Origin of the sequence: Nocardioides sp. Root1257 (assembly GCF_001425175.1) — a bacterium.
In the GTDB taxonomy this organism is placed as follows: Bacteria; Actinomycetota; Actinomycetes; order Propionibacteriales; family Nocardioidaceae; genus Nocardioides.
The window spans coordinates 450,164-507,834 of sequence record NZ_LMDV01000009.1; the positions used below are offsets into that span (position 1 = coordinate 450,164).

Annotated in this window: 47 protein-coding genes and 2 tRNA genes (2 of these 49 running past the window's edge); 16 read left to right on the forward strand and 33 right to left on the reverse strand. The window is 69.1% G+C overall.

Features of this window, described 5'->3' with window-relative positions:
* On the reverse strand, nucleotides 1–139 hold the start of the coding sequence (locus ASC77_RS26235) for a very short patch repair endonuclease (protein ID WP_082574828.1). It extends 374 nt beyond the left edge of the window; only the first 139 of its 513 coding nucleotides appear in the window; its start codon is at nucleotides 137–139; the stop codon falls past the left edge of the window.
* 26 nt (nucleotides 140–165) lie between these two features.
* Between ASC77_RS26235 and ASC77_RS16360 the strand changes: the two genes are divergently transcribed.
* A complete protein-coding gene (locus ASC77_RS16360; RefSeq protein ID WP_056155254.1) occupies nucleotides 166–1,455 on the forward strand; it encodes an ATP-binding protein in 1,290 nt (429 codons plus the stop codon).
* 5 nt (nucleotides 1,456–1,460) lie between these two features.
* Here the strand turns inward: ASC77_RS16360 and dcm are convergent, their stop codons facing one another.
* From dcm to dnaA, 17 genes are all read right to left on the reverse strand, one after another.
* Nucleotides 1,461–3,365, reverse strand: coding sequence for a DNA cytosine methyltransferase (gene dcm / locus ASC77_RS16365; protein ID WP_056156535.1), 1,905 nt, complete (start codon nucleotides 3,363–3,365; stop codon nucleotides 1,461–1,463).
* A 236-nt stretch (nucleotides 3,366–3,601) separates the two neighbouring features.
* On the reverse strand, nucleotides 3,602–5,674 hold the full coding sequence (locus tag ASC77_RS16370) for an AIPR family protein (RefSeq protein WP_056155257.1): 2,073 nt from the start codon (nucleotides 5,672–5,674) through the stop codon (nucleotides 3,602–3,604).
* Between the two features lie 3 nt (nucleotides 5,675–5,677).
* Nucleotides 5,678–6,631, reverse strand: a complete 954-nt coding sequence (locus ASC77_RS16375; protein ID WP_056155259.1) for a PD-(D/E)XK motif protein — start codon at nucleotides 6,629–6,631, stop codon at nucleotides 5,678–5,680.
* Nucleotides 6,624–9,404, reverse strand: coding sequence for a Z1 domain-containing protein (locus tag ASC77_RS16380; RefSeq protein WP_156391134.1), 2,781 nt, complete (start codon nucleotides 9,402–9,404; stop codon nucleotides 6,624–6,626). Before ASC77_RS16380 ends, ASC77_RS16375 begins: the two co-directional genes overlap by 8 nt.
* Entirely contained in the window at nucleotides 9,401–10,858 is a 1,458-nt protein-coding gene (locus ASC77_RS16385) for an ATP-binding protein (RefSeq protein WP_156391135.1), read from the reverse strand. The genes ASC77_RS16380 and ASC77_RS16385 overlap by 4 nt, the downstream gene beginning before the upstream one ends.
* 261 nt (nucleotides 10,859–11,119) lie before the next feature.
* Nucleotides 11,120–11,653, reverse strand: a complete 534-nt coding sequence (locus tag ASC77_RS16390) for a hypothetical protein (RefSeq protein ID WP_056155267.1) — start codon at nucleotides 11,651–11,653, stop codon at nucleotides 11,120–11,122.
* Between the two features lie 145 nt (nucleotides 11,654–11,798).
* A tRNA-Ala gene (locus ASC77_RS16395) sits at nucleotides 11,799–11,874 on the reverse strand.
* A gap of 19 nt (nucleotides 11,875–11,893) precedes the next feature.
* On the reverse strand, nucleotides 11,894–12,019 hold the full coding sequence (locus tag ASC77_RS27505) for a DLW-39 family protein (RefSeq protein WP_235547719.1): 126 nt from the start codon (nucleotides 12,017–12,019) through the stop codon (nucleotides 11,894–11,896).
* A 33-nt stretch (nucleotides 12,020–12,052) separates the two neighbouring features.
* Nucleotides 12,053–12,129, reverse strand: a tRNA-Ile gene (locus ASC77_RS16400).
* Between the two features lie 70 nt (nucleotides 12,130–12,199).
* Nucleotides 12,200–12,793: a DUF3566 domain-containing protein gene (locus ASC77_RS16405; RefSeq protein ID WP_056155270.1), complete on the reverse strand. Its 594-nt coding sequence runs from the start codon at nucleotides 12,791–12,793 to the stop codon at nucleotides 12,200–12,202.
* Nucleotides 12,793–15,471 carry a DNA gyrase subunit A gene (gyrA, locus tag ASC77_RS16410; protein ID WP_235547744.1) on the reverse strand — a complete coding sequence of 893 codons (2,679 nt, stop codon included), beginning with the start codon at nucleotides 15,469–15,471 and terminating at the stop codon, nucleotides 12,793–12,795. The genes ASC77_RS16405 and gyrA overlap by 1 nt, the downstream gene beginning before the upstream one ends.
* A gap of 129 nt (nucleotides 15,472–15,600) precedes the next feature.
* Nucleotides 15,601–17,709, reverse strand: a complete 2,109-nt coding sequence (gene gyrB, locus ASC77_RS16415; protein WP_082574833.1) for a DNA topoisomerase (ATP-hydrolyzing) subunit B — start codon at nucleotides 17,707–17,709, stop codon at nucleotides 15,601–15,603.
* Nucleotides 17,710–17,964: 255 nt separating this feature from the next.
* Complete coding sequence (locus ASC77_RS16420; RefSeq protein ID WP_056155278.1) at nucleotides 17,965–18,501, reverse strand: DUF721 domain-containing protein; 537 nt, start codon at nucleotides 18,499–18,501, stop codon at nucleotides 17,965–17,967.
* Nucleotides 18,491–19,645, reverse strand: a complete 1,155-nt coding sequence (recF, locus tag ASC77_RS16425) for a DNA replication/repair protein RecF (RefSeq protein WP_056155280.1) — start codon at nucleotides 19,643–19,645, stop codon at nucleotides 18,491–18,493. Before recF ends, ASC77_RS16420 begins: the two co-directional genes overlap by 11 nt.
* A 12-nt stretch (nucleotides 19,646–19,657) precedes the next feature.
* Nucleotides 19,658–20,566 (reverse strand): phosphogluconate dehydrogenase (NAD(+)-dependent, decarboxylating), encoded by a 909-nt coding sequence (gene gnd / locus ASC77_RS16430; RefSeq protein WP_056155285.1) that lies wholly within the window; start codon nucleotides 20,564–20,566, stop codon nucleotides 19,658–19,660.
* A gap of 24 nt (nucleotides 20,567–20,590) precedes the next feature.
* On the reverse strand, nucleotides 20,591–21,727 hold the full coding sequence (gene dnaN, locus ASC77_RS16435; protein ID WP_056155288.1) for a DNA polymerase III subunit beta: 1,137 nt from the start codon (nucleotides 21,725–21,727) through the stop codon (nucleotides 20,591–20,593).
* A 396-nt stretch (nucleotides 21,728–22,123) separates the two neighbouring features.
* Nucleotides 22,124–23,578 carry a chromosomal replication initiator protein DnaA gene (gene dnaA, locus ASC77_RS16440; RefSeq protein WP_056156539.1) on the reverse strand — a complete coding sequence of 485 codons (1,455 nt, stop codon included), beginning with the start codon at nucleotides 23,576–23,578 and terminating at the stop codon, nucleotides 22,124–22,126.
* Between the two features lie 501 nt (nucleotides 23,579–24,079).
* Here dnaA and rpmH point away from each other — a divergent pair.
* The 8 genes from rpmH to ASC77_RS16475 all read left to right on the forward strand — a co-directional run bounded on the left by rpmH (nucleotide 24,080) and on the right by ASC77_RS16475 (nucleotide 29,278).
* Complete coding sequence (gene rpmH, locus ASC77_RS16445; RefSeq protein WP_056156542.1) at nucleotides 24,080–24,217, forward strand: 50S ribosomal protein L34; 138 nt, start codon at nucleotides 24,080–24,082, stop codon at nucleotides 24,215–24,217.
* A 30-nt stretch (nucleotides 24,218–24,247) separates the two neighbouring features.
* A complete protein-coding gene (rnpA, locus tag ASC77_RS16450; protein WP_056155290.1) occupies nucleotides 24,248–24,604 on the forward strand; it encodes a ribonuclease P protein component in 357 nt (118 codons plus the stop codon).
* Nucleotides 24,601–24,894, forward strand: a complete 294-nt coding sequence (gene yidD, locus ASC77_RS26240) for a membrane protein insertion efficiency factor YidD (protein WP_082574835.1) — start codon at nucleotides 24,601–24,603, stop codon at nucleotides 24,892–24,894. Before rnpA ends, yidD begins: the two co-directional genes overlap by 4 nt.
* Before the next feature lie 3 nt (nucleotides 24,895–24,897).
* A complete protein-coding gene (gene yidC, locus ASC77_RS16455; RefSeq protein WP_056155295.1) occupies nucleotides 24,898–25,896 on the forward strand; it encodes a membrane protein insertase YidC in 999 nt (332 codons plus the stop codon).
* Nucleotides 25,889–26,461 carry a protein jag gene (locus tag ASC77_RS16460; RefSeq protein ID WP_082574837.1) on the forward strand — a complete coding sequence of 191 codons (573 nt, stop codon included), beginning with the start codon at nucleotides 25,889–25,891 and terminating at the stop codon, nucleotides 26,459–26,461. The genes yidC and ASC77_RS16460 overlap by 8 nt, the downstream gene beginning before the upstream one ends.
* Nucleotides 26,462–26,463: 2 nt before the next feature.
* On the forward strand, nucleotides 26,464–27,207 hold the full coding sequence (rsmG, locus tag ASC77_RS16465) for a 16S rRNA (guanine(527)-N(7))-methyltransferase RsmG (RefSeq protein ID WP_056155297.1): 744 nt from the start codon (nucleotides 26,464–26,466) through the stop codon (nucleotides 27,205–27,207).
* A 164-nt stretch (nucleotides 27,208–27,371) separates the two neighbouring features.
* Nucleotides 27,372–28,313, forward strand: coding sequence for a ParA family protein (locus tag ASC77_RS16470; RefSeq protein WP_056155300.1), 942 nt, complete (start codon nucleotides 27,372–27,374; stop codon nucleotides 28,311–28,313).
* On the forward strand, nucleotides 28,310–29,278 hold the full coding sequence (locus tag ASC77_RS16475; RefSeq protein ID WP_056155303.1) for a ParB/RepB/Spo0J family partition protein: 969 nt from the start codon (nucleotides 28,310–28,312) through the stop codon (nucleotides 29,276–29,278). The genes ASC77_RS16470 and ASC77_RS16475 overlap by 4 nt, the downstream gene beginning before the upstream one ends.
* A 48-nt stretch (nucleotides 29,279–29,326) precedes the next feature.
* Here ASC77_RS16475 and ASC77_RS16480 read toward each other — a convergent pair whose 3' ends face one another.
* Both ASC77_RS16480 and ASC77_RS16485 read right to left on the reverse strand, forming a co-directional pair.
* On the reverse strand, nucleotides 29,327–30,091 hold the full coding sequence (locus tag ASC77_RS16480; RefSeq protein ID WP_056155305.1) for a lysophospholipid acyltransferase family protein: 765 nt from the start codon (nucleotides 30,089–30,091) through the stop codon (nucleotides 29,327–29,329).
* A 13-nt stretch (nucleotides 30,092–30,104) separates the two neighbouring features.
* A complete protein-coding gene (locus tag ASC77_RS16485; protein ID WP_056155308.1) occupies nucleotides 30,105–31,319 on the reverse strand; it encodes a pyridoxal phosphate-dependent aminotransferase in 1,215 nt (404 codons plus the stop codon).
* Between the two features lie 61 nt (nucleotides 31,320–31,380).
* On the opposite strand from ASC77_RS16485, the gene ASC77_RS16490 reads away from it, so the two are divergent.
* The gene (locus tag ASC77_RS16490) at nucleotides 31,381–32,022 is read left to right on the forward strand and encodes a GNAT family N-acetyltransferase (protein ID WP_056155312.1); all 642 of its coding nucleotides are present in this window, start codon (nucleotides 31,381–31,383) and stop codon (nucleotides 32,020–32,022) included.
* Nucleotides 32,023–32,027: 5 nt separating this feature from the next.
* Here the strand turns inward: ASC77_RS16490 and trxA are convergent, their stop codons facing one another.
* The 7 genes from trxA to ASC77_RS16525 form a co-directional block, all read right to left on the reverse strand.
* Nucleotides 32,028–32,354, reverse strand: coding sequence for a thioredoxin (trxA, locus tag ASC77_RS16495; RefSeq protein WP_056155315.1), 327 nt, complete (start codon nucleotides 32,352–32,354; stop codon nucleotides 32,028–32,030).
* Between the two features lie 93 nt (nucleotides 32,355–32,447).
* Nucleotides 32,448–33,413: a thioredoxin-disulfide reductase gene (trxB, locus tag ASC77_RS16500; protein ID WP_056155318.1), complete on the reverse strand. Its 966-nt coding sequence runs from the start codon at nucleotides 33,411–33,413 to the stop codon at nucleotides 32,448–32,450.
* Nucleotides 33,414–33,504: 91 nt separating this feature from the next.
* Nucleotides 33,505–34,185 carry a hypothetical protein gene (locus ASC77_RS16505; RefSeq protein WP_056155321.1) on the reverse strand — a complete coding sequence of 227 codons (681 nt, stop codon included), beginning with the start codon at nucleotides 34,183–34,185 and terminating at the stop codon, nucleotides 33,505–33,507.
* 46 nt (nucleotides 34,186–34,231) lie between these two features.
* Nucleotides 34,232–34,933: an RNA polymerase sigma factor SigM gene (gene sigM / locus ASC77_RS16510; RefSeq protein ID WP_056155325.1), complete on the reverse strand. Its 702-nt coding sequence runs from the start codon at nucleotides 34,931–34,933 to the stop codon at nucleotides 34,232–34,234.
* Entirely contained in the window at nucleotides 34,930–36,813 is a 1,884-nt protein-coding gene (locus tag ASC77_RS16515; RefSeq protein WP_056155328.1) for a protein kinase family protein, read from the reverse strand. The genes sigM and ASC77_RS16515 overlap by 4 nt, the downstream gene beginning before the upstream one ends.
* 70 nt (nucleotides 36,814–36,883) lie before the next feature.
* Nucleotides 36,884–38,581, reverse strand: a complete 1,698-nt coding sequence (murJ, locus tag ASC77_RS16520) for a murein biosynthesis integral membrane protein MurJ (RefSeq protein WP_235547720.1) — start codon at nucleotides 38,579–38,581, stop codon at nucleotides 36,884–36,886.
* 7 nt (nucleotides 38,582–38,588) lie between these two features.
* Nucleotides 38,589–40,751, reverse strand: a complete 2,163-nt coding sequence (locus ASC77_RS16525; RefSeq protein WP_156391137.1) for a DUF6049 family protein — start codon at nucleotides 40,749–40,751, stop codon at nucleotides 38,589–38,591.
* A 69-nt stretch (nucleotides 40,752–40,820) separates the two neighbouring features.
* Between ASC77_RS16525 and ASC77_RS16530 the strand changes: the two genes are divergently transcribed.
* Together ASC77_RS16530 and ASC77_RS16535 are read left to right on the forward strand one after the other, a co-directional pair.
* A complete protein-coding gene (locus tag ASC77_RS16530; RefSeq protein ID WP_056155334.1) occupies nucleotides 40,821–42,272 on the forward strand; it encodes a CCA tRNA nucleotidyltransferase in 1,452 nt (483 codons plus the stop codon).
* Between the two features lie 21 nt (nucleotides 42,273–42,293).
* Complete coding sequence (locus tag ASC77_RS16535) at nucleotides 42,294–43,859, forward strand: helicase HerA-like domain-containing protein (protein WP_056155337.1); 1,566 nt, start codon at nucleotides 42,294–42,296, stop codon at nucleotides 43,857–43,859.
* A gap of 11 nt (nucleotides 43,860–43,870) precedes the next feature.
* Here ASC77_RS16535 and ASC77_RS16540 read toward each other — a convergent pair whose 3' ends face one another.
* From ASC77_RS16540 to ASC77_RS16550, 3 genes are all read right to left on the reverse strand, one after another.
* Nucleotides 43,871–47,512, reverse strand: coding sequence for a PKD domain-containing protein (locus ASC77_RS16540; RefSeq protein ID WP_056155340.1), 3,642 nt, complete (start codon nucleotides 47,510–47,512; stop codon nucleotides 43,871–43,873).
* A gap of 269 nt (nucleotides 47,513–47,781) precedes the next feature.
* Entirely contained in the window at nucleotides 47,782–48,867 is a 1,086-nt protein-coding gene (locus tag ASC77_RS16545; protein WP_056155341.1) for an inositol-3-phosphate synthase, read from the reverse strand.
* Between the two features lie 14 nt (nucleotides 48,868–48,881).
* Complete coding sequence (locus ASC77_RS16550; protein WP_056155344.1) at nucleotides 48,882–49,523, reverse strand: PadR family transcriptional regulator; 642 nt, start codon at nucleotides 49,521–49,523, stop codon at nucleotides 48,882–48,884.
* A 173-nt stretch (nucleotides 49,524–49,696) separates the two neighbouring features.
* On the opposite strand from ASC77_RS16550, the gene ASC77_RS16555 reads away from it, so the two are divergent.
* Together ASC77_RS16555 and ASC77_RS16560 are read left to right on the forward strand one after the other, a co-directional pair.
* Nucleotides 49,697–52,006, forward strand: coding sequence for a transglycosylase domain-containing protein (locus ASC77_RS16555; RefSeq protein WP_056155347.1), 2,310 nt, complete (start codon nucleotides 49,697–49,699; stop codon nucleotides 52,004–52,006).
* A 29-nt stretch (nucleotides 52,007–52,035) separates the two neighbouring features.
* A complete protein-coding gene (locus ASC77_RS16560) occupies nucleotides 52,036–53,448 on the forward strand; it encodes a glycosyltransferase family 87 protein (protein WP_235547721.1) in 1,413 nt (470 codons plus the stop codon).
* Here ASC77_RS16560 and ASC77_RS16565 read toward each other — a convergent pair.
* The 3 genes from ASC77_RS16565 to ASC77_RS16575 are packed head-to-tail and all read right to left on the reverse strand — an operon-like array spanning nucleotide 53,409 to nucleotide 56,787.
* Nucleotides 53,409–54,476, reverse strand: a complete 1,068-nt coding sequence (locus tag ASC77_RS16565) for an alanine racemase (RefSeq protein WP_056155353.1) — start codon at nucleotides 54,474–54,476, stop codon at nucleotides 53,409–53,411. The genes ASC77_RS16560 and ASC77_RS16565 overlap by 40 nt on opposite strands.
* 1 nt (nucleotide 54,477) lies before the next feature.
* Nucleotides 54,478–55,626 carry a lipid II:glycine glycyltransferase FemX gene (locus ASC77_RS16570; RefSeq protein WP_235547722.1) on the reverse strand — a complete coding sequence of 383 codons (1,149 nt, stop codon included), beginning with the start codon at nucleotides 55,624–55,626 and terminating at the stop codon, nucleotides 54,478–54,480.
* Nucleotides 55,627–55,659: 33 nt separating this feature from the next.
* Entirely contained in the window at nucleotides 55,660–56,787 is a 1,128-nt protein-coding gene (locus tag ASC77_RS16575) for a hypothetical protein (protein ID WP_056155354.1), read from the reverse strand.
* A gap of 201 nt (nucleotides 56,788–56,988) precedes the next feature.
* Between ASC77_RS16575 and ASC77_RS16580 the strand changes: the two genes are divergently transcribed.
* Together ASC77_RS16580 and ASC77_RS16585 are read left to right on the forward strand one after the other, a co-directional pair.
* Complete coding sequence (locus ASC77_RS16580; RefSeq protein ID WP_056155358.1) at nucleotides 56,989–57,603, forward strand: RNA polymerase sigma factor; 615 nt, start codon at nucleotides 56,989–56,991, stop codon at nucleotides 57,601–57,603.
* Nucleotides 57,603–57,671: the 5' portion of a hypothetical protein gene (locus tag ASC77_RS16585; RefSeq protein WP_056155361.1), read on the forward strand. The gene runs 393 nt beyond the window's last position; 69 of the gene's 462 nt are visible here — the first part of the coding sequence; the start codon lies at nucleotides 57,603–57,605; its stop codon lies off the right edge, out of view. The genes ASC77_RS16580 and ASC77_RS16585 overlap by 1 nt, the downstream gene beginning before the upstream one ends.

Genomic DNA, 57,671 nt, shown 5'->3' on the forward strand with positions numbered 1-57,671 from the left:
GGCCTGTGTCTCGTCGCTTGTTCGCCAACATCGTTCGGCGCGCCGCCGGCGAGACCGGCGCATCAGGTGTCGGTGGCACCGAATAGCTTCGGTTAGACACGCCGAGACGGATCCGGGTGGGACCATCTTCGCCTGGCATGCTTCAACACTAGGAGGAACGATCCGGTGACGGGAACCAAGACATACGAGGTCGCGCCCTCCGCTGCGCGGCTCACAGGCTCCCTACGCGACATCGGGTACGACTTCCCTACCGCGATCGCGGACCTTGTCGACAACGCCGTCACCGCCAACGCGTCGCGGGTGAACGTCTACACGCACTTCGAACCCAACGGCTCGTATGTGCTGATCAGCGACGACGGCGACGGCATGTCGGAACGCGACCTGATCGAGGCGCTGCGTTTCGGCACTAGGCGGAGCTACGAGACGAATGAACTGGGCCGATTCGGACTCGGGTTGAAGACTGGCACCTTCTCACAATGCCGCCGGCTGACGGTGGTCACAAGGACCACCCCCAAGCGCCCGACCTTCCACGTCATGACGCTCGACCTCAACCGGATCGCTCGAAGCGACCGTTGGGACATCACGGCCGGTGAGTCATCGCCCGCCATCGAACGCGCGAAGGATCTCCTGCGAGAGTCACCGGGAACCGTGGTCATCTGGGAAGACCTCGATCGAGTTCTCCCGGAGCGCTATGCGGAGAGTGGCTGGGGCCGCCGTCGTCTCCGGTCGCTGGCGGGCAAGACCGCGGATCATCTGGCGATGGTCTTCCACCGCTTCATCGCCGGTGACGTCACGGGTCGTGGGGAAGTGGTGATCTGCGTCGATGACGAGAAGTTGCGACCTTGGGATCCCTTCGCGCCGGAGGAGCCGGAGCGGACGGTCCTGCAGGAGCATCTCTTCGAGATCGAGACGGTCAACGGCTCGTCCGAAGTCCGGTTCCGGGGGGTCGTACTGCCGGCACGGGATCGGTTCTCCTCTGTCGAGGAGTTCGAGAGGATGTCCGGTCCGTTGAAGTGGAACCGCCAGCAGGGCCTCTACATCTACCGGGCGGACCGGCTGGTGCAGCACGGTGGGTGGTCAAGCCTTCGAGGAATCGACGAACACACGAAGTTGGCGCGCGGGGCGATCGACTTCGACACGGATCTCGACGAGTCGTTCCAGATCAACGTCGCGAAGATGAGTGTCGACCTTCCGCCCGCCCTCCGCCAGATGCTGGAGCGTCCAGTCCAGGAACTCTGCGTGTTGGCTGACGACGCCTACCGTCGATCGGCGAACTCCGGCGGGCGGCCCGACCCAGCCACGAAGAATTCCAAGGCATCGGAAACGGCGCTTCGGGATGTCGGCATTGCACTGAAGGCCGCGCTCATCCAGGACAGGTCGTTGGCAGAGTTCCGGGGTGCCTTGGACACACTGCGCACTCGGCATCCTGAGTTGGCCAAACAGCTCGATCTCTGACTCAGTCAGCGCTCGGCGTACCGGCACCACTGGGATAGCGGACATGCGGTGCAGCCTGGCGCCTTAGGAGTGCAAAGGCGCGCACCCAGCTCGATCAGGGCGATCTGGGCTTGGCGGCTCTCCTCGTCGAATCCGATGAGGCGGCTGACTGCGATGCGTCCGTCGGAGTTGCGATTCTTCAGCCACCGCTCGGTGCCTTGGAAGAATCGGCCCGCAACACGCAACGCCGCGGTGTTCGCGATGACCGGTTCCTCCCCCTCGGGATCAGCAATCATCGCCAGCTCCGACGCGGCGCGGCGCAGAAGACCGCGCGATACCTGTTGGGCGAGATGATCGTCGTCAAGGGAGCCCCCTTCGTCCAAGACAGTTCTGGCGAGCTCCAGCAGGGCTCCGACCTCCTCAGCCTTGTTCAGCCACGAGCCGATCTCGATAGCCCGGTCCGCCGAAGCGGCGAAAAGCTCGGGCGTCGACCACTCCGACAGCAAGGGCCACAGCGCCGCCACTGTCGTCCCCGACTCGTCACCGAGGAGCGCATCGCCGAGGACAACCAGCCAACGGGACCCGGACCTCAACCACGGGCTGACCAAGTGCGACTCGCGACCCCACCTAGCGAGACCCGACCGAGTCATCTCGGTAGTGACGGCGACCCCGTGCGCTCCGTCTCGGAGGATGCCTGCCACGGCTGACCCGATGGCCAGGCCCAGCCGGGGTGGTACCGCGTTGCCGATCTGGCGGAATGCCGCGGTGGGTGGCCCCGCGAATCGGAAATGGTCAGGAAAGGTCTGGATCCGTGCGGCTTCCCGGATGGTGAGCGTTCGATTCTGCTCCGGGTGGATGTACCAGTACCCGTCCTTGGCGATGTGGGCGGTGATCGTCCGAGACAGGTCGTCAGCGTCGAGGCGCTTGTACTTGTCATCAAAGATGTCATCCCGGTATCGCTTCAGCTCCTCAGGGAGCTCCGAGTACTTCGTCTTCGTGTCCAGATACTCGAAGGCCTCGGCGTCGTCATCCCGCACTCGGCGGGTGACGTGGTCATAGATGCGATCAGCGTGGGCCGACGGCACCGCCGCGCGCATCTCACGCTGGAACGCGGTCCTTGGCCCGTTGTACTTGCGCCAGACCTGACGCGTCTCATCAGAGAGCCATCCCTCCTTGGGACCGACCGGAGGCAGATCGCGGATGGCGTTCCCCAGCGTGACCTTCGCGCTCGACTCTTCGGGCCACTCGAAGTCCATGCCGCCCGCGAGCGCAACCAGGATGAGGCGCTGCCGGAACTGCGGCACGCCGTATCGGTAGGTGTCGACCACCCGCTCCTGTACCGAGTAGCCCCAGTCCTCCAGCCTGCGAACGATGGACCGCAGGATGAACATCTCGCGGTCGAGCGCCATGTCAGGGACGTTCTCCATGATCACCGCTCGTGGCTTGGCGAGGCGCACGATCTCCAGATACGACTGCCACAGATCCCGCCGCCGATCGTGAGGTTCACGGAGTCCGTGTTGGACGAGGTAGCGCATCCCGGAGCGCCCAGCCTTGGAGAACGGCTGGCACGGGGGTCCTCCGGCGAGGACGTCAATGTTCACCGCACGAAGGATCTGCCCGACCTCCTCCGCCTTGTCGGGATCGCCGAGGTCCCACCCGACTGACATTCCGCCGAAGTGGTGTGCGTGAGTCTGCAGGGCCTCGGAATCGAAGTCGGCGCCGAACACGACCTTCATTCCCGCGTCTTCGAGCCCAAGGCTCATGCCACCCGCTCCCGAGAACAGGTCGGCTGCCAACAGTTGACTGGGGGTCCGGTCCCTCAGACGGCGTGCGAGAGCGACCAGGCTCTCTACGTCATCGCAGTGATCCTCGTGCTTCGCCAGTCGCAACGCCCGGCCACGATCTATGCGCTGCGGGGCGCGGGGATCCATGACTGTCACGCCGCTGATTCTACGGATCCGCGCCGACACATCTGGTGTCGAAACGCGGCTCGCCACTCCTCGACCGGCACCTCGTCGAGGACGGTCGACAGGTGGGAGAAGTACGACGGCTGCCGCACGCACACCTCGGCCAAGGTCTCGTCGCTGCCGCCGAGGTTGGTGACGTAGGCGCCTCACCGCGTGGCCCGCAGGGGTCGACGCGTACCGCCCCGCCACCGCGTCGTGGGCTACTCCTTATAGCCGTTGTTCACAGCCTTGACGTATATACGAAGGAGTTCGCGTGCGACGTCCAGATCGAGCATTCGGGTTGGCGTCGGGATGACCTCACGCAGGCATCTCTGCTCCGAGTTCGACAGAAGTGAGTGCTCTCCCAAGTATGAGCGCACGGCCTTCCACGCGTGCTCACCCACGTCATTCACGTGGCGTCGTTCGGAGATCTCCGGATCAAAGCGATCACGCACTGTGACTGCCTTCTGTCCGGACGCGTTGGTCCGCGTCGGCAGCGAATCGAGAATGAAGGCGTCGCTGAGTTCATACCTGATGGCGGCCAAGCGCTTCCAAGCCGCCTCACGCTTCGCCCATTCCGTCACGTTCACCACGAGCCGGTCTTCGCTGGTGAGAACATCTAGAGCCAGTCGGGCGATCGTCACCGCCTCGTTCAACACGGGTTCGCTGACCCCTTGGTTGTCCCAGATCCGTATGAGGTCGAATGACTTCGCTCGCTCGTCCTTTGAGATCTCAAGGGAGAGCTTTGCGACGGCGTACGCCGTCAGGTTCGCCAGGTAGCCAGCCTCGTACCAGTCGGCCTTCGAAATCGCCGATCGCACGGCGCTGAACAGGATCGCCTTGCCGACCAGCCGCTTGTAGTAGTTCTCGTTGAACGCCTCCGGCTGCTGGACGAACTTATCCGCGACCAACGATGCGAACCCCTTGAAGTTCTTCTGGGCACCGCCGCTGACCAGGTGGGGAGCCTGCTCCCACGCGACGACATACTTCGCCGCGTCCGTCTTGGTGATCATCTGAGCACGAGGGAACTCGGCCTCGAACTTCTTCTGCTCAGCCAGGGTCCGCTTGTTCCGCTCGTTCAGATACTGACCACGGGTTCGTTCGTAGTACCACTTGCTCTGGTAGTTCACGCCGGCCTTGGCGGGAGCGAGGAGACGCTTCGACAAGTCCTCCATACGTACGTGGAACGGGCTGTTGGAGAAGAAGTCGTCCTCTCGGACCGCGTTCTGACTATTCGCGAAGCGGCTGATCCGCGGCACCATCTCGCGTGCTTCGTCCGGTGAGACCACGACGAGCTTCATCTGCACGAAGACATCGTCCAAGGAGACGTTGCGGCCACCGTGGCGCGCGTAGAAGAGCGATGCGGTCGTCTGACCCCCGTTGACGATCTGCAGATCAGTGATCCCATGGATTGAGCCATCGACGAACTCCACACTGGAGGCCGTGGCACTGATGCCGTTGTTGTACGCGAGAAAGTGACCGGGATCCTTGGTGATCGTTTCTCGGATCCCCTTATTGATCTTGCCTCTGATCGTGAGGAATGACCGCACGTTTCCCTCAAGGAGCCGACTGCCGTGTTGCCGATACAGCGACGCGAGAAGGCCTCCCGGCATCGCTGCGAGATAAGTCGTGACGTCTCCAGCGCCGTCCGCGACCTTGAGCGCCGGGACTCCGGGTACACCCCATTCGCGCAGGTCTAGCTCCAAGGGCTCACGTCCCTGGCCCGACTGATGCACTTGGAGGAAGCGCTGCATGTCCCAGATGTGGAAGTCAACGGGTATCCCGTTGATCTCCGACGCTTCGATAGCCTTGGCGCGAACGCTGAGTACTGCGTCTGTGACGAGGTACAGCCGAAATCGGCTTATAGCGTCATCACCGGTGCGGAATGCCAGCTCACGGAGTGTTTGTGCCAATTGATATTCGGGGGTCGCAGGTTCTCGGTCGATCAGGAAGTCGCCGCTGAGAGCCTCGCCCAGATACTGCACGAGTGCCTTCAGCCGCGTTGCAGCATCTGAGTAGTTGATTGTCGGGAGTTCGGGGTCACCGACGTAACGCATGACGACCAAGGAAACCGACATGTCGTGGTCGTCCCGGTCGTAGCCATGCACAGCGAGCGACTTATTTCCTCGACCGCTTCCTGAGAACGACAGGAGGTCGAGGCTGCCGACCTCCTCAGCGCCGATCAGGAGGTCTGCGACCTCGGCCATGAAGGCGTCCGCAGTGAACATGCCATCGACTGACGCTCTCGCGATCGCGCGGTTGAGCAAGTCGGCCCTGAACTCGTTCAGCTCCATGGATCAAGAAACCTCGACGGTGGCGACCTTGAACTCTTCAAGGTCGACGAGTTCCAATTGATAAGTGACGCGGCTGATCCCACCGGAGAGCGCAGAGGCAGCGATGCGGGGAAAGTCCGGACCGACCTTGTAGATCGACTTCCGTGTAGGGAGGAACCACGTGTCCTGGTAAAAGGACTCGGAAAGGTCAACGCCCAGCCTCAGGAGCCGCTCGTCAAGGCCCTCGGCGCTGGCCGCCGCCTCCGCCAGTGACGAACGCACCTTCGCCACCAACGACGGAAGGTTCGTTGCACCGACCGTCTGGTCGTCGGTCGTCGCAACTTGTAGGACGATCAGCTGAAGGTCGTTCTCGTCCAGCTGGTGCTCCGATGAGATCCGAAGACGTGAGGTTGACGGCCCGATCGACTTCGCCTCGTGAAAGCCGTCCGAGGCGTACCAGAAGTCCTGCGGCAATCCCATCGGTCCGAGCCAACCCTCGATCGCAGCGCTCGTTGGCCTGGAAGCAGCGAACTCGTTGAGGATCAGCCAGAGCTCGCCGACCAAGCCCCGGAGTTCTTCCATGGTGAGAAGACCCTTCGGCCGAGGCTTGAGAAGCCTTCGCCACTCATCGAAGACGACGCCGACTCGATCGAGAGCCATCGGCTCATTGGCTGCCGATGATGACCGAGCGTGAACGTCATCAGCGAGCCGAAGGAAGACCTCGTCGAACTTGCGGTCCTGGAGCGTGAAACTGAGATTCCACTTGCCGCTCTTGTCCTCGTACCTCTCGACAAGGACCACGTTCGACAGGATCGGCTTCACAGGCTTCGTCTGGGTGCGGACCACCATCCTTGGCGCCCCAGCGTCGGTAGTCCCGATGAAGATCTGAAGCGGATGGACCGAGTCATACAGATGCAGTCCGGCCGTTCCTCCCGCCAGATATCCGCGCCAGCTTGTGATCAGTTGGGTGTCACTCATCCAAGTCCTCCCGGTCATCCGCGCTGACTTCGAAGTCTTGGCGGAACTCCTCGATCGCCGGTCCGTTGAGGAGGTACACAACGTCGCCGCTCTTCGAGCCCGGTTCACCGGGAATGGCGATCTTCAATGCCATCAGGGCCTTCGAGTCTCCTGCTGCCTCTTCCCAAGCGGTCCTGGCCGTCGCCTCTTCTTCAACGGCTGCGGCTCTGTCGGCATCTGTGGCCGGCTCCGGCGGCTTAACCTCCCAGTTCGGCTCCAGTGGGTAGATCAGCAGCGTCGGGTGCGGCAGTTCGCGGTAGACGCCGGGTTCGACCAAGTCACCGCCCTTGTGGTCGTAGGTCTTGGCGAGATCTGTACTGCCAGCCAGTCGCGCACTGCTACCGGAAACTCTGAAGGTGGCGTTCGTTCCATCTGTCGAATAGCGCACCGCTCGCTTGGGCATTCTGGGTAGGACGACTCCGGGAGCAAGCTTGAGCTTGTCACCAGTGCCGCTGACGATGCCGACTGTCCAGTCCTGAAAAGCGGGGGAGCGCTGGTCCCTGATTAGTTTGTGCAACGAGTTGGCCAGGATCAGGTTGCCGCGGTCGTAGGTGAAGGCCTTGAGGAGGTCCGCGATCCGATCCTTTGAGATCCCGACCTTGCCCATGTAGTCCAAGCCATTCGGGCGTTCGTTCCAATCTGAGCCGCTCGTGTCGGCGTCGACCGCGATCAGGAAATCTCGGACTGCACGCTGGTTGCCCGCGACGACATCCGCGTTGGCCGGGATCCTGATCGTCTCGATCCTGCGGCCCGAAAGTGAGATCACCATCGACCGCGACTCAGAGACGCCCTTCTTAGCTGTGATGGCAAGGGTCTCGGGGTGCTTCCGGACCATCAGACCGAAGTCCTCGGGTGTCTTCCCGAGCTCGCGCATCTCCCCGATCTGTACGCGGAGCTCCTCGGAGACGTCCGATACGAACCGGAACTGATCGGCGACATCAGGGCTGATCCAGACCCGAACGAGGTCTTCGTAGCCCGGTCGATATCCGAACCAGCGTGCCATCTGGAGGAGCGTGTCGGCAGCACCGACGACGCGATAGAAGTAGCTCACGGTCAGACCCTCGACGGTCAGGCCGCGAGAGAGTACGTCGCCACCGACGGCGATCATGTTCCGTACCTTGTCGTCGCTCCGCTTGTCCCGGGAGGAATTCACGAGTTCAACGGTCGTGTCGATCACCGCGGCCAGCAACTTGTCCCGCACGACCGGCCACGACGTCTGGGAGTCGGCGAATCGGGTCTCGAACGTCGCGGCGAGTTGCTTGAGGACTTCATGCGTGTCAGGTCCGGTCGTCGGCGGCTGCGCGTGAATCTCGATAGCGTTCTTGACCCTCGCGTACTCGAGACTGACGAGGTCGTACACCTGGCTCTGCACGTGCTTGAAGCGGGAGACATTCACGAGCATCGACCGCGCCCCCTTGTCGCCGCGAGCCAAGCGGATCGCTGAGGCGACGACAAAGGCGTGAATGGCTTGATTGAGGCTCTCCGGAAGGAAGGACACGGAGAGGTGAGACTTGTGGCGAGGAGGGAAGTCCTCATGTGCGTCCGTGATGTCGACCAGATTGGAGACAAGCTTCTCGTCCGAGGTGCCGAAGTAATTCTTGGAACCGACGTAGTTCGTCGGACTCGACAGCGCGAAGATGTAGTGGTGAGGGAAGAGGTCGTCCTTCAAAGCATCGTCGTATGACTCGTGATCGATGAACACGTTCGCAAATGGTGTGGCTGTGAAGGCCATGTACGACGATCTGGTTGTGAGGTCCAGAAGTTCGCGGATCCTCGAGTTGATCGCCGTCGGGCTCTTGTCCCCGGTCGTCCGATAGTTCGTATTGACGGAGGCGTAGTCCGATTCGTCGTCGACGACAAGCATCGGGATATCGAACTTCCCGCCACTGAACTGGCCCTGTAGCCAGGCGATGATGTTCTCGAGTGGTTTCAAGTTCTTCTTGACCACGAAGACGTAGGGGTGGTCGGCGTTTGGATCGATCGTCACCGCTTGACCCGTGAACGAAGCGGTGACGAAATCCTTCGCGTGGGTGGTCATGCCTTGGCCACGCAGGAACTTGGTCTGTGTCGGGTGCTTGCCCACGCCGATGATCTTGTCGTGCTTCACGACGGACGAGTCCTTGCCCAAGAAACCTTCGTCGACGCGATACTGCGTCTGTTGCCGTAGCGACTCCGTTGCTCCGGTGAGCAGTACGACCAACTTGTAGCCGGCGTCGGCGGCCTTGTTGACGATTCCGATGTACGTAGCGGTCTTTCCGGACTGGACATCGCCGATGACCAGGCCGCGCCGCTTCCAAGCTCCGTCGAGGTTCGGATCACCTAGGAGGTCGACGACCTCACTACTCGCTTGGTCCAGGGCATCGAGCACCTTGGGCGCAAAGCCTTTGTCGACCGTCAGGAACTGCTTGTAGGAGTACCACCGCTCGAGTCTGATCTCCCCGGATGCGACCGCATCCTTGAACCACGGTTCAAAATCAGGAGCAAGGACGATAGGCGGAGCAATGTCGACGACGATCTGCTTCATCGCTTCGTTGGCGATCAGCTTGTAGCTGTCGTCATCGATCTCTTCAGGGAAGAGCCCCTGCAGAAACGCGCGTGACGATTGGATCGTCTCTTCGACTGCTTCGACCGGCGCGGGTAAGCCGTGCTTCGTCACGATCGTCTGGACGAGCAGGGCGACCTTCGGAAGAAGGTTTGGTGGAACACTCGAAACGGCAGCGGCTGGGTTGCTCACTGGGTCAACGCCTCTCGTAACCGTCGCTCGAAGTTCGAGACTTGGTAGTACGGCTCAGCTATGGCCAAGCTCCTGATGAAGGTCTCAAGCTCGAAGCCGGACGAGCGCACATGCGCCCAACTCTCTGTCGCCCGCTTGAGCAGCTCTTCGTCCGCGTCCGCGCTCACCGGTACCTTGTCGCCACTCATGCGGTTGTGGGCGTCAACGAACGGAAACGTAGTTTCGACGTCGCGCAGAACTAGTTCGAACTGCTCGCGTTGCTCGTCCGTAAGGTCTGCCGTGAATGCTTGAACGGCTGGGTGATCGATATTGATCTCGTAGCTGAACTCATCGCCGTTCAGCCGAAGGTCCCACATGTGGTCCACCTTGGCCGGCTGATTCACCTTCCGACCGCGGAACTCCTGGACCTTCTGGCTCGGGAGCATCATCGTCTTCGCGAGCTCGCTGAGTCGTCGCCGCACGAGGGGCGGCGGTGCAGCGGTGGACTTCTTGACGTCCAGCGCCCACAGGTGGTCCAAGCTGTTGGGAATGTCAACGCGCACCCGGGTCAGCTTCGCCATCTCACTCCGCGGCGCGACGCGGAACCAGGTTCCCCAGATCACGAGTCGGCCGCCCCTGTAGACGTAAAAGCCTTGGGTTTCACGGAGACCACCGAGCTTCAGGGCTTTGGTTCGTTCAACGGCCGAAAGCTTGTTGAGGTACGGCAACGTGTAGGCCTTGAGGCGCACCCGCTGGCCATCTATCTCAATGGGCTCCCAATCGGTCTGCTGAGTCTTCAACGACGTGGACAGGAACGGATCGATGGGTGTTATGGGACCGCCGTTCAGCTTGAACCCGATCTTGCGGACGGTGTCGCCCGAGTTGAAGAGGTGAAAGACCAACGCCACATGTTCGCGTACCTCAACGGCGACCCGATCGAAGTCGGATTGTTCGTCCCCTGCGCTCATCCTGAGCTGGTCCAAGTCGCCCCAATGCACAAGGGTCCCCGTCGACTCGTGTGCGAACTGGTCCCATCCAAGGAGGTCAGAGGCCTCCGTCGAGTCGAGCTCGATGAGTGACCATTCCCCTGACGCGATCACGTGATCAAGACTCCAGCGAAGGACGGTGAGATCTCCGTCCTTCCTGCTGGCGATCGTGAGTGTGCGACATTGCGACAGCGACGCGGTCTTCAACCCGAGGCCGAAGCGGCCCAGATCTTCGGGACGCCGCTCGGTTGTCGGGCTCGTTGCCGCCAGACGCATGGCTGCAACGGCCTCGTCCCGCGACATTCCGTCGCCGTCGTCGATGACCGCAACTTGGAACGGTCCCGCGGAGCTGAAGAGGACCTCGACATGGGACGCATTGGCGGCGACTGAATTGTCGATGACATCAGCGACGGCGGACTCCACGGTGTAACCGATGGATCGCATCGACTCGAGAAGAGCGGGATCTGGCGTCACGACTATCGACTTCAAGAAGCTCGAACCTCCCCGTTCGGTACGTACATCGCCGCGCCCCGCGGACCGTGCATCCGCGCACTCCGTCTCGGAGTGACATCCTCACAGGTTCCAGCGCACAGAGGGCTGGAGATGAGCAAGATCGAAGCAGGACTCATCCCTAGGGATGACGTCAGTCAAAGCGCCCTCCATCTCTACCGACGTGGACGCTACGTTGAGTCGACCGACCCCATCTACGTGCTACGCCGACAGTCTGCATCGGCTGAGGCAGCGCGATTCTTAGTAGCCGAACACGTGCACGCTGACAACATCGATCTCCCTGCGGGGATCGCCGAAGAACGCGCCGAGTCGGCGGGCGACGATCGGGAACGGGCGTTCGCGAGGTGAGCCGTCCACTCTCCAGTTGTTGTGAGGGACGATGAGGAACAGATGGTGGGCATCGGGTGCGACGTGCGCCTTCCACAGGTCCTTGAGGTCGTGGTTGTTGGTGGTAGTCCCGCCACGTTCCACCTCCGCGATGATGCCGCGTCCGTCGGCGAGCTCGAAGAAGAAGTCGGGACGCGCTCGGGTGACGAGTCCGCTCTGCGGGGTCAACACGACTTCCTCGCCGAATCCGAGCTCCTCGCGCAAGAGGATGGCGAAGTGATCCTGGATCGCCTTGCTCTTCGCTCCGTGCACATGAAGGTTTGCGATCTCGACCGTTGTGGCGACGATGTGCGCGAGGAGCTTCTCTGCCAGACCATCGACGGCCTGCATCTCCACGGCCTGCTCGGGCGACAAGTTCGCCTTCACGTGTCGCGCGTAGCCGTCCATCGGGCGCAGCTTCGCAGCTCGAGGCCGGACAAGCTAGGTGCTGCTGCTGACTGATTCCCCCGCCAGTCCCCCGCGCCAGCAAAGTCGTTAGCAGGGGGATAACTCCGGAAATGAAAGAAACCGCAGGATGACCTGCGGTTTCTGGTGGTGGAGCCTAGGGGACTCGAACCCCTAACCCCCTGCTTGCAAAGCAGGTGCGCTACCAATTGCGCCAAGGCCCCCGGTGGAGCGGTGCGACGATCAGGAGCGCTTGACGCTGTCCGTCGCCTCGGCCCAGAGAGCCTGCTCGTGCTTGCCCTCGTCGAGCTTCTTCTTCACGACGACGGCTGCGCCGACGGCCGCCAGGAGGAGCAGGATCTTCTTCATGGTGACTCCCGTGGAGCTCGTGTCGTACCGGGATGGTGGGCCTAACAGGACTTGAACCTGTGACCTCTTCCTTATCAGGGAAGCGCTCTAACCGTCTGAGCTATAGGCCCCGGACCGAGAGGGGACATTACCCCACTCGCGGAGTGCCCGACAAAACGGCGGGCGCTTCGTCGTGGCAGGTCAGCGCTGGTCCTCGGCGAGGGTGAGCTCCACCCCGCCGAGCAGTGCCGCTGCCATGTTGTAGAGGAACGCGCCGAGGGTCGCGATCGCCGTGATCAGGATGACGTCGACGACGGCGACGAGCATCGTGAAGCCCATGACGCGGGACATCCCGACGTACTTCTCGACGTCGAAGCTCCCGGCGTCCTCGCCACCCACGACGTCCTGGACGGTCTGGTTGATCGAGTCCCAGACGCCGGCCGCGGACAGCACCGACCAGATGATGAAGACCGACACGACCGTGACGACACCGAACGCGATCGCCAGCAGGAACGACGTCTTCATCACCGACCACGGGTCGATGCGGGTGAGTCGCAGGCGGGCGCGCCGCGGGGGCTTCCGGTTCGGTGACGCCTTCTTCGCGGCCGTCTTGGAACCCGGGTTGGCGTTGGCGCGGTGCTCGTCGCTGGCCTTGCCGACGGCGGAGGAGATCCGCTCGCCCAGGCCGCGCGTCGAAGCCGGCTTGGACGAAGGCGGCTTGGACGATGGCTTGGTGGTGCTCGAGCGGTCGGCAGCGGTACGAGTAGCGGTGCTCTCGGTGGACCGGTCGGTCATCAGGCCTCACTCTCCCCGTCGGTGTCGGGCCCGGGTGCGTCGGACGACTCTTCGACGTCCACTGTCCCCTCGATTGTTGCACCCGCGTCCGCATCCGACGATTCGCTGACCTCGGCGGCGCCCTCGAGCTCGCCGTCGACCTCGCCGTCGACCTCGCCGTCGACCTCGGTCTCCTCGTCCTCGCGGGACTCGACGGAGCGGGCCACGACGGCGACCGAGTCGCCCGACTTCGGGCCAACGAACTTCACGCCCATGGTGGAGCGCCCGGTGGGCCGGAAGTCGGCGTTGATCGGGCTGCGCACGACCTGGCCGTTCTGGGTGATCGACATGACCTCGTCACCCTCCTCGACGATGAACGCACCGACCAGCTGGCCACGGTCCTCGTTCGCGAGGGCCATCGCCTTGATGCCCAGGCCACCGCGGTTGGTGATCCGGTACTCCGAGATCCGGCTGCGCTTGGCGAAGCCACCGTCGGTGATCGTGAAGACGTACTGCTCCTTCACATCGGGCAGCTCGCCCGCCGCGGTGGACTCCCCGGTCGCCTCGGCCTGGGCCTCGGCTGCCTCCTCGGCCGCGACCTGCTCGGCCCGGATGACCGACATCGACAGCACGGAGTCCTCGGGCGTGCGGAACTTCATGCCGGTGACGCCCGACGTCGCGCGGCCCATCGGCCGCAGCTGGCTGTCCTCCGCCTTGAAGCGGATCGCCGAGCCCTTGCGGGAGACGAGCAGGATGTCGTCCTCTGCGTTGACCAGCTCGGCGCCGATCAGCTCGTCGTCGTCCTCGCGGAAGTTGATCGCGATGACGCCGGCCTGTCGCGGGCTGTTGTAGTCGCCCAGGCGGGTCTTCTTCACCAGTCCGTTGCGGGTCGCGAGCACGAGGTACGGCGCCTGCTCGTAGTCGCGGATGGCCAGCACCTGGGCGATGCTCTCGTCGGGCTGGAAGCTGAGCAGCCCGGCGACGTGGCCGCCCTTCGCGTCGCGCGACGCCTCGGGCAGGTTGTAGGCCTTGGTGCGGTAGACGCGCCCGGCCGTGGTGAAGAACAGCAGCCAGTGGTGGTTGGTGGTCGCGATGAAGTGCTCGACGACGTCGTCGCCGCGCAGCGTCGCGCCGCGCACGCCCTTGCCGCCGCGCTTCTGGATCCGGTACTGCTGGCGCTGGGTGCGCTTCGCGTAGCCGCCGCGGGTGATCGAGACGACCAGCTCCTCGTCGGGGATCAGGTCCTCCATCGAGAGGTCGCCGTCGGCCGCGATGATCTGGGTACGCCGCTCGTTGCCGTACCTCTCGACGATCTCGGCGAGCTCGTCCGACACGATCTGCCGCTGCCGGCCGACGTTGGCCAGGATGTCGAGGAAGTCGGCGATCACGAGCTCGATCTCGGCGAGCTCGTCGATGATCTTCTGGCGCTGCAGCGCGGCGAGCTGCCGCAGCTGCATGTCGAGGATGGCGGTCGCCTGGATCTCGTCGATCTCGAGCAGCTCGATCAGGCCCTCGCGCGCCTCCGCCACGTCCGGCGAGCGCCGGATCAGGGCGATGACCTCGTCGAGCATGTCGAGTGCCTTGGCGAGACCGCGCAGGATGTGGGCGCGCTCCTCGGCGCGACGCAGCCGGTACTCGGTGCGCCGGCGGATGACCTCGATCTGGTGGTCGACCCAGTTGCTGATGAACTGGTCGATCGAGAGCGTGCGCGGCACGCCGTCGACCAGCGCCAGCATGTTGGCGCTGAAGTTGGTCTGCAGCTCGGTGTGCTTGAGCAGGTTGTTGAGCACCACCCGCGCGACGGCGTCGCGCTTGAGCACGATCACCAGGCGCTGGCCGGTGCGGTCGGACGTGTCGTCGCGCACGTCGGCGATGCCCTGCACCTTGCCGCTGTCGGCGAGCTCGGCGATCTTCAGCGCCAGGTTGTCCGGGTTGACCATGTAGGGCAGCTCGGTGATCACCAGGCAGGTGCGCCCGCGGGCGTCCTCGTCGACCTCGATGACCGCGCGCTGCGTGATCGAGCCGCGACCGGTGCGGTAGGCCTGCTCGATGCCCTGGTGACCGACGATCAGCGCACCGTTGGGGAAGTCGGGGCCCTTGATCCGCTCGAGCAGCGCCTCCTGCAGCTCCTCACGGGTCGCATCGGGGTGCTCGAGCGCCCAGCGGGCGCCGTCGGCGACCTCGCCCAGGTTGTGCGGCGGGATGCTGGTGGCCATGCCGACGGCGATGCCGGCCGAGCCGTTGACCAGCAGGTTCGGGAACCGCGCCGGCAGCACGACGGGCTCCTCGGAGCGACCGTCGTAGTTGGGCTGGAAGTCGACGGTCTCCTCGTTGATGTCGCGGACCATCTCCATGGCCAGTGGCGCCATCCGGCACTCGGTGTACCGCATGGCCGCGGCGGAGTCGTTGCCCGGCGAGCCGAAGTTGCCCTGGCCGTTGACCAGCGGCGCGCGCATCACCCACGGCTGGGCGAGGCGGACCAAGGTGTCGTAGATCGCCGTGTCGCCGTGCGGGTGGTACTGACCCATCACGTCGCCGACGACGCGCGAGCACTTCGAGAAGCCGCGGTCGGGGCGGTAGCCGCCGTCGTACATCGCGTAGAGGACCCGGCGGTGCACCGGCTTCAGCCCGTCGCGTACGTCGGGCAGCGCGCGACCGACGATGACGGCCATCGCGTAGTCGATGTAGGCGCGCTGCATCGAGGTCTGCAGCTCGACCGGCTCGATCCGGCCGCCCAGCGGGGGAGTGCCGCCGTCGGTGGGGGTCTCAGTCACAGGTCTTCGTCTCTCTGGTCGGCTCTACTGGAATCTAGTGATCTCGCTAGAGACCTAGATATCCAGGAATCGGACGTCCTTGGCGTTGCGCTGGATGAAGGAACGACGCTGCTCGACGTCCTCGCCCATCAGGATCGAGAAGATCTCGTCGGCGTGGGCGGCGTCGTCCAGGGTCACCTGGAGCATCAGGCGCTGGTCGGGGTCCATCGTGGTCTCCCACAGCTCCTTGGCGTTCATCTCGCCGAGACCCTTGTAGCGCTGGACCGGGTTCTCCTTCGGGAGCTTCTTGCCCGCGGCCTGGCCGTCACGCAGCAGCGCGTCCCGCTCGGCGTCCGAGTAGACGAACTCGTGCTCGTGCGGCTTGTTCCAGCGCAGCCGGTAGAGAGGGGGCTGCGCCATGTAGACGTAGCCGCCCTCGATCAGCGGCTTCATGAAGCGGAAGAGCAGCGTGAGCAGCAGCGTGTTGATGTGGTGGCCGTCGACGTCGGCGTCGGCCATCAGCACCACCTTGTGGTAGCGCAGCTTCTCGATGTTGAACTCTTCCTGGATGCCGGTGCCCAGGGCCGAGATGATCGACTGCACCTCCTGGTTGCCCAGGACCTTGTCGATGCGGGCCTTCTCGACGTTCAGGATCTTGCCGCGGATCGGGAGGATCGCCTGGATCCGGGGGTCGCGGCCCTGCCGCGCCGAGCCGCCGGCGGAGTCACCCTCGACGATGAAGACCTCGCACTCGGCGGGGTTGGTCGACTGGCAGTCCGACAGCTTGCCCGGCAGGCTGCCGGAGCCGAGCAGGCCCTTGCGCGAACGGGCCAGGTCGCGCGCCTTGCGCGCCGCGATCCGGGCCTGCGCCGCGGCCTGCGACTTGCGGATGATGTCGCGGCCCTCGGCGGGGTTCTGCTCGAGCCACGCGCCGAGCTGGTCGTTCATGATCCGCTGCACGAAGCCCTTGGCCTCGGTGTTGCCGAGCTTGGTCTTGGTCTGGCCCTCGAACTGCGGCTCGCCCATCTTGATCGAGATGATCGCGGTGAGGCCCTCGCGGATGTCGTCGCCGGAGACCCGGTCCTCGGGCTTCTTCATCAGGCCCCACTCGAAGCCCCAGCTGTTGACCAGCGAGGTGAGCGCCGCGCGGAAGCCCTCCTCGTGGGTGCCGCCCTCGTGGGTGTTGATCGTGTTGGCGAAGGTGTGCACCGACTCGGAGAACGTGGTGTTCCACTGCATGGCCACTTCGAGGCTCATGTGGTTCTCGGAGGACTCCGGGGTCTCGGCCTCGAAGGAGATGACCGTCGGGTTGGCGACGGTCTTGCGACGGTTCAGGTACTCGACGTAGTCGACCAGGCCGCGCTGGTAGCAGAACGTCTGCTCGATGCCGCCGCTCTCGCCGCGCTTGATCGCGTCGTCGCGCGAGGAGTCGACGTCGGCGGCGACCGTGTCGTCCTCGACAGCGTCGACGATCTCGGACGCGACCGGCCGCTCGTCGCGGACCACGATGGTCAGGCCCTTGTTGAGGAAGGCCATCTCGCGGATCCGCGAGGTGACCGTCTCGAGGTTGTACGTCGTGGTCTCGAAGATGTCGGGGGAGGCGTAGTAGGTGATCGTGGTGCCGGTGCTCTCGCCCGGCTCCATCGCGCGCACCTGCTCGAGCGCGCCGTCGGGCACGCCGACGGTGAAGGTCTGGCGCCACAGGTGGCCGCGGTTCTTGACCTCGGCGATCACGTTGCTGGAGAGCGCGTTCACGACGGACACGCCGACACCGTGCAGGCCGCCGGAGACCTTGTAGCCGCCGCCACCGAACTTGCCGCCGGCGTGCAGCACGGTGAGCGCGAGCGTCAGCGCTGGCAGCTCCTGGCCCGGGGCGGTGTCGGTGGGAATGCCGCGCCCGTTGTCCTCGACCCGGATGCCGCCGTCCTCCTGGAGCGTCAGCACGATCCGGTCGCAGTAGCCGGCGAGCGACTCGTCGACCGCGTTGTCCACGATCTCCCAGATCAGGTGGTGCAGGCCGCGCTCACCGGTCGAGCCGATGTACATGCCGGGACGCTTGCGCACGGCCTCGAGGCCCTCGAGGACCTGGATCGCGGACGCGTCGTACTCGACGGCGGGGGTCGCGGGTGCGGGAGTCTCTTCGGGGGTCTCGTCGGGGATCTCGACGGGGCTGTCGTCGGACACGCGCACCTCTTCACAGGGCTACTGGTGACAGGGAGAAGACATGGAGAAGGCCGCAGCACGGGGGCGCTGGCGGCCGACGTCCATGATACCCGTCAGAAGGCCGTATTCCACGTGTGCCCCTCGGAGGAGGGGGGATCTGTGGATGAAAATGGGGCCGTAGCGTCCCGTGAGCGCCGATCGAGGGGCCTCGCAGGGGTGTCGACAGGTCCCCGTACGTCGGCGGGCCCGCCAGATCGTCTCTGGGCGACTCGGGGGTCACCCGTAGGTGTCGCGCGGGCCACGGCCGTCGCGGACCGAGCGGGGCCCCTTCTTCCAGGTCGGGCCGTGCGGGCCGAGCACCTCGATCACGGTGACGGTGCCGTGGCCGAGCTCCTCGTTGAGCCGGCGCACCACCGTCGGGGCGAGCAGCCTCAGCTGGGTGGCCCAGGCGGTCGACGCGGTCCGCACGACCAGCCGGCCGTCGGCGAAGCTCTCCGGGGTGCAGTGCTCGGCGACCTCGGCGCCCACCAGCTCCGCCCAGCGGCCGAAGACGCCCTGGACTCGCAGGTCGAGGTCCCAGCCGTGATCGGCGACCAGGCGCGAGAGCGTGTCGTCGAGCAGCTGCGGGTCGCGGTCGTCGGGATGGGCGCCGGTGACCCGGCTGCGGTTCCACTTCGAGTCCTGGCGCTTCGGCTTGCGGGCCTTCGGGGTCGACTTCGCGGTCGCCCGGGTCAGTGCTCGCGCGAGATCGAGCCCGTCCGGGTCGTGGCCCGCGGGGTCCGGGGGTGTCTCGACCGGGTCGTCAGGGCTCACGGCGGACCTCGCCACCGGCGACGGCGTACCGCACCCCGGCCAGCGCCTCGGGCACGTCGGCGCCGACGGCCGCGGTGACGAGCACCTGCTCTGCATCGGCGACGAGCTCCGCCAGCTGCGCGCGTCGCTCGGTGTCGAGCTCGGCGAAGACGTCGTCCAGGATCAGGATCGGGTCGTCGCCGTCGGCACGCAGCAGGTCGTACGACGCGAGGCGCATCGCCAGCGCGAACGACCAGGACTCGCCGTGCGAGGCGTAGCCCTTCACCGGCAGGCGGTCCTGGTCGGGACCGTGCCCGAGGCTGAGCAGCAGCTCGTCGCGGTGCGGCCCGACGAGCGAGATCCCGCGGTCGAGCTCGTCCTTGCGCCGTCGTTCGACCTCGGCGAGCAGCGCGTCGGTGAGCTCCTCGCGGGTGGTGCGCCCCTCGAGGTCGAAGGAGGGTCGGTACTCGAGGTCGGCGTCGTCGCGGGTCGCGCCGCGGGCGACGGTCTCGTACGCCTTGCCGACGTACGGCCGCAGTGCCTCGACCAGGGCGAGCCGCTCGGCCAGCAGCTCCGCGCCCACCCGGGAGAGGTGGTCGTCCCACACACCCAGGGTCGAGAGCGCACCCTCCTGGCTCGAGGACCCGCGCCGGGCGGCACCCGCCGTCTTCAGCAGGGAGTTGCGCTGCTTGAGGATCCGGTCGTAGTCGGAGCGAACGCCCGCCAGCCGCGGCGTGCGCAGCACGAGCAGGTCGTCGAGGAACCGGCGCCGGTCGGAGGGATCGCCCTTCACCAGGGTCAGGTCCTCCGGCGAGAAGACGACCGTGCGCACCAGCCCGACGAGCTCGCGCGCCCGGGGGAGGGGGGAGCGGTTGACCCGCGCGCGGTTGGAGCGCCCCGGATTGATCTCCACCTCGAGCACGGCGGTCCGCCCGTCGCGTACGACGGCTGCCCGGACCACGGCCTGCTCCGCGCCGGACCGCACCAGTGGTCCGTCACCGGAGACGCGGTGCGACGCGAGGCGTGACAGGTAGTCGATCGCCTCGACGAGGTTCGTCTTGCCCTGGCCGTTGCGGCCGATGAACGCCGTCACCCCGGGCCCCAGCTCGACGTCGGCGGTCGCGTAGGACCGGAAGTCGTGGAGCGAGAGGTGGGCGACGTACACGGACTGCGTCGGTCAGGCTGGGCCGGCCGCGTCCCCACCGGCCGGCGGCTCGGTGTGGACGGCGTGCCCGCCGAACTGGTTGCGCATCGCGGCGATGGCCTTCATCGCGGGGCTGTCGTCCTGGCGCGAGGTGAAGCGCGCGAAGAGCGAGGCGGCGATGACGTTCATCGGTACGGCGTTCTCGATCGCCGCCTCGACGGTCCAGCGGCCCTCGCCGGAGTCCTCGGCGTACCCGGCGATCTTGTCGAGGTGCTCGTCCTCCTCGACGGCGGCGACCAGGAGGTCCAGCAGCCAGGAGCGGATGACGGTGCCGGAGCGCCAGGAGTCGAAGACCTCGGTGACGTTGTCGACGAGGTCGACCTTCTCCAGCAGCTCCCAGCCCTCGGCGTAGCTCTGCATCATGGCGTACTCGATGCCGTTGTGGACCATCTTGGCGAAGTGCCCGGCACCGGGCTTCTTGCCCGCGTGGACGAAGCCGCCCTCCTCGGGCTTCAGCGCGTCGAGCGCCGGCTGCACCTTGGCGACGTCCTCATCGGTGCCACCGCACATCAGGGCATAGCCGTTCTGCAGACCCCAGACCCCTCCGGAGACGCCGCAGTCGACGAAGCCGATGCCCTTCTCGGCCAGCATCGCCGCGTTGGCCTGGTCGTCGGTCCACTTGGAGTTGCCGCCGTCGACGACCAGGTCACCGTCGCCGAGCAGCCCACCGAGCTCCTCGATGGTGCTGCGGGTCGGGTCCCCTGCGGGGACCATCACCCAGACGACCTTGGGCGACGGCAGCTGCTCGACCATCGCGGCGAGGCTGTCCGCGTCGGCGAGATCGGGGTTGCGGTCGTAGCCGATGACGGTGTGGCCGGCGTCGCGCAGACGGGTGCGCATGTTGCCACCCATCTTGCCGAGCCCGACGAGTCCAAGTTCCATACGACCCAGCCTAGGACGAAGTGGTTACGAGAGCAGCCGGCGCGGCATCAGCAGGTAGCGGAACGCGGTCTCCGCCTCGCCCTCCGTCGACCCGCTCAGCACCACGGGCTTGGAGGCCTGGGTGAAGGCGAGCTCGATCACCTGCTGGTCCATGACGGTCAGGCCGTCGAGCAGGAACTGCGGGTTGAAGCCCGTCGTGATGTCCTCGCCCTGGATGCTCGCCTCGATCGACTCCGACGCCTGGGCCTCGTCGCCGGACCCGGCGTCGAGCGTGAGGACGCCGTCGCTGAACGCGAGCTGCACCGCGGTGTTGCGCTCGGCGACGAGCGAGACACGGCGGACGGACTCGATCAGCGCCGTCTTGTCGACGAGCGCGGTGGTGAGGTGCTCGGCCGGGAAGAGGCTGCGGACCTTCGGGAACTCGCCGTCGAGGAGACGGGTCGTCGTACGACGGCGGCCGCCGGGTGCGTCGCCCTCGAAGCCGATGATGCCCTCGCCGGTGCCAGTCGTCGCGAGCGCGATGGTGACCTCGCCGCCGGCGGTCAGCGCCTTGGCGGTGTCGCCGAGCACGCGCGCCGGCACCAGGGCGGCGGCCGAGACGTCCGGGGTGTGCGGGTTCCAGGCGAGCTCGCGGTGCGCGAGCCGGAACCGGTCGGTGGCCAGCAGGGAGATGGTGGATCCGTCGATCTCGATCCGCACGCCCGTCAGGACCGGGAGCATGTCGTCGCGGCCGGCGGCGGTGACCGCCTGGGCGACGGCGTGGGCGAAGCCCTCGCTGTCGACGGTGCCCGTCGCGGCCGGCATGTCGGGCAGCGCGGGGTAGTCCTCGACCGGCATGGTCTGCAGGCTGAAGCGTGCCGAGCCGCAGGTCAGCGAGACCCGGGCGCCGTCGAGCACCATGTCGACCGGCTTGGCCGGGAGGCTGCGGCAGATGTCGGCGAGCAGTCGACCGCTGACCAGGGCCCGGCCCTCGTCGCTGACCTGCGCGCTGAGCGTGGCTCGGGCCGAGGTCTCGTAGTCGAAGGTGGACAGCACCAGCCCGTCGTCGTTCGCCTCGATGAGTAGACCGGCCAGGACCGGGACGCTCGGACGGACCGGGAGGCTGCGGGCAGCCCAGGCGACGGCATCGGCGAGCACGTCGCGCTCGACGCGGAACTTCACGATGTGTCCTTCGGGTCGGACGGGTGGGGAGGTGAATCCTGCCATGCAGGCACAGCGAGCGGGAGGTTCGGTGGGGATTCTGGGGGTTTGTCCCCAGGTCGGGGTCCGGATGGACGTTGACGGGGGATCTCTAGGTCTAGAGGTACGGAGGAGTCATAGCAACGGTGGAAACTGTGGACAACTCCTGAAGTCCCAGGTCAGGGGCACCTTTTGAGGTGCACAGGCCCTGTGCACCGCCGCCGACGAGCTGGCTGGAGGGTGTGGAGCGGCGCCGGGGGTGCACACCGGGGGAGCAGCCCGTCCACAGGCGAGGCCGATGGATGTCATTTGAGCGCACACCTCGTCCACAGGCCGTGGAACGACACGTTGCCCCCACGTTGCAACGACCGAGCGTGCTCAGGACTGGCGGGCCTGGAGCTTGATCCGGTTGGTGAGCTCGCTGACCTGGTTGAAGACGGCGCGGCGCTCGGCGAGCAGCTGGTTGATCTTGCGGTCCGCGTACATGACCGTCGTGTGGTCGCGGTTGCCGAACTGCGCGCCGATCTTCGGCAGCGAGAGGTCGGTGAGCTCGCGGCAGAGGTACATGGCGATCTGGCGGGCCATCACCAGGTGCCGGCCGCGGCTGGGACCGGTGAGCTCCTCGATCGAGAGCCCGAAGTACGCCGCCGTCTGGGCGATGATCAGCGCGGCGGTGATCTCCGGCTCGCCGCCCTCGGGGATCAGGTCCTTGAGCACGATCTCGGCCAGGGTCATGTCGACCTCCTGGCGGTTCAGGTTGGCGAACGCCGTGACCCGGATCAGGGCGCCCTCGAGCTCGCGGATGTTGGTCTGGATCTTCGAGGCGATGAACTCGAGCACGTCCGGGGGCGCGGTGAGACGGTCCATCGCGGCCTTCTTGCGCAGGATCGCGATCCGTGTCTCGAGGTCGGGTGGCTGGACGTCGGTGATCAGGCCCCACTCGAACCGGTTGCGCAGCCGGTCCTCGAGCGCCTCGAGGCGCTTGGGGGCCCGGTCGGAGGTGAGGACGATCTGCTTGTTGGCGTTGTGGAGCGTGTTGAAGGTGTGGAAGAACTCTTCCTGCGTCTGGGTCTTGCCCTCGAGGAACTGGATGTCGTCGATGAGCAGCACGTCGACATCGCGGTAGCGACGCTTGAACCGGTCCTGACGGTCGTCGCGGATCGCGTTGATGAACTCGTTGGTGAACTCCTCGCTGGACACGTACCGCACGCGGGCGGAGGTGTAGAGCGATCGGACGTAGTGGCCGATGGCGTGCAGGAGGTGGGTCTTGCCGAGTCCGGAGTCGCCGTAGACGAGCAGCGGGTTGTAGGCCTTGCCCGGTGCCTCGGCCACCGCGACGGCAGCCGCGTGCGGGAACCGGTTCGACGAGCCGATGACGAAGGTCTCGAAGGTGTACTTGGGGTTCAGCCGGGTCTCGAGGGAGGTCGGGCGCGGACCGACGTCGACCGGCTCCGGGGTGGGCGGGGGCGCGCTGGCCGTCGGGGCGACATCCACTTGTCGATTTGTCGACAAGTCACTTTGTGTCTCAGGCAGTTCCTCGACGGTGGCCGGGGTCATCTCCGTCTCGAGGGCGGGGTTGACGGTCACCGCGATCCGGATCTCCCGGCCGAACCGGAGGCTCAAGGCATCCTCGAGCTGGGCGCGCAGCCGGCCCTCGAGCTGGTTGCGGGTGAAGTCGTTGGGAACCGCGACGATGGCCGTGCTCTCGTGCAGCGTCACCGGCTCGCTGGCGCTGAGCCAGGCACGCTGGTTGGGCTGGAGGTCGTCGACCACCCCCCGCCAGGCGACGTCGAGGTCCGAGGTGTGCTGCTCCACCGCTCCCGCTTTCTTGATGCTGGTCTTCAGGCTGCTGCCCGAGTTGCGTCCACAACTTTGTCCACAGGTTGTGAACCCGACGCTCTCGTTGTGGAGAGAGTAGGCCCGAGACACATCCCAGATCCGGAGAACGTGCTGTTTTCGCAGGTCAGAGGCTGATTGCGTCCGATGTGTCGGGCGTCACACGACCTGCGGGGAAGCTCTGGATCACGGGTGGCGGGGAACCCCGGTGCTCCGGAACGTAACAAGGTTCCGACGCCTCCGGCAACCCGTCATCCACAGGTTCCGTCGGCACCGGCGTGCGCGGGTTTGACCCTGTGGATTCCCAGCGCGTACCGTTGCTCGGTCACCCGGTGTCGACAGGTGCCGCATGTCCACGAAGAGCAGCTGATCCGACCGGATCGTCGTCGTGGGTGGGCGGTGCCAGCCGAAAGGCGATCCGGCCCCTCGCGGGCCGGTCATCGGTACCGACCGTCCCGGCCCGGTGTGGCTGCCCTGAACCACTACGGAGAGAACCTCGTGAGCAAGCGTACGTACCAGCCGAACAACCGCCGCCGTCACAAGGTGCACGGCTTCCGCCTGCGGATGCGCACCCGTGCGGGTCGTTCGATCCTGTCCTCGCGCCGCCGCAAGGGCCGCAAGAGCCTCGCGGTCTGACGGCCGCGTCCCGCCTCCCCAGGCCGGCACGTGCTGCCGTCGGAGAACCGTCTGACCGACGGTGCGTCCTTCCGGCAGACCGTGCGCAGCGGCCGGCGGGCCGGAAGCCGGACCGTGGTGGTCCACCTCGTCGAGGTCGACCCTGCGGTCGGTGACTCCGGACCCCGGATCGGCTTCGTGGTCAGCAAGGCGGTGGGCAATGCCGTGGTCCGCAACCACGTGAAACGTCGACTTCGACACCTCGCCCGGGAGCACGTCTCGTCGCTCCCGGGCTCTGCTGTGCTCGTGGTCCGCGCGCTGCCGGCCGCGGCATCGGCGTCGACCAGGGAACTCTCTGCCGACCTGAGCCGTTGTCTCGCTCGCGTGCAGCCGGAGGTGACCGCGTGAGGTACGACCCGTTGCGATGGCTGCTGATCGGGTTCCTGCGGACCTACCGACTGCTGATCAGCCCCCTGTACGGCCAGGTCTGCCGCTACCACCCGTCCTGCTCGGCGTACGCACTCGAGTCGGTGACGACGCACGGGAGCCTGCGCGGGACGTGGCTGGCGGTGCGTCGCTTGGGTCGCTGTCATCCTTGGGCCGCCGGCGGCTACGACCCGGTGCCGCCCCGGGCACACCCTGCACACTCCTCCCGCGTCCACGCGGGCACATCGCACTCACCCCAGCAAGGAGCCTGATTCGTGGGAGCCATAGGCGATCTCGGCCACCTCATCATGACGCCGCTGTACTACGCGATCTCGGCGGTCCTGGTGGCGTGGCACTGGATGCTCACCACCCTGGGTCTCGATCCCGACGGCGGTGGGACGTGGGTGCTGGCCATCATCGGCCTGACCCTCACGGTGCGTGCCCTGCTCATCCCGCTGTTCGTGAAGCAGATCAAGTCCAGCCGGAACATGCAGCTGATCCAGCCCAAGGTCAAGGAGCTGCAGAAGAAGTACGGTCACGACCGGGAGCGTCTCGCCCAGGAGACGATGAAGCTCTACAAGGACAGCGGGACGAACCCGTTCGCCTCGTGCCTGCCGATCCTGATCCAGATGCCGATCTTCCTGGCGCTGTTCCGCCTGCTGGACCACCACGCCGCCAAGGGTGACGGGATCGCCTTCCTGACCCCGGAGCTGGCCAAGAGCTTCGGTGAGGCCAAGCTCTTCGGCACCATCCCGATCACGGCAACCTTCCTGCGCTCCGACGGCCTGCTGTCCGTGCAGATCCTCGCCGCGGTGCTGGTCGTCGCGATGACGGCGACGACGTTCACGACCCAGCGCCAGCTGATGAGCAAGAACATGCCGGCCGACGCGCTCAGCGGCCCGTACGCCCAGCAGCAGAAGCTGCTGCTCTACGTGCTCCCCGTCGTGTTCGCCGTCGGTGGCATCGCGTTCCCGATCGGCGTCCTCTTCTACTGGACCACGTCGAACCTGTGGACGATGGGCCAGCAGTTCTACGTGATCCGCAACAACCCCGCTCCTGGCACCGCCGCGGCGACCGCGAAGGCGGAGCGCGACCGGGCGAAGGCGGCCAAGCACGGCAAGCCCGTGGAGGCCGTGGTCGAGCCCGTGGTCGAGGAAGTGAAGCGCCCGCAGACGCGACAGCAGCCGAAGAAGCAGTCGAAGTCGCAGCGCAAGCAGAGCCCGGGTCAGCGACCCGCCCCCAAGCCGAAGCCCGAAGGAGGCACCGATGAGTGACGAGACCGTGACCGACGAGACGACCCAGGCCCCCGAGATGACCCAGACCGGTCCGGAGCAGGTCGAGACCCCCGAGGGCGAGGGGACGACGAAGACCCGGACCTCCCGTCTGGAGGAGCTCGAGCAGGAGGGCGACATCGCCGCCGACTACCTCGAGGAGCTGCTGGACATCGCCGACCTCGACGGCGACCTGGACATGGACGTGGACGGCGACCGTGCTGCTGTCTCGATCGTCGGTGCCGAGCTCTCGCAGCTCGTGGGCGACAACGGCGAGGTGCTGGAGGCGCTGCAGGAGCTGACGCGCCTGGCCGTGTACCGGGAGACCGGCGAGCGGACCCGGCTGATGCTGGACATCTCCGGTTTCCGGGCGCGCAAGCGCGAGGAGCTGATCCGGGTCGCTGAGGAGTCCGTCGCCACCGTGCGTGAGACCGGCGAGCCGCTGTCGCTCTCGGCCATGACGCCGTTCGAGCGCAAGGTGGTGCACGACGCCGTCGCGGCCGCCGGCCTGACCTCGGAGTCGGAGGGCGTCGAGCCCCGCCGCTTCGTCGTGGTGCTGCCGGGCTGACGATGGACCCCGACGTTTCACGTGAAACGCCCTCCACGCCCGAGGTGGCGCGGAGGGCGTTTCCGTCTGACCGGCTGGCCTTGGCGGAGCAGTACGCGCACGTGCTCGCGACCGACGGTGTGGTCCGAGGACTCATCGGTCCTCGAGAGGCCCCGCGGCTGTGGGACCGCCACCTGGTGAACTGCTCGCTCCTGGGAGAGTTGCTCCCCCAGGACGCGACGGTGTGCGACATCGGCTCGGGAGCCGGGTTGCCGGGTCTGGTGCTCGCCATCGCCCGCCCCGACCTGTCGCTGACCCTGGTCGAGCCGTTGCTGCGTCGGACGACCTTCCTCGAGGAGGTCGTGTCCGGCCTGGGGCTCGGCAACGTCGAGGTCGTCCGTGGTCGCGCCGATGCGCTGCACGGGTCACAGACCTTCGAGGTCGTGACCTCGCGTGCGGTGGCTCCCCTGGGCCGGCTGCTCGACTGGTCGATGCCGCTGGTGGCTCCGACGGGGTCGCTGGTGGCGATGAAGGGCAGCTCCGTGCGAGACGAGATCGAAGCGGCTGGAGCGGACCTGCAACGCTGGGGTTGCGCGGAGCCGGAGGTGCACCTGCTGGGTGAGGGCTGGCCGGTGTCCCCCACCGTTGCCCTCCGGGTGGCCTGGGCCGACCCCGGACGGGTATCTTGGCCGCTTGCGTCGAGTCCGGCCGCGCACGGCAGCGCTGGTCGAGGCCGGTCGACAGGAAAGCGGAGGCGGAAGTCGTGACGGAGAACGCCGATCCCGGGGCAGAGTTTTCCACCGGGTCGGAGACCCCTGGTGAGCGGGGTTATCCACAGACTGACCAGAGTTCTCCACAGCAACCCGACACGTCGTCCCCGGACGATGTTTCACGTGAAACGCCCGTCGGTGGGCTCAACCAGGGCTTCCGGGTGCGCACGGCCGCAGACATCGCGGTCGCCGCGCCGACCTTCGACGACGACCACGCCACTCCGTTGGCCCGGGCCGCCGAGCACATCGTGCTGGCCCGGCAGGGCGCTCGGATGAGGCCGCCACTGACCCGGCCCAGCAAGACCCGGATCTTCGTCGTGGCGAACCAGAAGGGCGGCGTCGGCAAGACCACGTCGACCGTCAACGTCGCCGCGGCCCTGGCCCAGCTCGGTCAGCGCGTCCTCGTGATCGACCTCGACCCCCAGGGCAACGCCTCGACCGCCCTCGGGGTCGAGCACCGACGCGGCGTCCCCTCGACCTACGACGCCCTCGTCGACGGCGAGCCGCTCATCGACGTGATGACGCAGTCCCCGGAGGTCGACAACCTCTGGGCCGTGCCGGCGACGATCGACCTCGCTGGCGCGGAGATCGAGCTGGTCTCGGTGGTCGCCCGGGAGAGCCGCCTGCGCAAGGCGGTCTATGGACACCCCTGGGTGGGCAGCGCCCACGAGGCCGGCGACCAGCGCTTCGACTACGTGCTCATCGACTGCCCGCCGTCCCTGGGCCTGCTGACCCTGAACGCGCTGGTGGCCGGCGACGAGATGCTGATCCCGATCCAGGCGGAGTACTACGCGCTCGAGGGCCTCGGCCAGCTGCTCGAGACAGTGGAGATGGTGCGCGCGCACCTCAACCAGGGTCTCGAGGTCTCCACGATCCTCGTCACGATGTACGACGCCCGCACCCGGCTCGCCTCGGGCGTGGCCGAGGAGGTGCGCGAGCACTTCGGCGACCAGGTGCTCAAGACGAGCATCCCGCGATCGGTCCGGGTCTCGGAGGCCCCGTCCTACGGCCAGACCGTGATGACCTACGATCCGGGTTCGCCGGGTGCGCTCTCCTATCTCGAGGCCGCACGTGAGATCGCCATCCAGGGAGCCAGTAGATGAGTGCGAACCGTCCTCCGCAGCGCCGAGGACTCGGCCGTGGCCTGGGTTCGCTCATCCCGACGGGGCCGCCCGCCGACGAGGCCGGCGACGACGCCGCGGCCCCGGAGGCCGAGCAGCGCGGCCAGCTCGACGTCGCCGGCCTCGCGCCGGTGGCGGGCGCCTACTTCGCGGAGCTCCCGGTCGGGCAGATCCAGCCCAACCGGGTCCAGCCGCGCCAGGTCTTCGACGAGGAGGCGATGGCCGAGCTGGTGCACTCGATCAAGGAGATCGGGGTGCTCCAGCCCGTCGTCGTACGTCGGCTCGGGACCGACGAGTACGAGCTCGTCATGGGGGAGCGGCGGTGGCGCGCCTCGCAGGAGGCCGGCCTGGAGCTGGTGCCGGCGATCGTCCGCGAGACCGACGACGTGGACATGCTCCGCGACGCGCTGCTGGAGAACCTGCACCGCTCGCAGCTGAATCCTCTCGAGGAGGCGGCCGCCTACGCGCAGATGCTCGACGACTTCGGCTGCACGCACGAGGAGCTGGCGAGCCGGATCGGTCGCTCCCGTCCCCAGATCAGCAACACCCTCCGACTCCTCAAGCTGACGCCGGCCGTGCAGCGGCGGGTCGCTGCGGGCGTGCTGTCAGCGGGTCACGCCCGTTCCCTGCTCGCCATCGAGGACCCCGAGGTCCAGGACCGGCTCGCGGGCCGGGTGATCGCCGAGGGCATCAGCGTCCGCGCCCTCGAGGAGATCGTCGCCATGCGCGACGTCGACCAGGCCGCGCCCCGCGTGGTCCGCAAGAAGCCGGTCGCACCGGGCCTGGTGGACCTGGCGGAGCGGCTGTCGGACCGCTTCGAGACCCGCGTCAAGGTCGACCTGGGCCGGAGCAAGGGCAAGATCACCGTGGAGTTCGGGTCGATCGACGACCTGCAGCGCATCGTCGACATCATGGACCCGCGCAACCGCAACGACCGCCCGATCTGAGCCATTCATCTATCTAGCGGTAAAGCGGCAAGACGGTAAATCAACAAGTCACTTTGTCGACTTGTTGGCCTTTCGCTCCGCTCGCCGACGGCGCTCCTCGTCGTCGAGCCGGAGCGCCTCCTCGGGCGTCGGAGCGCTGCCGCCGTACGACGCCGGCAGCCACCAGGACCCGGGTGGCTGCTCGTCCGCGGGGTAGTCGCGGATGGTCCGGTCCAGCAGCTCGGTCATGGCGGCCCGGAGCTCCGCGGTCTCGGCGACCGGGTCCGCACCCGTGGGGTGCAGCGGCGCCCCGACGCTGATCGAGATCGTCTTGCCCCGGGAGAAGTCGCGCGGGTGGTCCTTGGTCATCATCCGCTGGGTGCCCCACATCGTCACCGGCACCAGCGGGACCCCCGCCTCGGCCGCAATACGGACCGCTCCCGTCTTGAACTCCTTGAGCTCCATCGAGCGCGAGATGGTGGCCTCCGGGAAGATGCCGACGGCCTCGCCCCGGCGGAGGTAGTCGACCGCGGTCCGGAACGACGCCTCACCGGCACCCCGGTCCACCTCGATGTGGTGCAGCGAGCGCATCAGCGGGCCGACGAGCGTGTGGTCGAAGAGCTCGCGCTTGGCCATGAAGCGGACCAGCCGCCCCGAGGGGTTGGCGGCCAGGCCGCCGTAGATGAAGTCCACGTAGCCGATGTGGTTGCAGGCGAGCAGGACGCCGCCCGAGGTCGGCACGTGCTCCGTGCCGGTCATCCGGAAGCGCTGCCCGAGGAGCCGGAACGAGGTCTTCGCGGCGACGATGATCGGGGGGTAGGTGATGTCGCGCATGGTGCTCCTCGGCTCAGCGGCGGGTCTCGAGGAAGTCGGCGATCCGGCCGATCGCCTCCTCGAGGACGTGCAGGTCGGGGAGGGTCACCAGCCGGAAGTGGTCGGGGCGCGGCCAGTTGAAGCCCGTCCCGTGCGTCACCAGGATCTTCTTGGCCCGCAGCAGCTCGATGACGAAGGCCTCGTCGTCCTCGATCGGGTAGACCTCGGGGTCCAGCCTCGGGAAGCAGTAGAGCGAGCCCTGCGGCTCGACGTTGCTGACGCCCGGGATCTCGTTCAGCAGCCGGCTCGCCGTCTTGCTCTGCTCGTAGAAGCGACCGCCGGGGAGGATGAGCTCCTCGATCGACTGGTAGCCGCCGAGGGCCGTCTGGATCGCGTGCTGCGCCGGGACGTTGGCGCACATCCGCATGTTGGCCATCAGCGTGAGGCCCTCGAGGAAGTCCTCCGCGAGCTCCTTGGGGCCCGAGATCATCAGCCAGCCGGCGCGGTAGCCGCACACCCGGTAGGCCTTGGAGAGGCCGCTGAACGTCAGGCAGAGCACGTCACTGCCGGCGTACGTCGCCGCGTGGTGGTGCACGGCGTCGTCGAAGATGATCTTCTCGTAGATCTCGTCGGTGAACACGACCAGGTCGTGGCGCCGGGCGATGTCGACCAGCCCCTTGACGACCTCGGCGCTGTAGACGGCGCCCGTGGGGTTGTTGGGGTTGATGATCACCAGACCGTGGGTGTTCTCGGTGATCTTGGCCTCGATGTCGGCGAGGTCGGGGTTCCAGTCGTCGTCCTCGTCGCACTCGTAGTGCACCGCCGTACCGCCCGCCAGGGTCACGGCACCGGTCCAGAGCGGATAGTCCGGCGCCGGGATCAGGATCTCGTTGCCGTCGTCGAGGAAGGCCTGGAGCACCATCGAGATCAGCTCGGACACCCCGTTGCCGATGAAGATGTCGTCGACGTTCACGTCGCGCAGGCCGTGCGACTGGTAGTACTGCGCGACCGCCGTGCGGGCCGGGTAGATGCCCTGGCTGTCGCTGTAGCCCTGGGAGTCGGGCAGGTGGTGCACGATGTCGGCGACGATCGCCTCGGGGGCGTCGAAGCCGAACGGCGCGGTGTTGCCGATGTTGAGCTTCAGGATGTGGTGGCCCTCGGCCTCCAGCCGCTGTGCCTCGAGCAGGATCGGACCCCGCACGTCGTAGCGGACGTTCTGCAGCTTGCGGCTCTGTCGGATCTTGCGCACCCCGCCATCCTGACAGGCCCGCGCCTACGATGGCCCTGGGGTTTCATCCGTCGGAGGTGTGATGTCGCGCAAGGTCGTCCGGCTGACGCTCGATCATCTCGAGGAGTTCGAGGCGCCGTGCCGCTCCTGCCTCTTCTGGGAGCTGGACCCCGTACGCCGCGACCGGGTCTCCGACGCGTGCGCGGAGAAGGACGCCTGGGTCTCGGAGGTCCTGCGGGAATGGGGCTCCTGCGGACGGGTGGTCCTGGTCGACGACGTGCCCGCCGGGTACGCCGTCTACGCGCCGGAGGCGTTCGTGCCCGGGGCTGCCGCCTTCCCGACGGCGCCCGTGTCGGCCGACGCGGTGCTGCTCACGACGCTCCACGTGGAGCCGGCGTACCGCGGCGGGGGGCTGGGCCGGATGCTGGTCCAGGGGATGGCGCGCGACCTGATCGAGCGAGGCGACGCGGGCGCCATCGAGGCCTTCGGCGACCCGACGGGCCGCGGGGGTCGCTGCCTGCTCCCCGTCGAGCTCCTGGGCAGCGTCGGCTTCAAGACGCACCGCCCCCACCCGACCGCACCCCGGATGCGGATGGAGTTGCGCAGCGCGGTGAGCTGGCGCGACGAGTTCGAGTCGGCCTTCGGCCGGGTGCTCGGCGCGATGCGCCCGAAATCAGCACGAGGCCCGGCGCCGAAGGCGACGCGGGCCTCGCGAGAAAGCTGAGTGGATCAGGCGATGTACTCGGCGAGCTCGTCGAGCAGCTTCGCCTTCGGGCGGGCGCCGACGATGCTCTTCACGACCTCGCCGCCCTGGTAGACGTTGATGGTCGGGATGCCGGTCACGCGGTACGACGACGGCGTCACCGGGTTCTCGTCCACGTTCATCTTGAAGAAGGTGACCTTGTCACCGTGGGCGGTCGCGATCTCGTCGAGGATCGGGGCGACCTGGCGGCACGGGCCGCACCACTCGGCCCAGAAGTCCACGAGGACCGGCTTGTCGGACTTGAGGACCTGAGCCTCGAACTCGGCGTCGGTCACTGCACTGATGTTGCCCACGGATTGATTCCCTTCTAGGTGAACACGGAGGTCTGATGCACTCAACACCACCGTGCGGCGCGATGTTCCCCGCCGCTCCGGCGTACGGCGTGCTCAGGCCTCGACGAGCTCCTGGCTGCTCGCGGCGTGGTCGAGGTCGGCCAGGTAGCGCTCGGCGTCGAGGGCTGCGGCGCAGCCGGTGCCGGCGGCGGTGATGGCCTGGCGGTAGTGGTGGTCGACCAGGTCGCCGGCGGCGAAGACGCCGGGCAGGTTGGTGGCTGTCGAGGGGTGTTGGACCAGCACGTAGCCGTTCTCGTCGAGGTCGACCTGGCCGGGGAGCAGCTCCGAGCGCGGGTCGTGGCCGATGGCGATGAAGAGGCCGGTCGCGTGCAGGTTGCTGGTCGCGCCGGTCACGGTGTCCTCGAGGGTCAGCGACTCGAGCCGGTCGGCGCCGTTGATCTCCTGGACCTTGGAGTTCCAGATGATCTCGAGCTTGGGGTCGGCGAACGCCCGCTCCTGCATGATCTTCGAGGCGCGCAGCTCGTCGCGGCGCACGATCAGGGAGACCTTGGACCCGAAGCGGGTCAGGAAGGTGGCCTCCTCGATCGCGGAGTCGCCGCCGCCGACCACGGCGATGTGCTGGTCGCGGAAGAAGAAGCCGTCGCAGGTGGCGCACCAGGAGACGCCGCGGCCGGAGAGCTCGTCCTCACGCGGCAGCTCGAGCTTCTTGTAGCCCGAGCCCATGGCCAGGATGACCGAGCGCGCCTGGTAGGTGTCCGTCGCGGTCTTCACGATCTTGAGGTCGCCGGTCAGGTCGACCTCGACGACGTCGTCGGAGACCAGCTCGGCGCCGAAGCGCTCGGCCTGGGCGCGCATCTCGTCCATCAGGGCCGGGCCCATGATGCCGTCGCGGAAGCCGGGGAAGTTCTCGACCTCGGTGGTGTTCATCAGCGCACCGCCGGCCGTCACCGACCCCTCGAACACGAGCGGGTTCAGGTTGGCGCGGGCGGTGTAGAGGCCGGCGGTGTAGCCGGACGGGCCGGAGCCGATGACGATGACGTCACGAACGGTGTCGGACATGGAGTGTGGGTCTCCTCGGGACGAGTGGGTCTGCGACCAGTAGAACCGATCGTAGGCGAGGAAACTTCCCTGGCCGGGAGCGGACCGGGACTCAGCCCGCGGGGACCGTCGTCGACCGCGTGGGCGTCGTCTCCCCGCACAGGTAGAGGTCGGCCTCGCGGGTGCCTCCCGAGGCCCGGCGGAGCACCAGGACGCCCGGCTCCCCGTCGTACCGGACCGCGATCCGCAGGCCGCGGCCCCAGGCCGCGTCGTTGCACCAGCCGGGCGGCGCGTCGAGGCTCGAGTAGTCGTTGATCCCCTGGTCGAGCTCGTCCTGCGTGCGCGCGGCGAGGGCGTCCAGGCCACCGGCCGCGTCGGCCCGGGCCAGCCGCTCGTCGAAGTCCTCCGAGGTCAGCCTCAGCACCCGACCGGGAGCGACGGCCTCGGGGGCGGCGGCGGAGGGGGCTCTGCCGCTGCCACCGCCGTCGTCCTGCGCCGACGACTCGGCGGTCCCGGAGTCAGCGTCGCCCGAGGCGCCGAGGTCGACCCGGCTGATCCCGACACCGACGACCACGACGGCCGCGGCGGCGACCAGGACGTTGCGCACGACGCGTCGCCGGCGGCGCGCGGCCAGGTCGACGACCGGCGCGGTGGACCGAGGCTCCGCGCCGAGGTCGGCCAGCACCCCGTCGAGCCGGGCGGCGACGTCGTCGGGCAGCGGCTCGTCGTGGCGCGCGTCGGCGAGGAGCCGGCGTACCTGCTGCTCCTCGGGGGTCAGGTCGGGGTCGGACACGGGTGTTCACCTCCTCGGCGGTGGGAGTGGGGTGGTGCTGGTGGCGTCAACGCTCCACGACGGGCGGGGGGCCGCGCGGTGCGTCCGTGGGTTCGACGGTCGACGGCGGGACCGGGTTCCGTGCGGGCGTGTCGTGCGGGTCACGCTCGGCAGTGTCCAGGAGCGGCGCGAGCAGCTCGGCGAGCCGGGCCCGACCGCGCGAGCAGCGCGACTTCACGGTCCCGACGGCACAGTCGAGGATCTGGGCGGCCTCCGCGACCGGATAGCCCTCCATGTCGACGAGCACCAGCGCCGCCCGCTGGTCGTCGGGCAGGGTGCGCAGCGCGTCGAGGACCAGGGTGCGGCGCTCGACCCGGGCCGCGTGCTCCGCGGGGTCCGCCGCGTCGTCGGTCGCGGAGCGGAGCGAGCCACGGTCGCGCTCGTCGAGGTCGTCGGGCAGCGCCTCGGTACGACGTACCTTGGCGGCGCGGAGCCGGTCGAGACAGGCGTTGACGACGACGCGGTGCAGCCAGGTGGTGACCGCCGCGTCGCCGCGGAACGTGCCGGCCCGGCGGTACGCCGCGACCATGCCGTCCTGGAGGCCGTCGGCAGCGTCCTCGCGGTTGCCCATCGTGCGCACCGCGACCGCCCAGAGCCGGTCGCGGTGGCGGGCGAAGAGCAGCCCGAACGCGTCCCGGTCCCCGGCGACGTGGGCGGCGAGCAGGTCCGCGTCGGTGAGGCCCTCGTCGGACCCGTCGGCGCCGCTCATCCGCGCACCGTCACCTCGGCGACCTCGCCGCGGAACTCGGAGCCGACCGCGGGCACGGACGTCAGCCAGACCACGAGGTAGCGGCCCCGCTGCGGCTGGTCGAGGGTCAGCTTCCGGGTGTCGTCGACGGTCCCGGTGGCGACGGGGGTGAGCCCGTCGACCGTCGTGGGCGCGGTGTCGGCGAGGTAGAGGGAGATCCCGGTCGCGCCGCCCCCCACGGTGAGGTCGACCGACGACACGTCGCGGACGGAGCCGAGGTCGAGGACCAGGCCGACGCCGGACTTGAGGCCGCCGGGGCCGAAGTTCTGCTTGTAGTCCATCGTGTGCCACGACGTCGCCGGGTCGCCGTCGACGGCCAGCGGGGCCAGCTCGGGATACTCCTCCGGCGGGTCGCCCTCGGGGTCGAAGTCGGTCGCCCGCACGCCCGTGATCGGGCCGGCCGACGCCGAGGCGGGGGCCCGGCTGGTCGGTGCCGGTGTGGTGGGGTCGTCGTCGGGGACCGCGCCGAGCGGCGTCCGCCCGCGCCCGAGGTTGTAGGCGACGACCACGGCCACGAGCAGCAGGACGGCGACGGCGATCACGGCGGCCAGCCGCAGCCAGCTCCGGCCGGGGACGTCCTCGTCCGGCTCGTCGGTGGCCGGGATGGTGCCGGTGCCGGTGTCCCAGGGCCAGAAGCCGGCCCGACCGGTGCCGCCGGCGGCCGGCGGCGGGGGAGGAGCCGGCGCGGGGGTGGGTGCGGGAGCCGTCCGAGCGCCGGGCCGCGGCGTCCGCGCCGGGGCGCCGCCTGCCGGCGCCGGTGCGAACAGCGGCCGCTCCGGCGGCTCCTCGAACGGCGGCGGTGGAGGAGCCGCCTCGCCGGGCGCGTCCAGCCACGACACGTCGTCGGTCTCGTCGTCGAAGATCGGGAGGCCGGCCTGGGTCGGCAGCTCGGTGGGCTCCTGGGCGGCCTCGGGCTCGGGCTCCGGCTCCGGCTCGGGTTCCGGCTCGGGCTCGGGCGGCGGAGGGGCGGCAGCGCGCACGGGCGGGTCGGCCAACGCAGGGAGCATCACGATCTCGGTGGTGTCCCGGTGCCCGGCGGCGGCCTCGGCCTCGACCAGCCCCGCGGGGTCACCGACGAAGACGGACAGGTAGTCGGCGATGCCCTGGGCGGAGCCGACGTCGTGGACCTCGCGGAGGCGGGCGCCGGCCGGCCCCGAGTAGGGGTTGACCACCTCGTCGCAGAGCGTGTCCAGCGGCCGGGGGATGCCGGCGCGGACCTGGCGGGGCCGCAGCACCCGGCCCTGCACGAGCGGCGCGTCGACGAGGGCGGAGGAGGAGACCCCGGGCCACTTGCCGGTGAGGGCGCAGTAGAGGAGGCCGCCCAAGTCGGCGACGTCGGTCGAGACCCGGCCGGGCGGCAGACCGTGCATGGCGGCGTCCACGGCGTACCCGATCAGGCGGACGGCGCCGGTGCTGTCGACCAGGACGTTCTCGGGGATGAGCCGGCCGTGGCACACGCCGAGCTCGTGGCCCGCCGCCACGGCGCCGGCCACCTCGGAGACCAGCCAGGCCGCGCGGCGCGGGCCCAGCGGACCGGACGCGAGCATGATGTCGAGCGAGTCGCCCGAGCCCCACTCGTTGATGACGTAGCAGACGCCGTCGGCCCGGTCGGCGTCGAGCACCCGGAGCAGGCGCCGGTCGTGGATCGTCGCGGAGCGGCGGGCGGCCTCCAGCAGCGGCGCCGCGCGCTCGTCGTCCTCGGCGATGACGTGGAGGGCGACGTGCCGCTCGAGGACCCGGTCGTGGGCTCGCCAGAACCGGCCGCCCCCGCTCTCGGTGAGCAGGTCGACCAGTCGGTACCGGTCGGCGAGCACGTCGCCGGGCCGGATCGAGCTCGGCACTCAGCTCCCCTCGTCGGATTCACGGGACTTGACCGTCGCTCCGGTGGCCCAGGGCCATCGTAGGGCGCCGTCAGCGCCTTCGTGGGAGGGGCAGCCGGCGGGCCAGTGTGTCGACGATGGAGGTCAGCTCGGTGAGCCGGAGCGCGCGGGCCGTCCCGACCAGCACGAGACCTCCCGCGAGGCCGGCGACGGCGAGGGTCACGGCCGCCGCGACCCAGCTCCCGCCGTCCAGGAGCTCGTGGAGGAGGTACGTCGACCCGCCCGCCGCAGCGACGGCGAGGACGACCGCGATCGCCAGGCGCAGCAGGAAGCGCAGCAGCGTCGCGGTCTCCAGGCCGCCGACGCGCCGGGCCAGCATCGCGTAGGAGAGCGTGGCGCCGACGGCGTACGCCGCGCCGTACGCGAGCACCAGCGAGGAGGCGGTGTCGAGGTCGTCGAGGCCCCGGACCAGCGCGACCGCGGCGGCGATGTTGACGACGGCGACCACGCACTGGATCCAGAACACCTGGCCGTTGCGCTCGAGGGCGTAGAAGCCCCGCAGCACCAGGTAGTGCACGGTGAAGAAGACCAGCCCGATCCCGAACAGCGCGAGCGGCGGCGCGAAGAGGTCGTAGTCGTCGCGGCCGGCGCCGTACCCCCAGAGCAGGTGGGCCGAGTCGGTGGCCAGTACCGGCAGCAGGGCGGCGAACGGGATGACGAGCGCCAGGGCGCTGCGCATCGTCGATGACAGCGAGCGCGACATCGCGGCGAGGTCGCCGTCGGCGGCCCGCGCCGCCAGCCGCGGGAGGATCGCGGTCGCCAGCGAGACGGTGATGATCGAGTGCGGGACCATGATGATCAGGAACGTCATCGAGTAGACGGTGTAGCCCGTGGCGTCGCCCCCGTGGCTGCCGGTGCAGGCGATGTCCGCCGTACCGCCGGACGCGAGCCGGACCACGACCGTGTACGCGATCTGGTTGACGATGACGAAGAGGACTGTCCACACCCCGAGCTGGAAGGTGCGGGCGAGGCCGGTGCCGACGAAGTCGAAGCGCGGCCGGTAGTGGAAGCCGCTGGCGCGCAGGTAGGGGACGAGGATCAGGAACTGGGCGGCGATGCCGACGGTGGCGCCCAGCCCGAGCAGCAGCTCCTGCGCCGGGGTGAAGGCGCCGAACAGCTCGACCCCGCGGGCCGGCCCGAACACCAGCAGGTAGACGACCAGCACCACGATCGAGATCGCGTTGTTGGCGATCGGCGCCCACATCATCGGGCCGAACCGCCCGCGGGCGTTGAGCACCTGGCCGATCAGGACGTACATCCCGTAGAAGAACACCTGGGGCAGGCAGAGCCGGGCGAAGTCGATGATCGACTGGCGCTGGTCGTGCAGGCAGGCCTGGCCGAACGCCGGGTCCAGGAAGATCGACATCACCCAGGGCGCGGCGACCACGAGCAGGACGGTGACGAGGCCGAGGAACAGCCCGGCCAGGGTGATGATCCGGTTGGCGTAGGCCTCGCCGCCGTCGGGGTCCTGCTTCATGGTGCGCACCAGCTGGGGCACCAGCACCGCGTTCACGACCCCGCCGGCGAGCAGGATGTAGAGCATGTTCGGGATCGTGTTGGCGATGTTGAACAGGTCCGCGTGCAGCACGTTGCCGATGGCCGCGACCAGCAGCGCGGAGCGGATGAACCCGCTGGCGCGCGAGAAGACGGTGCCGACCGCCATCACGGCGCTGTTGGCCAGGACGCGCTCGCGCTCGTCCTCCGGGCGCTCGTCGTCGAACGCGCTCACCGGCTGATCACGACCTGGCCGCCGCGCGGATCCGCCGGAAGAGCCGGACCAGGATGGTCCCGAAGAGCAGGGCGACGCCGGTGCCCAGGATCAGCCAGATCACCCGGCTGACCTGGTTGGAGCGGATCGGCAGCGAGTCCGAGGAGCCGAGGGCCGTGCCGTCGGTGTCGGTCAGGAGCAGGGTCGCGTTGCGGACCCCGACCGCGCGCGACGAGGCGTTGAGCAGGACGCTGGTCCGGCTCCCCGGCCCGATCTGGACCTCGCTGTCCGGCACCGAGATGCGGAGCAGTGGATCGGTCCTGGCGGCGAGCCGCACGGTGACCGGTTCGTCGAGCGTGTTGGTGACGGTCGCGGAGAAGCGGCCGCTGCCACTGGAGAGGATGACCGCCTTCGGCGCCGACACCTCGACGCCGCGCAGCCGCTGCTCGATCCAGTAGCGCGACCGCGCCGCCGACGTACGACTCATGAGCGGCAGCCGCCGGTTGCCGTAGGAGAGGTCCGTCATCGCCTCGTCACTGACCACGCCTCCGACCTGGTCGTTGAGCGTGAGCAGGTTCTGGAGGGTGTCGCCCGCGTGGGTCAGGGCAGCGGCCGAGGCGAAGTCGACGGCCTGCAGCTCACCGTCGCTCTGCGCCTGCGGGTAGACCAGCCGGTCGGGGTCGACCGAGCTGCCGCCCTGGGCGGAGATCGCGCTCACCGTCGTCAGGTGCAGCCAGTCGAGGTCGAGGCCGTCGAAGAAGCCGGCGCTGGACGACGGCGCCCACGTCGACGGCAGCACCACGACCAGGGGTGGCTGGCCTCGCGTCAGCAGTCGGAGTGCCGCCTCGCTGACGATCCGCTGCCGGACGTTGACGAGCGACATCGGGTCGTCGGGACCGGGGCCGCCCGTGGCCGCCTCCGAGGACGCCACCGTCAGCGCGTGCCCGTCGGTCTCCGCCACCGAGGGCGCCCGGCCGCGGAACATCTTGTCGGTCACGACGACCTGGGTGCTCGGGTCCGTCATCTCGATCGCGGACGGCGACAGGTAGCCCGACGGTGCGGCGACGGCGGGCGAGACCGGCAGGCCCCAGGGCGCCAGCTCGGTGCCGGTCCGCTTGCGCGCGGCCTGGTACGCCGCGGGGCGTTGCGTCGCGGCGGCCGAGACGTCGAGGTCGCCGTACGGCAGGCCGAGGATCTCGCTGCCCTCGAGCCCGGTGTGCAGCCGGTCGAGCCACTCGGAGCCGGCGACGGTCGCGGCGGCGAGGTCGGCGTCCTCGGGCTCGGTGGCGTCGCTGTCGTCCCCGTCGTCGGTCGACGCGCTCGGGTCCTCGCTCGGCTGGTCCGAGGCCCCGGCCGACGGACTCGCGGACTCCCCGTCGCCGGGCGCGGTGGGGTCGATGGTCGGGGCGAGCGACCGGGCCGGGTTCCCGTTCGTGATGGCGGTGACCGCGTCGGTCACCGCCGGGTCGACCAGCCAGGTCAGCGGCCGGTCACCCGCGGCGACCCCGAGCTCGGTCAGGGCGCGCAGCCGACCGTTGGCCGACAGGGTCCGGGTCCAGTCGGCGAGGTCGGAGACCCGGCCGTCGGGGTCGTGGCGCACCACGTGCCGGATCGGCAGCACCAGGGCGGTGTCGACCCGCTTCGTGGCGCTCGCGGGGATCAGCGGGATGAACGTGCGGGCGCGGCCGTCCGCACCGTCGAGCCGGCCCTCGCCCGAGGTGCCCAGTGCGTGGACTCCGAACCAGTAGACGCCGGCCACCGAGGCGTTGATGCGTCGCCGCGGGACGGAGAACGAGTACTGCCGGGTCTCGCCGGGGGCCAGCTCGTCGATGGTCTGGTAGGGGCCAGGATCCGTGATCCGCTGGCCGACGTCGGCGTTGGCATCGGTGTCCGCCTCCTCGGCGAGCTCGGCCGTGCTGGTGATCACGTCCGAGGAGACGAATGGGTAGAGGTTGACGTCCGTCCAGGTCTGGTCGTCGTTGTTCGTGACCGAACCACTCACCCGGACCGGGCCGGTCTTCGGCAGCGCGGACGGCGTGAGGTTGTCGATGGTGATGGCCAGCGGCGCCTCGTCGGCGACGCGGTGCCGCGCCCCGGCATGCGCCCCGGCCGCGGTGGCCGCGACCGGCGTGAGCAGCACGCCGGCGAACGCCGTCGCCACGAGGGCAGACAACAGCGACGGGCGTGGCACGCGCCGACTCTACTGGCCGCTCCTGTGCGAATCGGGCCCCCGGCCCTCGCTCCACTAAACTCGTCTCCCGTGCCTGACGCCCTGCTCCCGCCTCTGCAGATCGCCGAGGTCCAGCGGTCCGTCACGACCGAGCTGGACCGGATCGCGCCGGTCATCGACGACCTCGGCGAGCGGTTCGCGACGGCCGGGCACGAGCTCGCGCTGGTCGGCGGCCCCGTGCGGGACGCGATGCTCGGACGCCAGCACAACGACCTGGACTTCACCACCTCGGCGCGCCCCGAGCAGACCGAGCGCCTGCTCAAGGGCTGGGCCGACGCGATCTGGGACATGGGCCGCGCGTTCGGGACGATCGGGTGCCGCCGGGGCGACTGGCAGGTCGAGATCACGACCTACCGCTCCGAGGCCTACGACCCGTCCTCGCGCAAGCCGGACGTCGACTTCGGCGACAACCTCGGCGGCGACCTGGGTCGGCGCGACTTCACCGTGAACGCGATGGCGGTCCGGCTGCCGGGCCGCGAGATCGAGGACCCGTACGGCGGCGTGGTCGACCTCGCGCACCGGGTGCTGCGGACGCCGGGCCGGCCCGAGGACTCCTTCTCCGACGACCCGCTCCGGATGATGCGCGCGGCCCGCTTCGCCGCACAGCTCGGCTTCACCGTCGACCCCGCCGTCGTCGAGGCGATGCGGGCGATGGCCGGCCGGATCGAGATCATCTCGGCCGAGCGGGTGCGCGACGAGCTGGTCAAGCTGGTGTGCGCGCCGTACCCGCGACTGGGCCTGACCCTGCTCGTCGAGACCGGGCTCGCCGCCCTCGTGCTGCCCGAGCTGCCGGCGCTCGCGCTGGAGCGCGACGAGCACCACCGGCACAAGGACGTCTACGAGCACACCCTGACCGTGCTGGAGCAGGCGATGGCGCTCGAGGACCGGCTGCCCGGCGGCGGGCCGGACTTCGTGTCCCGTTTCGCGGCCCTGATGCACGACGTCGGCAAGCCCCGCACCCGGCGCTTCCTCGACGACGGCACCGTCACCTTCCACCACCACGACGTCGTCGGCGCCAAGCTGACGCGCAAGCGGATGAAGGCCCTGCGCTTCTCCAACGAGGAGATCGACGCGGTCAGCGAGCTGGTGGAGCTGCACCTCCGGTTCCACGGCTACGGGTCGGGGGAGTGGACCGACTCCGCCGTACGCCGCTACGTGCGCGACGCGGGTGACCAGCTCGAGCGCCTGCACATCCTGACCCGGGCCGACTCGACGACCCGCAACCGGAAGAAGGCGGAGCGGCTCCAGCGGACCTACGACGACCTCGAGGCCCGGATCGCACGACTCTCGGAGCAGGAGGAGCTGGCCTCGATCCGGCCCGACCTGGACGGCAACCAGATCATGGAGATCCTCGGGATCGGCGCCGGTCGCGACGTGGGCGAGGCCTACAAGTTCCTGCTCGAGCTGCGGATGGACCACGGACCCCAGGCCGAGGAGGCCGCGACGGCCGCCCTGCTCGCGTGGTGGGCGGCGCGACGTTGACGACCGTCCTACAGTCGGGCCATGGGAGCGACTGACGCCGCCGACCAGCAGCTGACCGACGCGGTACGCGCGGGCTACACCTTCGAGGGGGCGGCCCTCGAGCTCGGCGGGCTGATGCTCGACGCCGAGCGGCTGGGCGAGGTGCCGGTGCGGATCCCGGTCGCGATGCTCAACCGGCACGGCCTGGTGGCCGGGGCGACCGGCACGGGCAAGACCCGGACCCTGCAGCTGATGGTCGAGCAGCTCAGCGCCCAGGGCGTGCCGGTCTTCGCCGCCGACATCAAGGGCGACCTCTCCGGGCTGGCCCAGCCGGGCGCGGCCAACGACAAGCTGACGGCGCGCGCCGCGACCCTCGGTCAGCAGTGGACGGCGACCGGCTTCCCGGTCGAGTTCTACGCGATCGGCGGCCTCGGGTCGGGGCTGCCGCTGCGGGTGACGATGAGCGCGTTCGGGCCGACCCTGCTCAGCAAGGTGCTCGGGCTCAACGAGACCCAGGAGTCCAGCCTCGGGCTGGTCTTCCACTACGCCGACCAGGCCGGCCTGCCGCTCCTGGACCTCGCCGACCTCCGGGCTGTGGTCTCCCACCTCCTCAGCGACGAGGGCAAGACGGAGCTCAAGGACCTCGGGGGCCTGTCGTCGGCCACGGCCGGCGTCATCCTCCGCGAGCTGATCGGCCTCGAGGACCAGGGCGGTGACGTGTTCTTCGGCGAGCCCGAGTTCGAGTCCGCGGACCTGCTCCAGGTGGCCGCGGACGGTCGCGGCCTGGTCTCCCTGGTCGAGCTGCCGCAGCTGCAGGACCGGCCGGCGATCTTCTCGACCTTCCTGATGTGGCTGCTCGCCGACCTCTTCCACGACCTGCCCGAGGTGGGCGACGTCGACAAGCCCAAGCTGGTCTTCTTCTTCGACGAGGCCCACCTGCTCTTCGCCGATGCGTCGAAGGCCTTCCTCGACCAGGTCGCCCAGACCGTCCGCCTGATCCGCTCGAAGGGCGTCGGGGTCTTCTTCGTGACCCAGAGCCCGACCGACGTGCCCGACAACGTGCTCGCCCAGCTCGGCTCGCGCGTGCAGCACCAGCTGCGGGCGCACACGCCGAACGACGCGAAGGCGCTCAAGGCCACCGTGGCGACGTACCCGACCAGTGGGTACGCCGACCTAGGTCAGGTGATCACCGGGTTGGGCATCGGCGAGGCGGTCGTGACCGTCATGAACGAGCGCGGCGCCCCGACCCCGGTGGCCTGGACCCGGCTGCGGGCGCCCGAGTCGCGGATGGACCCGTGCGACGCCGACCTGCTGGCGGCGACCGTTGCGAGCAGCCCGCGAGCCGCGAAGTACCAGGCCACGGTGGACCGCGAGTCCGCCCGCGAGATCCTCGCCGGACGCCTGGAGCAGGGCGCGGCGAAGCAGGAGGCGGAGCGCGCCGGCACCCCGGCCCCGGCGCCCAAGCCGCGCAAGACCGCCAGGCCGAAGCCGGCACCGAAGGACGACGGCATCGTCGACCAGGTGGTGGGCTCGGCTGCCTTCAAGGACGTCATGCGTACGGCGGCCCGCGAGATCGTCCGCGGGATGTTCAAGACGGGCCGCCGCTAGGCCGTGCTCCTCTAGAAGACGAAGCGGTCGACGTACGCGCGCCCCTTCGGCACGACCAGCCGCACGGTGTGCTTGCCTGCCCCGAGACCCGTGAGCCTGCGGTGGAAGGCGATCGACGGCTTCCGGCTCCTCCCCGCGAAGCTCAGGGTGCCGACCCGCTTGCCGTCGACGAGGATCGCGGCGCGCCCGCCCTGCACACCGTGCCCGAAGAAGAGGTCGAGCCGCGGGCCGGTGAAGCTCAGGCGCATCGTGTCGCGGCCCTTCCGGTGGCCGAGGTTGTCGCAGTAGTTGCCGCCCGGTGCGCCCTTCGCCCGCACGACGCGCCAGCTGCCGGTGCGGGTCACCTTCGACGAGCCGCAGCCGACGGTCGTCGTCCGTGCGGTCGGTGGCGGCGGTGGTGTCGTCGCCGCCTCGGTCACCGTGACCGCGACCGAGTCGGTGTCCGTCGCTCCGGAGGGGTCGGTGACGAGGAGGGTGACGTCGTACGTCCCGGCGGTGCCGAAGCTGTGGTGGGTGACGGGTCCGGAGGCGTCCTTGGTGGAGCCGCCGTCGCCGAAGTCCCAGGTGTAGTCCAGCGTCCCGGGCGTCTCCGCGTCGGTGCTGCCCAGGCCGCTGAGGGTGACCTCGGCGCCTGTCCTCACCGTGGCCGGTGCGGCCGTCGCGGACGCCGTCGGCGCGGTGTTGGCCGGGGCGCTCGCCGGCAGGTAGCCGTAGTCGAAGGCGCCGCAGCCGGTGCCCATCGTGAACGCCACCGAGCCCGTCAGGTCGCCGTCCGAGGTGGTCGGCCCGTCACCGTTGCCGGACATCGACCGGACATCGAAGCCGAGGCAGTCGTAGCCGAACTCCCAGTTGCCCGAGGCGGTCGACGGGTCGGCGTAGTTGTCGACGTGCGGACTGCTCGAGGCGTCCGAGTACGACGATCGCCCGGCCGCCGCGGTGAAGGCGGCGTCGTTGAGGTCGGGGGTCGCCGAGCCCGGCTCCGGGACGGCGTCGAGGGGGGACTGGGCCGGCGGGTCGTCCGTGCCGGCGTTGCCGTAGCCGTGCGCCTCGTCGGTGTAGGCGAGGTAGAGGCCCGGCTGCCAGCCGATCGGGCCGCGGTCGATCTGGCCGCGGCCGTCGAGGTCGAAGCCGGAGCGGTCGCGCATCTCGAGGTAGTAGGCGTGGTCCTGCGGCGACTCGGCCCCGGCCTGGAGGAACTTCCAGCCCTGGGTGCACTGCTGCGCCGTCGACAGGTCCTCGCGGCAGGCGCCGTTGAAGATCCGGGCGTCGTCGGGACCGCCGTCGGTCTCGAGGTCGGTGTCCAGCAGCACCTGGTCGCCGGAGGGGGTGGTCGCGGTGACCTGGAGGTCGTCGATGAACCAGCCGGGCCGGGCCAGGCCCGGGTCGGTGGCGTAGCTGAACCGGAGCGCACCGTTGGCGGCGCCGGCCAGGTCGCTGATGTCGTAGCTGTCCTCGACGAAGACGCCGGCCGGCGTGTTGCCCAGCTTGCGGTCGGTGACCTCCGTGCCCGCGGCGTACGACCCGCTGGTGCCGGTCAGGCCGTTGTCGTACGTCGCCTGGCAGGTGTTCTGGTTCGGATTGCCGGCGAGCGGGTCGGTGTTCGAGGAGGTGAAGCCCTTCTCGGACGCGTGCGACGTGTAGGTGCCGCCGCCGTCGGTGGTCGTCAGCACGAAGCCGTAGTCGAAGTCCCACTCGATGTCCCAGTCGGACTTGAAGGACAGCTTGACCGTGCTGCCCGGCGGCAGGCTGGCCAGCTGCGGGATCGACACGTCGAGGTTGTGCCCGCCGGTCGGTGCGCAGCCGAAGTCGTTGCCCGAGCCCGACCACCAGGCGTGCGACTTCGTCGCGGTGTCGCCGGTGTCGAAGGTCGCTGGGTCGAGGAGCTGCCGGCCCGGCAGCTTGGCCACGAACATCTGGGAGTTGTGCACCGTCCCGTCCGGACCGTTGGTCAGCGTGTACGGCGTGCCGTCCGGGCGCTGCCAGGTGATGGTGCCGGTGTCCTGCTTGGAGTCGGTGATGCCGGAGACCGTCTGCGTGGTCCCGGGCGCGAGGACCTGCGGCACGACCCAGCCGAGCTCCTGGCGCGAGAACGCGTCCATGTCCTGCGACTTGTCGGTGGCCATCAGGTTCCAGTCGCCGTACGTCTCCCGGCTGCCGGTGGAGTAGAAGTCGGGCAGCCCGAGCGAGTGGCCGTACTCGTGCGAGATCACCGACGCCTTGTCGATGGCGGTCTCGGGGTTCACGTTGTAGGGCCCGACCCGGACGAACACCTTGAGGGCGTCCCCGGTGTCGGTGGTCGTCTTCTCGCTGTAGCTGTCGTCGGTGTACCAGAGCGGCCGGCCCTCGAGGTCCTTGAGCTGGTCGTCGGTCGTGTAGCCGGCGAGCCCGGTGACCGGGTCGGTGTAGTAGTACTCGAGCGACGAGGAGTGCGGCCACACGTTGTCGTAGGGCAGGTCGGTGTAGGCGCAGCCGGCGACGGACAGCTGCGACGAGCCGTTGCCGCCGCAGCCCGCGAAGACGGCCATGAAGAAGTCGACCACGCCGTCCTTGTCGGTGTCGTAGTCCGAGTAGTCGATCTCCGGGTCGGCGATCGCCGCGGCGTCGTACACCATCTTGCCGGCGGAGCCGCAGCCCGAGTCGATGTTCTGGAGCGCGCCGACGCCGGCGAGCGAGCCGATGATCGCCGAGCCGTTGGCGTCCGCGCCGTAGTAGGCGGTGTTGCCGGGCAGGTTGTAGACGCCGTCGGTGATCCGCTCGGTGTAGCCGGCGCCGCCCACGGTCCCCGGGGCGGGGACGTCGCCGAGGTCGGTCTGCGTGATCGTCAGGCCGCCGGTGCAGGTCTGGCCGGGCTCGACCTGGCTGAAGTCGAAGCCGGGCGTGTAGGTGAAGTCCTTGCTGGCGATCCCGGCCGACGGCACGGTGCCCTCCGGGAAGAGCTGGCCGAGCGACATCTCCTGGTAGAGGTTGTACGTCGAGCCGGTGTTGTCCGGGTCGTTGATGACCGACTCGAGCGAGTCGCCGTCGTGGCCGGCCTGGTAGGCCCGGTCGCGGTACTCGACCGGGACGACCGGGAAGGGTCGGTCGCCGTACCGCGCGGTGTCGTAGGTGTCGGACGGCGGGATGACCTTGGGGCCGTGGCTGGTCGCCGACTCGGACGTCGCACCGACGGTGACGTCGGCGACGGTCGAGATGTCGCGCCAGACGACCTCGGGGTTCTGGGCGGTCGTGTCGGCGACGTTCTCGAGGACGAGGGTCCGGGTCCCGCCGGCGGGGACGGCCGGCACCGTCCAGGTGACCTCGTGGTCGGCGACGGTCCGGCTGGTCCCGGCCGGCGCGCTCGCGGCGGTGAAGCTCGTGCCGGTGGGCGCGGTCACGTCGACGGAGACGGCCGCCACCGGCGCCGCGGTGGGGTTGCTCAGGATGATCCGCGACGGGTAGGTGTCGCCGGGCTTCACCCAGCCCACCGATGACACGAAGCTGTTCTCGACCTCCAGGCCGCCGACGGTGACCCGGCTGATCGCGGGGGCCGCGGCCGACGGGGCGGCGCCGGCCGCGGCGGCGGTGGCCGGGCTGCCCGGCAGGACGGCGAGGGAGGTGGCGACCAGGCCGGCGACCAGGGCGGTGGCCAGGGCTGAGGGGGCGTGCTTGCTCATGGGCGGGTACGCAATCTCGGGAGGGTCGCGGGTGGCGACGCGGTGCCACCCCAACGACGGCCCGGTGCGGGTGGTTACGACGACGTACCCGCAGGTCAGAACGGACATTGCGGGTCCGATGACTGGTCTGGACCGGACTGGACCGTCCTCGTCGTACCTGACGCACGGGTCGTGGTCCCGCCCGGGTCACGACACCTCCGCCGGGTACGACAGGACCCGGCCAGGCAGTGCCTGACCGGGTCCGGGTCGTGGTGCTCAGCGGAGCGAGGTCACTCCTCGCCGGCGATGAAGGCCTCCACGCGGCGGCGGCCCTCGTCGTCGGGGAGCTGCACCGGCGGGGACTTCATCAGGTACGACGAGGCCGAGATGATCGGGCCGCCGATGCCGCGGTCCTTGGCGATCTTCGCGGCGCGCAGGGCGTCGATGATGATGCCGGCGGAGTTCGGGGAGTCCCAGACCTCGAGCTTGTACTCGAGGTTGAGCGGGACCTCACCGAAGGCGCTGCCCTCGAGGCGGACGTAGGCCCACTTGCGGTCGTCGAGCCACTCGACGTGGTCCGACGGGCCGATGTGGACGTTGCGGTCGTGGACCTTGCCCGCGAGCTCGCCCTGCAGGTTGGACGTGACGGCCTGGGTCTTGGAGACCTTCTTGGACTCCAGGCGCTCGCGCTCGAGCATGTTCTTGAAGTCCATGTTGCCGCCGACGTTGAGCTGGTAGGTGCGGTCCAGCCGGACGCCGCGGTCCTCGAACAGCTTCGCCATCACGCGGTGGGTGATGGTCGCGCCGACCTGCGACTTGATGTCGTCACCGATGATCGGGACGCCGGCGGCCTCGAACTTGGCGGCCCACTCCGGGTCGGAGGCGATGAAGACGGGCAGGGCGTTGACGAAGCCGACGCCGGCGTCGATCGCGCACTGGGCGTAGAACTTGTCGGCCTCCTCGGAGCCCACCGGGAGGTAGGACACCATCACGTCGACCTGGCGGTCCTTGAGGACCTGCACGACGTCGACCGGCTCGGCGGCGGACTCGTCGATGGTCTGGCGGTAGTACTTGCCCAGGCCGTCGAGCGTGTGACCGCGCTGCACCTCGACGCCCGAGGTGGGGACGTCGGCGATCTTGATCGTGTTGTTCTGCGACGCGTTGATCGCCTCGGACAGGTCCTTGCCGACCTTCTTGTCGTCGACGTCGAACGCCGCGACGAACTCCACGTCGGAGACGTGGTAGTCACCGAACGCGACGTGCATGAGACCCGGGACGGTGCCCGTCGGGTCGGCGTCCTTGTAGAACTCGACGCCCTGCACCAGGGAGCTGGCGCAGTTGCCCACTCCCACGATTGCTACTCGAACCGAACCCATCGGGGTTTCCTTCCTTACTTCGCCTGCTCAGCCGCGGGGGTCGCGGGTGGCTTGGTGGACGGCGCGCCGTGAATGGCGGGGGCCGTCTCGTTGGACGTCTGCTGGGGTACGCCGTTGCGCTCCGCGTTGATCAGGCCCGAGAGCCACTCGACCTCGCGCTCGACCGACTCGACCCCGTGCCGCTGGAGCTCGGCCGCGTAGCGGTCGACCTCCTTCTGGGTCAGCGACAGCTGGCTCTGGACCCGCTCGAGGCGCTCCTGGAGCCGGGTACGCCGGCCCTCGAGCACCCGCAGGCGGATCTCCATGTCGGTCGACGAGAAGAACGCGAACCGGATGTCGAAGTTGTCGTCCTCCCACGCCGTGGGGCCGACCTCCGACATCAGGCGCTCGAACTCGCGCGTGCCGGCCTCGGTGACCTGGTAGGTGATCCGGGGCCGCTTCGACACCGGGGTGCCCGGCGTCTTGGTCGACAGCGTCTCCTCGATGAGGGACGCGCGGAGCATCTTCTTCAGGGTCGGGTAGAGCGACCCGTACGAGAGCACCCGACCCCACCCGAGCATCAGGTTGAGGCGCTTGCGGAGCTCGTAGCCGTGCATGGGAGCCTCGTGCAGCAGTCCGAGGACTGCCAGCTCGATGGTCTCTGCGCGACGTGCCATGAGACCTATCGTAGCGATATATCCGCGCGTTGCGAACTGGGGACCTGTCACGACGTACGAAGACGCCCGTCCGCGGACGTGTCGCACGGCACGGGAGCGTCGTCTTGGGCCCCTCTGGGCGGCCCCCGTACCCTGACCAGGATCGTGACACCTGACCAGCGGAGCCTTTCGACGTGAGTGGTAAGCGCAGGGCCGCCGGGCCAGCCGACAAGACGACGGCGAGCCGGCCGCCGAAGCGACCGCGCACGCGCAAGCAGAAGGTGTGGCGCGTCGCCCGCTGGGTGCTCGTCGCCGGCCTGGTCGGGCTGCTCCTGGTCACCGGCGGGTTCGTGTACCTCTACCGCTCGACCGACATCCCGGACCCGAACAAGGACTTCGAGACCCAGACGTCGTTCGTCTACTACGCCAACGGCAAGGACGAGGTCGGCAGCTTCGCGACCCAGAACCGGGAGTCGATCTCCCTCAAGGAGATGCCCGACGACCTGCAGAACGCCGTCGTGGCCGCCGAGAACCGCACCTTCTGGAGCGACAGCGGCATCGACCCGCGCGGCATCCTGCGCGCGGCCTTCAGCAACGCGAAGGGCAACTCGACCCAGGGCGCGTCGACGATCACCCAGCAGTACGTGAAGATCCTCTACCTGACCCAGGAACGCTCCTACAAGCGCAAGATCAAGGAAGCGGTCCTGTCGCTGAAGCTGCAGCGGACCAAGTCGAAGTCCGAGATCCTCCAGGGCTACCTCAACACGATCTACTTCGGGCGCGGTGCGTACGGCGTCCAGGCGGCCGCGAAGGCCTACTTCGCCACGGACGCCAAGGACCTGACGCTGCGTGAGTCGGCCGTGTTGGCGAGCGTGCTCAACAACCCGACGCGCTTCGACCCCGCCAACGGCAAGGACTCGCGCGCCGCCCTCAAGGAGCGCTACGACTACGTCCTGGACGGGATGGCCGACGCCGGCAACATCACCGCGGACGAGGCCGAGCAGGCCAAGCGCCGGCTGCCGAAGTTCCCGAAGATCCAGGCCGAGAGCAGGTACGGCGGCCAGAAGGGCCACATGCTCACGATGGTCCGCGACGAGCTGCACAAGCTCGGCTTCAAGGACGAGCAGATCGACGGCGGCGGCCTGCGCGTGACCACCACCTTCACCAAGCAGGCGATGGCGGCCGCGGAGGAGGGCGTGAAGGAGCAGCGTCCCGAGGGCAAGGAGTTCTCGGACAAGCACCTCCACATCGCGGTCGCGACCGTCGAGCCCGGCACCGGCGCCATCCGCGGCATCTACGGCGGCCAGGACTACGTCGACTCCCAGATCAACTGGGCGACCGCCGGCGGCCAGGTCGGCTCGACGTTCAAGCCGTTCGCCGTCGCCGCGGGCCTCAAGGCCGGCTTCTCCCTCAAGGACACCTTCGACGGCAACTCGCCCTTCTACTACAACGAGGAGGGCACCGGCGACCGGGTGCGCAACGAGGGCACCGGTTCGGACGGCCTCGGCACCGACTACGGATCGTCGGTCAGCCTGCTGCGCGGCACCGAGGACTCGATCAACACCGTCTTCGCGGACCTGACCGTCTCCCTGCCCGACGGTCCCGAGAAGATCCTCAAGACCGCCAACGACCTCGGCATCCCTGCCTGGAACAAGAACAAGGGCGGCTACAACAACCTCGACAACAGCCCCGGCCTCGAGCCCGTCTCGGGCATCGCGCTGGGCTCCGCGACCATCGCGCCCGTCAACATGGCCAACGCCTACGCGAGCATCGCGAACCGCGGCCGGGCCGCCGAGGCGCACGTCGTCACCAAGGTGACCGACCAGGACGGCAAGAAGCTCTACTCCTTCAAGCAGCACACCGACCGCGCGATCGCCGAGGACGTCGCCGACGACACGTCGTACGCCATGCAGCAGGTCGTCAAGGTCGGCACTGGTACGGCGGCGCTCAACCTCGGCCGCGAGGCCGCCGGCAAGACCGGCACGGCGACCAACGGCAACGACGACGTCTCCTCGGCCTGGTTCGTCGGCTACACCCCGCAGCTGTCGACCGCGGTCATGTACGTGCGCGGCAAGGGCAACGAGCAGCTCGACGGCTGGCTGCCCGAGTACTTCGGTGGCTCCTACCCGGCGCGCACCTGGACCGACGTCATGGGCCGGGCCCTCGAGGGCACCGAGCCGGAGGACTTCCCGCCGGCCGCGAACCTCGACGGCGACGCGCCGGACGACGGCCACGCGCCGTACACCCCGCCGCCGAAGCCGTCGAAGAAGCCGAAGCCGTCGGACACCCCGAAGAACACCCCGTCCGACACGCCCACCCCGTCCGACACCCCGACGCCCTCGGACACCCCGACGCCGTCGGACACCCCGACCTGCACCTTGATCGGCGGCTGTGAGACCCCGACCGACCCGGCTTCGCCGCCGGCGACCACGCCGGCCGGCACGGCGGCCCCGGGTGCGGGCACCCGTCAGCGGCACGGTCGGCGGCGGGTCCGGCTCGGCTGATGGCCGGGCCGGTGGGGGATCGCGCCTGGGTGGACCCCACCGTCGACGATCCTGTCGTCGGCACCCTGAGCGAGGTCGTCGGCGGGCCCGTCGGCTCCCGCGCCGGCCGGCACCCCTGGTGGACGCCGGTCCGCGTGCTGCTCGCCCTGACGGCGATCTGCATGGCGCTCGGGATGGTGCAGAAGGGCAACTGCTACGACGACACGTGGCAGGACGGCCAGGCCCGCTACAGCCACATGTGCTACTCGGACCTGCCCTACCTCTACACCGGCCGCGGCTTCGCCGAGCTCAACTGGCCCTATTCCGACGACCAGCAGGTACGCGCCCGCTTCCCGGTGATGGAGTACCCGGTCGGGATCGCGTACTGGGCCTACGGCACCTCCTGGGTGACGCACTGGCTCAACGGGTCCCCCGACCTCGAGCCGCGGTACGGCGCACCGACGGACCAGGTCTCCGGGTGGCCGAAGGTCCAGCGCGAGATGCGCATCTTCGTCATCGTCAACGCTCTGGGCTTCGCCGTGCTCGCGCTGCTGTGCACCTGGCTGCTGGCCGGCGTCAACCCGCGCCGGCCGTGGGACGCAGCGGCGTTCGCCCTGTCACCGGCCCTGCTGCTGACGGGCCTCGTGAACTGGGACCTGATCGCGGTCGCGTGCGTCGCCGGCGCCCTGTGGGCCTGGGCCCGGGACAGACCCGTGCTGACCGGCGTCCTGATCGGCCTCGGCACGGCGACCAAGCTGTACCCGCTGTTCCTGCTCGGTGGCGTCCTGGTCCTCTGCCTGCGCCAGCGTCGCTACCGCACCTTCGGGCTCACGGCCCTGGGCGCCGCAACCGCGTGGTTCGTGGCCAACCTGCCCGCGCTGCTGACCGGGCCCTCGGAGTGGAAGGTCTTCTGGTCGTTCAACTCCGAGCGGGGCGCCGACCTCGGCTCGATCTGGCTCGTGGTGCAGCAGGCCCTCGACACGACACCCGACCCGTTCACCTTCGAGCCGCACACGATCAACATGGTGTCCTGGGTCTTCTTCGGGCTCTGGTGCCTCGGTGTGGCCGCGCTCGGCCTGACGTCGCCCGCGAACCCGCGACTCGCGCAGCTCGGCTTCCTCGTGGTCGCGGGCTTCCTGATCGTCAACAAGGTCTACTCGCCGCAGTACGTGCTCTGGCTGCTGCCGCTCGCCGTCCTGGCGCGGCCGCGGTGGCGCGACCTGCTGATCTGGCAGGCCGGCGAGGTCCTCTACTTCGCCGCCGTGTGGTGGTACCTCGGCGGCTACCTCGCCCCCGCCGCCGGCGGTGACGCCGGCTTCTACTGGGCGGCGACGCTGCTCCGGATCGCCGCCGAGCTCTACCTCGTGGTGATGGTGGTGCGCGACGTCTGGGACCCGCGGCGCGACCCGGTACGGCAGAGCAGTCAGGTGGTCACGATGCGGTCGAACGAGGTGGCGGTGTAGCGGACCCGCACGTCGATCGCGTCGCCGACGGCCGGGATCCGGGCGCCGTGGGGCACGAACAGCATCGACGCCTGCATGTGGGGCGGCTCGGCGAAGAGCCGCTGCTTGCCGTCGATCGAGAACGGCGAGCGCACGAAGCCGGCCGCGTCCATGCCGCCGCGGGCCAGGGTCGCGGCCCGGCCGCGCAGGCTGGCGTCGCCGAGCGGCGCCTCGAGGCCGATGCCGTGGGCGGTGCCGCCGCTGACGACCAGGACGTGGCCGGCCTTCGGCGCGGTGCGGTGGCGGTAGCCGAAGCCGTCGCCGCGCTCGACCTCGTGCACGTCGAGCACCGTGGCCGTGACGTGCAGCGCGGAGCGGTCGCCGAGCCAGAGGTCGGTGCCGATCCGGGGCCGGAAGGTGAAGTCGGGGTACGCCGTGCGCAGCGCGGTCAGCTCGGCGCTGCTCAGGTGGCTGACCCACACGGTGTCGAGGGGGAGCTCGGTCGCGACGACCTCGGTCATCAGGCGGTGCACCTCGGAGAGGTGCGCACCGTTGGCGAGCGGCAGGTGCAGCGCGACCCCGGCGACCTGCGCCTTCGGGTGGTCCCGCACGATCTCGGCGGTCGACCAGAGCTCGCGAGCGGTCATGCCGTGGCGCAGCATGCTGGTGGCGCGCTCGAGGACCACCCGGGCGTCGGGCTGGCGACCGAGCAGGTCGGCGAGGTCCTCGGTGCGGCTGACGGTGTGGATCACGCGGCGGGCCAGCGCCGGGTCGGAGGCGGCGGTCAGGTCGGCGGCCGCGCCGAACGGACGCCACGGGGTGAGCACGAGCAGGCTGCCGTCGTACCGGCTCGCGACCTCGGGGAGCTCCTCGTAGGTGCCGACGGCGATGGTGTCGACCCCCAGCCACTGGGCCTTGCGCGCCAGGCGGCCGAGCGTGAAGCCGTAGCCGTTGCCCTTCGCGACCGGCACCAGCCCGGGCTCGGTGTCCGCGACCGCGCACAGGTGGGCGCGCCAGCGGTCGCCGTCGATGGTCAGGGTGAGACTCACGTCAGCCCCGCCGGCTCATGTAGACGTCGAACGCCTTGTAGAGCGCCTTGTTGAGCGGCAGGTCCCACTCGCCGACGTACTCGACGGCCTCGCCGCCCGTGCCGACCTTGAACTGGATCAGGCCCAGGTGCGGGTCGTCGGAGGAGAGCGTGTCGGTGATGCCGCGCAGGTCGTAGACGTCGGCACCGGCGGCGATCGCGTCGCGGATCATCTGCCACTGCACCGCGTTGGAGCCGCGGACCTCGCGCTTCTCGGTCGAGGAGGCGCCGTAGGAGTACCAGGCGTGCGCGCCGACCCGGATCGCGATCGTCGCCGCGACCAGGGTGCCCTCGTGCCGGGCCGTGTAGAGCCGGATCCGGTCCGTCTCCTCGGCGCCCAGAGCGTCGACCATGGTGCGGAAGTAGGACAGCGGGCGCGGCGTGAAGTGGTCGCGCTCGGCCGTGTGCACGTAGAGGTCGTGGAAGGTCTTGAGCTCCGGCCCGATCGCAGCGCCGTCGTACGACGTGACCTCGACGCCCTCCTTGGCGGCCTTCTTGATGTTGCGGCGCCAGAGCTGGTTCATCCCGGCCAGCACCTCGTCCTCGGTGCGGCCGGCGAGCGGGACCTGGAAGACGTACTGCGGCTGGCCCGCGGCGAACCCGCCCTCCACGGCCTGCGGCCGCCAGCCGAGGTCGCGCAGCTGCGCGACCACGCGCGCGCCGCCGTGGCTGCGCTCGGTCGGGGCGAGGTCGCCCAGGCGGTGCACGGTGTCGTCGGCGATGCCGGCCTTGACGGTGGCGGCATCCCAGCGACGGGTCACCACGGGCGGCCCCATCCGGACGCCGAAGGCCCCCGCGCCCTTCAGGTGGTCGGCCAGCGGACGCAGCCACCCGGCGAGGTCCTCGCTGTCCCAGTCGATCGACGGCCCCTCGGGGAGGTAGGCCAGGTAGCGCTTCACCCGCGGCAGCTGGCGGTAGAGCACCAGCGCCGCTCCGACCAGATCGTCGCCCGCGAACCAGCCGACCGACTCGTGCCGCCACTCCGCCTTCACCGCGCCCCAGGCCGGGGTCTGGAGGAAGCTCGTCGAGCGCTGCCGGCGGACGAACGCCAGGTGGTCGTCGGCGGCGATCCCTCGGACGTCGAGGCGGGTCGAGAGGATCGGGGAAGTCACGGGTCGAGGCTAGCGAACGCCCCGAGCGACCGGTCAGTTGCTCTTGCGCACTTGGAGCTGGGTGTCCCGGGGGACGACAGGGACCCGCTGACACGCCGCGGTGACGACCGAGCAGCGCACGATCGACGCATCCGGGTAGACGCCCGACTCGGTCTGCTGGTCGTAGTAGGGCTCCCCAGTGGCGTGGAGCAGCAGGGTGGTGGGCGACTCCCAGATCGGCTGGTAGGTCCGATAGGTGGCGCCGATGTGACCCGTGAAGGTCACCTGGAGCCGCCCGGTGCGCGCGTCGCGGACCCGGATCGTGTCCGCCATCGTCCAGGGAGCGTCCTCGTCGAAACCGACGCCGCTCGTGGTGACCACGCGCTTGTCGTCCGGCGAGAACGACTCGATGCTCTCCCCCCGCACCAGCCACAGACGTCGCTGGGTGCGACTGTCGAGCATGACGCTCGAGAAGTGGCGCCCGGGGGCGCTGTAGCGGTGGGTGGCCGAGCTGCCGACCCCGGACGGGACTGCGTTGAGGTTGCGGCGGCGGTCCACGACCCGGACCTTGCCGCGGGCCGGCTGCCAGGCGGCGGTGGTGGCGACGTACTTCCCGTGCGCACGAGTGAGCGTCCGGATCAGCGCGGTGCCGTCGCCGGCGGAGAGGATCGCGGCGCCGTTGACGGTGGCGAACCGGTGAGATCCGATGACGTGACCGTCGCGGACGCGTATGGCGCGCAGGGTGCGCTCGTCCGGTGCGTGCGCGACGAACCAGGCGCCGTTGCTCGCCACGGAGTCGATCGTCAACCGCGCCTTCGCCAGCACGATCCGGCTCTTGCCCGAGGTGCTGAGGAAGTGGACCCTCGTCCCGGTGTATTGGCCGTGGGTGTCGAGGAGTGTCTGGGAGAGCAGCCAGCCACCGCGGACGTGCAACAGCTCGCCGGTGTAGCGGAACTTCCCCCCATCGGTGCGGAACCGCTCGGTCGAGATCGTGCGACCGCCGGGCAGGTGGACCTTCTCACCCGCCGTGTCGAGGTAGGGCAGGGCCGGCTTCGCCCCGACCGGCAGGTCGCCCGGGTCGACCTCGCGGTGCGGAGCGCCGGCCGTCGCTGTCGCTGGGACGGACAGGCCGAGCGTGGCGACGATGAGCGTGCCGAGGATGGTGCGTGCCGTGCGGTTCATACCCGACACAGCGCCGATCGGCCCGTCCGCGTTACGACCGGACGCGGGAATGGGCCGAATCACCTGCGCACTCACCCGGTCCGGGCGAGGATCGGGGGCCGATCCCCCCGAACAATGTGGACAGGGAGGTATCAGGAGCTCGCCCACCCTCTCCTCAGTGGCGTGATCCTGATCGACAGACAACCGGGAGCGACACGTCGCATGACCAGGAGCGGTGGCCAGCGGGCCGACGACGACCGGGCCGACGACGCGCGCCCGGGAGCCGTGTGGGCCGAGGCGACCGACGGCTTCAACCGGTGGGTGGCGGGTGACCCGACCGGCCTCGACGACCTCGTCGCCGTGATGACCCCGGTGCTCTGGCACGTCGTGCGCGCCTACCGCCTGCCGGAGGCCGCCGCCGAGGACGTCATCCAGAACACCTGGCTCGCCCTCGTACGCCGGCGCGCGGCGATCATCGACCCGGTGGCCGTGGGCGGCTGGCTGACGACGACGGCACGCCGCGAGGCGTGGCGCACCGCGGGCGCGAAGACGACCCCCACCCCGGTCGAGGACGACGACCTCGCCCAGGCGCTGCCGCGCCAGCGCTCGGCGGAGGACAGCGTCGTCCAGCACGACGAGGGCGACCGCCTGTGGCACGCCGTCGACGGGCTGCCGGAGCGCTGCCGCCGGCTGCTGCGGATCGTCGCGTTCGAGAACCGCCCCGACTATCGCGAGCTGGCCACCGAGCTCGGGATGCCCGTCGGCAGCATCGGCCCCACCCGGGGACGGTGCCTCGCCAAGCTGCGCGTCGCGCTCATCGAAGCAGGGGGAATCTGATGTCCGAGCTGAGCAGGGATGCGCTCCTGAACATCGTGCGCGACGCCTACGAGCGCCACGACCCGGTG

Bases quoted from the DNA above. Each gene is read 5' to 3' on its own strand.
- dcm (WP_056156535.1), bottom strand. From the start codon at position 3,365: ATGGATCCCCGCGCCCCGCAGCGCATAGATCGTGGCCGGGCGTTGCGA.
- ASC77_RS16370 (WP_056155257.1), bottom strand. From the start codon at position 5,674: ATGGAGCTGAACGAGTTCAGGGCCGACTTGCTCAACCGCGCGATCGCG.
- ASC77_RS16375 (WP_056155259.1), bottom strand. From the start codon at position 6,631: ATGAGTGACACCCAACTGATCACAAGCTGGCGCGGATATCTGGCGGGA.
- ASC77_RS16390 (WP_056155267.1), bottom strand. From the start codon at position 11,653: ATGGACGGCTACGCGCGACACGTGAAGGCGAACTTGTCGCCCGAGCAG.
- ASC77_RS27505 (WP_235547719.1), bottom strand. From the start codon at position 12,019: ATGAAGAAGATCCTGCTCCTCCTGGCGGCCGTCGGCGCAGCCGTCGTC.
- ASC77_RS16405 (WP_056155270.1), bottom strand. From the start codon at position 12,793: ATGACCGACCGGTCCACCGAGAGCACCGCTACTCGTACCGCTGCCGAC.
- gyrA (WP_235547744.1), bottom strand. From the start codon at position 15,471: ATGCAGCGCGCCTACATCGACTACGCGATGGCCGTCATCGTCGGTCGC.
- gnd (WP_056155285.1), bottom strand. From the start codon at position 20,566: ATGGAACTTGGACTCGTCGGGCTCGGCAAGATGGGTGGCAACATGCGC.
- ASC77_RS16460 (WP_082574837.1), top strand. From the start codon at position 25,889: ATGAGTGACGAGACCGTGACCGACGAGACGACCCAGGCCCCCGAGATG.
- rsmG (WP_056155297.1), top strand. From the start codon at position 26,464: ATGGACCCCGACGTTTCACGTGAAACGCCCTCCACGCCCGAGGTGGCG.
- ASC77_RS16475 (WP_056155303.1), top strand. From the start codon at position 28,310: ATGAGTGCGAACCGTCCTCCGCAGCGCCGAGGACTCGGCCGTGGCCTG.
- ASC77_RS16480 (WP_056155305.1), bottom strand. From the start codon at position 30,091: ATGCGCGACATCACCTACCCCCCGATCATCGTCGCCGCGAAGACCTCG.
- ASC77_RS16490 (WP_056155312.1), top strand. From the start codon at position 31,381: ATGTCGCGCAAGGTCGTCCGGCTGACGCTCGATCATCTCGAGGAGTTC.
- trxB (WP_056155318.1), bottom strand. From the start codon at position 33,413: ATGTCCGACACCGTTCGTGACGTCATCGTCATCGGCTCCGGCCCGTCC.
- sigM (WP_056155325.1), bottom strand. From the start codon at position 34,933: ATGAGCGGCGCCGACGGGTCCGACGAGGGCCTCACCGACGCGGACCTG.
- ASC77_RS16535 (WP_056155337.1), top strand. From the start codon at position 42,294: ATGGGAGCGACTGACGCCGCCGACCAGCAGCTGACCGACGCGGTACGC.
- ASC77_RS16540 (WP_056155340.1), bottom strand. From the start codon at position 47,512: ATGAGCAAGCACGCCCCCTCAGCCCTGGCCACCGCCCTGGTCGCCGGC.
- ASC77_RS16545 (WP_056155341.1), bottom strand. From the start codon at position 48,867: ATGGGTTCGGTTCGAGTAGCAATCGTGGGAGTGGGCAACTGCGCCAGC.
- ASC77_RS16550 (WP_056155344.1), bottom strand. From the start codon at position 49,523: ATGGCACGTCGCGCAGAGACCATCGAGCTGGCAGTCCTCGGACTGCTG.
- ASC77_RS16575 (WP_056155354.1), bottom strand. From the start codon at position 56,787: ATGAACCGCACGGCACGCACCATCCTCGGCACGCTCATCGTCGCCACG.
- ASC77_RS16580 (WP_056155358.1), top strand. From the start codon at position 56,989: ATGACCAGGAGCGGTGGCCAGCGGGCCGACGACGACCGGGCCGACGAC.